The following is a 44406-nucleotide window of genomic DNA, read 5'->3' on the forward strand; positions in this document are numbered from 1 at the left end:
ACCGCCAGGCGACCTCCTTCCGCCCGGTGCGCGGTGTCACCGAGCAGGAGCTCGCGGACGCGGCCCAACTCGCCTCACTCGCCGACGAGACCCCTGAGGGCCGTTCGATCGTGGTGCTGGCCAAGGACAAATATGGCATCCGCGGCCGCGACATGGCCGAGCTGGGAGCGACCTTCATTCCGTTCACGGCGCAGACCCGCATGAGCGGCGTCGATGCCGGCGGCTCGTCGGTGCGCAAGGGCGCGGTCGATGCGATCCTCAATTATGTCGGTGGCGGTGCACCGCTGGTGGTCGCCTCAGGCAACACGGCTCGTTCCCTACAGCCCGCCGCGCTCTCGGACATCGGCCGCGAGATCCAGAGCATTGCCGACGACATATCGAAGGCCGGCGGCACGCCGCTGGCGGTCGCCAGGGACGGTAGGCTGCTCGGCGTCATCCAGCTCAAGGACATCGTCAAGGGCGGCATCCGCGAGCGCTTTGCCGAGCTGCGGCGCATGGGCATCCGCACCGTCATGATTACCGGCGACAATCCCATGACGGCCGCCGCGATTGCAGCGGAAGCCGGCGTCGACGACTTCCTGGCGCAGGCAACCCCGGAGGACAAGCTCAAGCTGATCCGGGACGAGCAGGCCAAGGGCAAGCTGGTGGCGATGTGCGGCGACGGCACCAACGACGCGCCGGCGCTCGCTCAGGCCGACGTCGGTGTCGCCATGAACACCGGCACGCAGGCAGCCCGCGAGGCCGGCAACATGGTCGACCTCGACTCCAACCCGACCAAGCTGATCGAGGTGGTCGAGATCGGCAAGCAGCTGTTGATGACGCGCGGCGCGCTGACCACGTTCTCGATCGCCAACGACGTCGCGAAGTATTTCGCGATCATCCCGGCGATGTTCCTGGCGTTCTACCCCCAGCTCAACGTGCTCAATGTCATGAACCTGTCGAGCCCGCAGAGCGCTATCCTGTCGGCGATCATCTTCAACGCGCTTGTTATCATCGCGCTGATCCCGCTGGCGCTCAAGGGCGTCGCTTATCGCGCGGTCGGGGCCGGCGCATTGCTCCGGCGCAACCTGCTGATCTACGGCCTCGGCGGCATCGTCATTCCCTTCATCGGCATCAAGGCGATCGATCTCGTGGTCGTTGCCTTGCACCTGGCTTAACCCGTCATTGCGAGGAGCGAAGCGACGAAGCAATCCAGACTGCCTCTGCGGAAAGATTCTGGATTGCTTCGCTTCGCTCGCAATGACGGAGAAATAGGACAAACACATGCTCAGAGAAATCCGCCCCGCCATCGTCCTGCTGCTGGTGCTTACCGCCATCACCGGACTTGCCTATCCGCTCGCGATGACCGCTATTGCTGGCGCGATCTTCCCCGCGCAGGCGCAGGGCAGCCTGATCGAGAAGGACGGCAAGGTGGTCGGCTCCGCCCTGATCGGGCAGGAGTTCAAGGACGACAAATATTTCCACGGTCGCCTCTCGGCGACAGTGGCGTCGGACCCGAACGATTCGACCAAGACGGTACCGGCGCCCTACAACGCCGCCAATTCGGGTGGCTCCAATCTCGGTCCCACCAGCAAGGCGCTGGCCGACCGGCTGAAGGAAGATGTGGACAAGCTCAAGGGCGAGAACCCCAATGTCGCCGTGCCGGTCGACCTCGTGACGACCTCGGCCAGCGGCCTTGATCCGGATATCTCGCCGGAAGCGGCGGAATTCCAGGTGCCGCGCGTAGCGAAGGCGCGAAACGTGCCGGAGGATCAGGTCAAGCAAATGGTGGCTTCCAACATCCAGGGCCGCCTGCTCGGCCTGATCGGCGAGCCACGGGTCAATGTGCTGGCTCTCAATCTCGCGCTCGATCGTGCCACGAAGTAGTCTAGGCTAGGTCCGCGCGGATGATTATATTGACCTGATGGTCCGAGAGCGCCGCGATCCCGAACAACGTCCTTCGCCCGAGGCGCTGCTGGAAGCCGCGCGCCGGGAGGAGGGCGTGAGCGGCAAGCTGAAGATCTTCGTCGGCGCCGCTCCCGGCGTCGGCAAGACCTACGAGATGCTGCAAAGCGCCCACGCCAGGCGCAAGTCAGGCATCGACGTCGTGGTCGGCTTCGTCGAGACCCATGGCCGGGCCGAGACTGAGGCGCTGGTGCGCGGGCTGGAAGTGATCCCGCGCAAGAAGCTCGATTATCGCGGCCAGACTGTCGAGGAAATGGACCTCGACGCCGTGATCGCGCGCCGGCCGAAAATCGCGCTGGTCGACGAGCTCGCCCACACCAATGCCGCCGGCAGCCGCCATCCAAAACGCTATCTCGATGTCCAAGAACTGCTGTCCCATGGCATCGACGTCTACACCGCCGTCAATATTCAGCACATCGAGAGCCTGAACGACGTCGTTGCGCAGATCACCCATGTGCGGGTGCGGGAGACCGTGCCGGATTCGGTGTTCGACCGCGCAGACGCCATCGAACTGATCGATCTCACGCCGGACGACCTGATCCAGCGGCTGAAAGAGGGCAAGGTCTATGTCTCCAGGCAGGCCGAGCGGGCGCTGGAGCATTATTTCTCGCCGGGCAACCTGACCGCGCTGCGCGAACTCGCGCTGCGGCGCACGGCCGAGCGGGTCGACGAGCAGCTGCTCACCCACATGCAGGCGAATGCGATCGCGGGTCCCTGGGCCGCAGGCGAGCGCATCCTCGTCTGCGTCAGCGAAGATCCGCGTGCGGCCAGCCTCGTGCGCTACACCAAGCGGCTGGCCGACCGGCTGCACGCGCCGTTCATCGCGGTCTCGATCGAGACGCGACGCTCGCTCCAGCTGTCCGACGAGCAGCGCGACCGGCTGGCCGATACGCTGCGGCTCGCGGAATCGCTTGGCGGTGAGGCGCTGACGATTCCGGGCGTTGGCCGCCGCCTCGCCGACGACGTCGTCAACTTCGCGCAGGGCAACAACGTCACCCAGATCGTGATTGGCAAGTCGACACGCTCGCTCTGGTTCGAGATGACGCGCGGTTCCGTCGTGCACGATCTGGTGCGCCGCGCCGGCAATATCAGCGTGCATGTCATTCCTGGCGACGAACTCACGAGCGAGCCGGCGCCAAAGACGGCGGTGCAGACCGCAACGCGATCGGACCCGTTCGACGCGCGGCCCTATCTGAAGGCACTCGGGATCACCGCGCTTGGCCTCGCTGCTGCCGTGGCCATCAAGCCGTATTTCGGCATTGAGAACGTCGACTTGATGTTTCTGACCGCCGTGGTGACGGTTGCCGTGCGCTACGGATTGTGGCCCTCGTTGCTTGCGAGTGTCGCGGCGTCGCTCGCCTACAATTTCTTCTTTCTGCCGCCGGTCTATACCTTCACCATCACCGATCCGACCAATGTCGCTGCGTTCTTTTTCTTCATGCTGATTGCGTTCGTGGTGTCGAACGTCGCGGGACGGGTCCGAACCCAGGCCGATGCTGCGATCGGCCGCATCCGAACCACCGAACAGCTCTATGCTTTCAGCCGCAAGCTCGCCGGCACCGGCACGCTCGACGACGTGCTGTGGGCGACCGCTTACCAGATCGCGCTGATGCTGAAAGTCCGCGTGGTGCTGCTGTTGCCGGAGGACGGCCTGCTCACGGTGAAGTCGGGCTATCCCCCCGAAGACGATCTCGATCAGGCCGATCTTGCCGCCGCCAACTGGGCCTGGAGCAACGACCGCCCTGCAGGCCGCGGCTCGGACACGCTGCCGGGTGCAAAACGGCTGTTCCTGCCGATGCGCACCGGGCGCGGCCCGATCGGGGTCATCGGCATCGACGACGACCGCACCGGTCCCTTGCTGACGCCGGACCAGCGCCGGCTGCTCGATGCGCTGGTCGACCAGGGCGCGCTGGCGATCGAGCGCGTGCTGCTGGTCGAGGACGTCGATCGCGTCAAGCGCTCTGTCGAATCCGAGCGGCTGCGTTCCGCATTGTTGACGTCGATTTCACACGACCTGAAGACGCCACTCGCATCCGTCCTAGGTGCGGCCTCGACCATGCGCGATCTCGCCAGCGCGCTCTCCGACACCGAGAAGCGCGACCTGCTCGCGACGGTCATCGACGAATCCGAACGGCTCAACCGCTTCATCGCCAATCTGCTCGACATGACCAAGCTCGAATCCGGGGCCATCGTGCCCAACACGGCGTTGCACGATCTCGGAGAGATCGTCGGCAGCGCGCTCCGGCGGGCAGCCAAGATCCTCACCGCCCACAAGGTGGAGCTGGAGTTGGCCGCAGACCTGCCTATGCTCCAGCTCGATGCGGTGCTGTTCGAGCAGGTGCTGTTCAACCTGCTCGACAACGCCGCCAAATATTCGCAGCCCCACGCGGTGGTCTCGATCCGCAGCCGGCGCGACAGCGATCATGTGGTGCTCCAGATTGCCGACGAGGGCGACGGCATTCCGTCGGAGGAGCTCGAGAGCGTGTTCGACAAGTTTTATCGCGCGCAGAAGGGCGACCATGTCCGTCCCGGCACCGGGCTCGGGCTCGCCATCTCCCGCGGCTTCGTCGAGGCGATGCATGGCACGATCTCGGCCGCGAATCGCAGCGACCGGAGCGGCGCGGTTCTGACCATCCGCCTGCCCATTCCGGCCCCGACCCACGCATTGGATACCGCCGCATGAGCGCAGCCCCGATCAAGGTGCTGGTCATCGACGACGAGCCGCCGATCCGCAAATTGCTGCGGATGGGGCTCTCGACGCAAGGCTATGAGATACTGGAGGCGTCGAACGGCAAGACCGCGCTGGAGAAGCTCAGCGAGGGCCCCGCGCTGATCATCCTCGATCTCGGCCTTCCCGACATCCAGGGCCATGAGCTGCTGCGCACCATCCGCGCCCGCAACGAAGCTGTGCCGATCGTGGTGCTGTCGAGCCGTGGCGACGAGGCCGGCAAGGTGGAGGCGCTGGATCTCGGGGCCGACGATTACCTGACAAAGCCGTTCGGCATGGACGAGCTGCTGGCGCGCCTGCGCGCCGCGCTGCGGCACCAGCTTCAGATCCAGGGCGAACGCCCGGTGTTTCGTGCCGGCGATCTCTCAGTCGATCTGGTGCGCCGGATCGTGAAGGTCGGCGAGCGCGACGTCAAACTGTCGCCGAAGGAATATGACCTCCTGCGTGTGTTGGTGCAGCACGCCGGCAAGGTGCTCACTCACCGCTTCCTGCTGAGGGAGCTCTGGGACGAGTTGACCGACGCGCAATATCTGCGCGTCTATGTCCGCCAGCTCCGGCAGAAGATCGAGGCCGATCCGGAACGGCCGCAATATGTGCTGACGGAGACGGGCATCGGCTATCGGTTGAAGGCGGGGGATTGACGTTCCAGAGACACTTGTAGGGTGGGCAAAGGCGCAAAGCGCCGTGCCCACCATTTCGGTCGCAGTGCGCATAATGGTGGGCACGCTCCGCTTTGCCCACCCTACGAGATCTAGAATTAGGCGAGCAGTCTCCTCAGCCCGCCTTCCTCTGCCGCGCCGTCGACCGATGCGTCTTCTTTGGGGCCCTGGTTCGCCCCGATGCTCGGCGCGCATGGGACTTCGCCGCCGTCTTCTTCCCACCGCGTCCCTTCAAGCTCTGCTTCAGCGCATCCATCAGGCTGACGACATTGCTCGGCTTCTCCTCAGGCTCCGGCAGTTCGATTGTCTTGCCGCTGGCCTTGCGCTTCACCAGGGCCTTCAGCGCGTTCTCGTAGTCGTCCTTGAACTTGCTGGGATCGAAATGGGAGGCCTTGGTCTGGAGGATATGGCCGGCGAGCTCAACCATGTCCTTGGTGATCTTCGGGCTCTTGATGTCGTCGAAGAACTGGTCCTCGTCGCGCAGTTCGTAGGGGAAACGCAGCGTGGTGCCGAGCAGTCCCTTGCCGAGCGGCTCGATCGCGATGATGTGCTCGCGATTGGTGAGCACGATTTTGGCGAGCGCGACGCGATCCTGGTCCTTCATGGCGTCGCGGATCACGGCAAAGGCATCGACCGCGGCTTTGCCGTCGGGCGCGATGTAGTAGGGATGGTTGAGGTAGCGCTGGTCGATCTCGTCGCTCGGCACAAAGCTCTCGATGTCGATGGTGTGGTTGCTCTCGATCTGGACCGCTTCGAGCTCCTCCGGCTCGATCTCGACATATTTGCCCTTGCGCAGCTCGTAGCCGCGGCCCTTCTGGTCGCTCTCGACGACGTCGCCGGTCTCGGCGTCGATCATCTGCTGCTTCAATCGGTTTCCGGTCTCGCGGTTGATCATGTGAAACCGCGTCTTCTCGGCCGCGGTGGTCGCCGGATAAAGCACAACGGGACAACTGACCAGCGAGAGCTTCAACGTTCCCTTCCAATAGGCGCGCGGTGCCATTCCGTTCTCCAGCGTCTGCGAGTCATTTTGGAACCCCAACCGTCCCGCGGGGTTTTGGTTCCGGGTGGGATGCGGGCCGTGATAGGCTTCCACGCCGAAAGAGAATCCGGGACCAGTCGTGCTGCAAAAGCTCTCCAAGTATCGACAGAAACGTGATTTCGAGAAGACGCCGGAGCCGTCGGGCAAGACCGCGGTGGCGCCGTCGAAGCAGCGCCGCTTCGTGATCCAGAAGCATGACGCCACGCGGCTGCATTACGATCTGCGGCTCGAGTTCGACGGCGTCTTCAAGTCATGGGCAGTAACGAAAGGGCCCTCGCTTGATCCGCACGACAAGCGGCTGGCCGTCGAGGTCGAGGATCACCCGCTCGACTATGGCGACTTCGAGGGCACGATTCCGGAGGGCCAGTACGGCGGCGGCACGGTCATGCTGTGGGATCGCGGCACCTGGGAATCCGAAGATCCCGAACGCGGCTTCAAGAAGGGCGATCTGAAGTTCACCCTGCATGGCGAGAAGCTGCACGGCAGCTGGGTCCTGGTGCGCATGCGCAACGATCGCACCGGCGGCAAACGGACCAATTGGCTCTTGATCAAGCATCGCGACGAATATGTTCGCGAGGGCGCAGACAACGACATTCTCGAGCAGGACAAATCGGTCGCCTCCGGCCGCGCGATGGATCAGATTGCCGAAGGCCGGGGCCGTGCGCCAAAACCGTTCATGCTGGCGAAGGGCACCAAGGCCAAGGCCGACGCGGTCTGGCAGTCCCACCGGGCGGACGAGGCGAAAGGGCATACGGTCAAGCCGGCGCCGCGTGCGGCGTTGAAGACCGGCAGAACGGCAAAGAAGAAAGCCACGACCGCGACGACCGCGAAGAGGGCGGCGGAGATGCCGGATTTCGTGGCGCCGCAGCTCTGCACGTCGGTCGAGCGCCCGCCCGGTGGCGATGGCTGGTGCCACGAGATCAAGTTCGACGGCTACCGCGTGCAGCTGCGGGTCGAGGGCGGCCAGGCGACGTTGAAGACGCGCAAAGGCCTCGACTGGACCGAAAAATTCGCGAGCATCGCGAAAGAAGCAGGCGCGTTACCGGACATGATGATCGACGGCGAGATCGTCGCGCTCGACCATAATGGGGCACCGAACTTTTCGTCGCTCCAGGCGGCGCTGTCGGACGGCAAGACCGAGGAGCTGATCTTCTTTGCGTTCGACCTGCTGTTTGCGGAGGGTCTCGATTACCGCCGGCTGCCGCTCGGCGAGCGCAAGGCGCGGTTGAAGGAGCTGCTGGAGGCGCGCAAGCGCAAATCGAGCCAGATTCGCTATGTCGAGCATTTCGAAAGCGGCGGCGACGCCGTGCTGCAATCGGCCTGCAAGCTCGAGCTCGAGGGCGTGGTGTCGAAGAAGCTCGACGCGCCCTATCGCTCGGGGCGGACGGAAAGCTGGACCAAGGCCAAATGCCGTGCCGGCCATGAGGTCGTGATCGGCGGCTACAAGACCACCAATGGCAAATTCCGCTCGCTGATGGCCGGCGTGCACCGCGGTGATCATCTCGCGTTCGTCGGCATGGTCGGCACCGGTTTCGGCGCCGACAAGGTCAAGCGCATCATGCCGTCCTTGAAGGCCATGGAGGCGAAGCAAAGCCCCTTTGGCGGCAAGAACGCACCGAAAAAAGCGCGCGAGGTGCACTGGCTGAAGCCGGAGCTCGTGGCCGAGATCGAGTTCGCCGGCTTCACCGCCGACGGGAATATCCGCCAGGCCGCCTTCAAGGGTCTGCGGCAGGACAAGCCGGCGGAGGAGGTGGAGGCTGAGACACCGGTCGATACCGAGCTTGCCGAGCCCTCGACGAAGCCGCGCGCGAAAGCGAAGACCGGCGCACGAACGGCCCAGGCCGGCGGCAGTGCCGAAGTGATGGGAGTCGTCATCTCCAAGCCGGACAAGGAGCTCTGGCCGGACGATGGCAATGGCGATCCCGTCACCAAGCTGGACCTCGCGCGCTATCTCGAAGCCGTCGGCGAATGGATGATCGCGCATCTCAAGGGTCGGCCGTGCTCGCTGATCCGCGCCCCCGATGGCATCAAGGGCGAATGCTTTTTCCAGCGTCACGCCATGCAGGGGACATCGAATCTTCTGGAGCTCGCAAGGGTCTCCGGCGATCGCAAACCCTATTTGCAGATCGACCGCATCGAGGGGCTCGCCGCCGTAGCGCAGATCGGCGGTGTCGAGCTGCATCCCTGGAATTGCGCGCCCTACGCCTACGATACCCCGGGCCGGCTGGTGTTCGATCTCGATCCGGCGCCCGACGTCGTCTTCGCCGAGGTCGTCGATGCCGCCAAGGAGATGCGGCAGCGGCTGACCGACATCGGCATGGAAAGCTTCTGCAAGACCACCGGCGGCAAGGGCCTGCACGTCGTGGTGCCCTTGCGTCATGGCGCGCGCGACCAGGTGAGCTGGAAAGAGGCCAAGGCCTTCGCGCAAGGCGTTTGCCAGTGGATGGCGGACGACGCTCCCGAGCGCTATCTGCTCAACATGTCGAAGAAGCTGCGCAACGGAAAGATCTTCCTGGATTATCTGCGCAACGATCGCATGTCGACGGCGGTGGCCCCGCTGTCGCCGCGTGCGCGCGCCGGCGCCACCGTGTCGATGCCGCTCACCTGGGCGCAGGTGAAGACCGATCTCGATCCGAAGCGCTATACGTTGCGGACGGTGCCTGGGCTGCTGCCGCGGTCGAAGGCGTGGGATGGTTATGACGATGCGGCCGTGTCGATCAAGGCAGCGATCAAGAAGCTCGCGGGGAAAACGAAGTAGGGTGGGTTAGCGGAGCGTAACCCACCACTTCTGTTGACACGGAAAGAAAGAGGTGGGTTACGCCTTGCGGCCAACCCACCCTACCGAGCCCGGCTAGATCCGTCCCAGCAGGAGCAGGATCAGCAGGATCACGATGACGAGCCCGAGACCGCCGCCGCCGTAATAGCCGGTGCCGTAGAACGGGCCGCCGCCGATGCCGCTGAAGCCGCCGAGCAGCGCGATGACCAAAATGATCAGAATGATCGTACCGATAGACATGCCAAATCTCCTCCAGCCCTTCGTTGAAGGGTCTCTTGCAACCTGTCCCGTTGTGCGAGGGCAACTTGCCGCAGGTTTTATAGTTCCGCCTATGAAACACGGGGTGCACGCGCAACTTGCATGGAACCTTTGTGGTACCGGTGGGCATGATTATGTGAGGTTCAATCACTAACGGGGCAGAGCCATGTCAGCACCGCTTGTCGTCTCTATTCCCCACCGCCTCGGCCGCGAGGAGGCGGTACGCCGGCTCAAGACCGGGCTCGGCCGTGCTGCTGCCGCCAGCATTCCGGTGATGCAGGTCGAGGAGGAGCGCTGGAGCGGCGACAGCATGAATTTCCGCATCCGCGCGCTCGGGCAGATCGCGACGGGGCAGGTCGACGTCGCCGACGATCATGTCAAGGTGCAGGTCGTGCTGCCCTGGCTGTTGCAGCGCTTTGCCGAGATGGCGCAGGCCACGATCCGCAAGCGCGGCCAGCTGCTGTTGGGCAAAGACGCGAAAAGTTAGCGTTCAAGCGCGGGCGCGCTGCCGCACCGGCTTCGCCGCGTCCACGGGCCGCGCCGGGATGACCGAAGCGGGAAAACCGCGAAGCGCCTGCGCGAGCGGCAGATCGTTGCCGGCGAAACCTGGCATGCTGTAGCCCGTGACGTCGATGGTGGCGTCGGCCTCATCGAGCGCCGGCCATTCGCGTCCTGCTTGCGTGAAAGGTGCGAAGTGGCGCCCGACAATGACGATCGCAGCAGTGCGGCCGTGGCGGCGGGCAAAGGCCACGACATGGTCGGCATGTGCGCCCCGCACCTGAAGCGGCTGGTAGTCGCCTCGCGCGAAGACGTCGGACAACTCGTTGCGCAGCTTGAGCAGGTGCCGCGTCCAGGCCAGCTTGAGCTGGCCGTCCGGCCAGCTCTTGATCAGGTGATTCCAATCCGGATTGTCCAGCGTGCCCAGCGCCGCGTGTCGCGCGGAAAAATCCACCGGGCGGCGGTTGTCGGGATCGACCAGCGACAGGTCCCAGAATTCGGTCCCCTGATAGAAATCGGGCACGCCCGGCAGAGTCGCCTTGAGCGTGAGCTGGCTCAGCGCGTTCAGCGCGCCGAGCAGCGCGACGCGGCGAGCCAGGGTTTGCAGCGCCTCCAGGAACTCGCCTGATTGCGCGGGATCGAGGATCTTCGCGATGAAGCTCTTGACGCCGCTCTCGTAGGCCTCGTGCGGGTTGAGCCAGCTGGTCTCCTCCTTGCCCTCGCGCGCGGCCTTGAGCGCATAGGCCTGGATACGCGCGACGAAACCGGCATCGGCCGTCTCTACAAGCGGCCAGGCGCCGAGCAGCGTCTGATAGAGCATGTATTCGAACGTTGCCGACGGAGCGCGCAGATTGCCGTCGAGCGCGAGGTGCGGCGCGTTCAGGACTTTCCAGCGTGCCACGGCGCTGGTCCATTCGCCGGGAATTTCACTTAAGGCAGCGATCCGCGCGCGGGCGTCCTCGCCACGTTTGGTGTCGTGCGTGGCGGTCGCCGTCATCCCTTGCGGCCATTCCCTGGCGCGGGCCTGCATGGTCTCGTGGAAAGCGGGAATGGTGAGGCCCTTGCTCGCGGGATCGCCGCCGACTTCGTTCAGGGCGAGCAGCCGGTGGAATTGATAGAAGGCAGTGTCCTCCAGCGACTTCGCCATCATCGGCCCGGTGAATTGCTGCACCTTCAGCGCAAAGCGGCGCACGCGCGGGGCGCTGTGCGGGGGACGGCCGGGCTTGAGCAGGTCCATGGTGAGCGCGTCGCGCAGGAAGTCGAAAATGCCTTCGTCTGCGGCGAACCATTCCTGGCGAGCGGCCTCGATGGTGTCGTCGATCAGCTTGCGATCGTTCGCGGTCGGCGCGCTTGTCGTCAAATAGGTGCGGTACACCGGGAAATGCAGCACGTAGAGCTCGAGCGCCTGCCGCAGGCTGTCGGCGGAAAAGTCGCGGGTGGAGTAGTGCCCGTTGGCGATGCGTGCAAGCAGGCGCGTCAGAACCGTGAATTCGCTGGTCAGTAGTGTCTCCAGCACGCGCCGTTTGGCGTCCTTGACATAAGGCGCGAGCCGCGGCGGCCGGTTGCTGATCTGCCGCCAGGTCTCGTCCAGCGCCTCCAGCCCCTTGGGGTCGACCAGAACGTGGGTGATGGCATTCATCCACTCATAGCCGGTGGTGCCCTGGACGCCGGCGAAATGCGGCAGGCGCTCGTGCTCGCACAGGATTTTCTCGATCACCGTATAGAACGGCTTTGTGGTGCCCTGAGCGTCGCGCACCAGCCGGCGCAGCCGCTGGCAATATTGCGCGGGATCGCGCAGGCCGTCGATATGATCGAGCCGGATGCCCTGCAGTTTGCCGTCGGCAATGAGTTGCTTCACCAGCCGGTGCGTGGCGGCGAACGTGCCGGGATCCTCGACGCGCATGCCGGCGAGCCCGTTGACGTCGAAGAAGCGGCGATAATTGATGTCGCTGGAGGCAAGCCGCCAGTGCCCGAGCTTGTAGTGCTGGCGCTCCAGCAAATGATGCAGCGCCAGCGTCTGCGCGGGGCGGTCCTTGGCGGCGCGATAGGCGCCGAGGCCGCGCGCGATGATATCGGCGCTGCCTGCGATCTCTTTGAGCTCCGCCTTGAAGCCGGGCGCTTCCTTACGGTTGGGGCGGCGCAGTCCCGTGTAGCGGGCCGCCAGCGACAGCAGGCGCTTGCCGGCCTCGGTTTCGGCGGCGTCGGCTTCCTTCACGATCATCCGCAGCATCTCGCCATAGCGCTCCGGCGCGATCGGCAATCGATGCTCGAAATACCAAGCGGAAAAACTACCTTCGTTGGGATCGTAGCGCAGCTCGATATCGCCGCTCTCGAGCGCTTCGCCATAGGACGCTCCGAGGATCGGCAGCAGCACGCCGCCACGGGCGCGGAAAGCCAGTTGATCCCAGTCGATATCGAAGGAGACGGCATGCGGCGAGGCCTGGCCCCATTCCAGCACGTCCAGCCACCAGGGATTGTCGGCAAAGTGAACGCCGACATGGTTCGGTACGAAATCAATGATGAGGCCGAGGTCGTGTCGCGTCAGCGCCTCGCTCAGCCGCGCGAAGCCGGCCTCGCCGCCGAGCTCCGGATTGAACTGGCTGTGATCGACGGTGTCATAGCCGTGGGTCGAGCCCTTGCGGGCCTTCATCACCGGCGAGGTGTAGAGATGCGTGATCCCCAGCGCCTTCAGGTAGGGCACGACTGCGGCGGCCCTGTCGAAATCGAAATCCGCGGTGAGCTGAAGCCGGTAGGTTGCGAGAGGAATGGCTGGAGGCATGTCAACCTCCGAGGCGCCAGACCACCGACCAGGGCGCAAGCCGATCGCCGGTCGCGCCGCCCCAGATCAGGGTCCCCACACCGTCGTCGGAATATGCGGCGTCCTTGTCGGAGAGATTGGCCACGAGGCGCAACGTCGCGCCATCCCCCATGTGCCAATGTGCGGTGAGCAGCCCGCTATCGGCCACGGCGGCATCACCGAAGCGCGCACCTTTCAGTCGTGGCGCGACCTCCTTGTGGCGGAGTGCGAGCAGCTCCCGCACCAGCGCGAGGCGTGCATCCTGCTCCGGCGTGTGGCCGCTCCAGTCGAGCACGGCCGATTGCAGCGTTGCCGGATCGAGCGGGTCGGGCACGTCGTCGCCGTACTTTTCATAGGCCCAGGCGTATTCCTGCCTGCGCCCCTTGCGGACGGCATCAGCCAGTCCGCCCTGGAAGTCACAGAAGAACGGGAAGGGCACGGTGGAGCCCCACTCCTCGCCCTGGAACAGCATCGGCACCATCGGCGCGAGCAGGGTCACCGCGAGTGCTGCTTCGATCTGCTTGGGCGATGCCAGGCTTTCGAGCCGGTCGCCGAGCGGCCGGTTGCCGATCTGGTCGTGGTTTTGCAGGAAATTGATGAAGGTTGCCGGCGGCAGCTCGCCGCTGTTCTCGCCGCGCGGCTTCTTGCCCCAGAATTCCGAGATTTCGCCCTGATAGACGAAGCCGGAGGCGAGCGCGCGTGCGAGATCAAGGCGCGGTGTTTGATAGTCCGCGTAATAACCAGCGAGCTCGCCCGTCAGCATCACGTGCCAGACGTGGTGGTAGTCGTCGTTCCACTGGGCGCGATATTTGCCGTTCGGAGGCTCCTGCGCGGCGTCGAGCAGGCTCGCGCGATTGTCGCCGTTCTCCAGCACGAGATGGATATGCCGTCCCGTCGCCTTGGCAAGCTCGCCCGCGGCGACGCTGAGGTCCTGCAGCATCGATTGCTCGCCGGGGATCGCCATGATGTGATTGGCGGCATCCAGCCTCAGGCCGTCGAAGCGATAATCGCTGAGCCACGACAGCGCGTTCTCGACGGCAAAAGCGCGAACCTGCGGCACGCGATAATCGATCGCGCTGCCCCATGGCGTGTGCGCGTCGGTGAAGAAGGCCGGCGCGTAGCGGCCGAGGTAATTTCCCTCGGGGCCGAAATGATTGTAGACGACGTCGAGGAACATCATCAGCCCGCGCAGATGGGCTTCGTCGATCAGCGTCTTCAAATCATCGGGATGACCATAGGCGCTGTCGGGCGCGTACCACAGCACGCCATCGTAACCCCAGCCGCGACGACCGGCGAAGTCGGCCAGCGGCATCAGCTCGACCGCGGTGATGCCAGTCGCGACGAGATGATCGAGCTTGTCGATCATGGCACGATAGGTACCTTCCGCAGTGAAGGTGCCGACATGCGTCTCGATCAGTACCGTCTCTTCCCAGGGACGCCCGCGCCAATCGGGCGTGCGCCAGGCGAAGGCGTCATGATCGATCACCTCGCTCGGGCCGAACACGTCGTCGGGCTGGAATGCAGACGCCGGATCGGGCACGTCGATCGCGTCGTCGATCCTGAATTTGTAGTTGCTGCCGACGGGCAGATTGGCAATCTCGGCGACATACCAGCCATCCTGCCGGCGCTGCATCGCGTGTCGTCTGTCGAGCAGGAGATCGACACGGCGCGCGGCAGGTGCCCATAGCCGGAACGACACGCCGTCCTTCGTCGGCCTCGCCCCGAAGGATGGCCTCATAGCGCCCCCGCGAAAGCGAGCACGGAGCGCGGCGGCGCCTTGCTGTCGCTTCCGGGCAGGAAGTCGACCGTGTTCAGCTTGGCGTCGGTCGTGTTCAGGATTTGCTGCCAGCTCTTGTATTCGGTCAATTTTGGCAATTTGAATGCGATCTCTTCGGGGGCTGCGTTGAGTACGATAAAGATCGCGGCGCTGCCCGGTTCCATCGGCCCCATCACATAGGAGAGGAACCGCCCTTCCGGGAATTTCCAGTCGCTTTCCGTCATTTCGTCGCCGGCCGGCGTCAGCCACAGCGCGCCGTAGGAGATGCCGTCCTTGGGGCGGCCGTCGAGCCAGCGATGGCTGCGAAGCTGCGAGAACCGGCGGCGGATATCGGCGAGCTCGGCGACGAAATCGACCATGTCGTCGCCGTCCTTGCCGAGATTGTCCCAGCCGACCCAGCCAACCTCGTTGTCCTGGCAATAGGCGTTGTTGTTGCCTGATTGCGAATTCCCGACTTCGTCGCCGGCGAGGATCAGCGGAATGCCCTGCGCCAACATGAGGCAAGCCAGTACGTTCTTGCGAAGCTGCCGGCGCAAGCTGACGATTTGGGGATCGTCGGTCGGGCCCTCGACACCGCAATTGTTGCTGTGGTTGTCGTTGGAGCCGTCGCGATTGTCCTCGCCATTGGCCTCGTTGTGCTTCTCGTTGTAGCTGAAGAGATCGGCGAGGGTGAAACCGTCATGCACGGTGATGTGGTTGACGCTGGCGCGCGGCCGCCGTCCGTCGTGGTTGAACAGGTCGGAGGACGCCGTCATGCGGCTGGAGATGTCGCCGATCAGGCTGCCTTCGCCGCTCCAGTAGCGGCGCATAGCGCTGCGATAACGGTCGTTCCACTCAGACCATTGTGAAGGAAATGCGCCGACCTGATAGCCGCCAAGGCCGAGGTCCCAGGGTTCGGCGACGAGCTTGACGCTCGCCAGCACCGGGTCCTGGCGTATCGCGGTCAGGAACGAGCTGCCGCGATCATAACCGTTCGGCCCGCGCGCCAGCGTGGTGGCGAGGTCGAAACGGAAGCCGTCGACGTGGCAGACCTCGACCCAGTAGCGCAGGGAATCCATCACCATCTGCAGCACGCGCGGATGGGTGAGGTTCACCGACGAGCCGCAGCCGGTAAAATCGTCGTAGTAGCGCGGGTTCTCGCGGTTCAGCCAGTAATAGGAGGCGTTGTCGATGCCGCGGTAGCACAGCGTCGGGCCGAGGTGATTGCCCTCGGCGGTGTGGTTGTAGACGACGTCGAGCATCACCTCGATGCCGGCATCGTGCAGGCGTGCGACGGTGGTGCGGAAAGAATCGAGGGCGTTGTCCTGGGCGTAGCGCTGCTCGGGCGCGAAGAAGGACAAGGTGTTGTAGCCCCAGTAATTGGCGAGCTTCTTCTCCACCAGGATGCGGTCATCGACGAAACTGTGCACCGGCAGAAGCTCCACCGTCGTGACGCCGAGCTTTTTCAGGTGCTCGATCATCGCCGGCGAGGACAGGCCGCCATAGGTGCCGCGCAAATTCGGCGGCACGTCATCGCGCTTCTGTGTCAGTCCCTTGACGTGGGCCTCGTAGATGATGGTGTCTTCCCAGGGAATGTTGGGCCGGATCTCGCGGCGGCCCCAGTTGAAGGTCTCGTCGACGACGACAGCCTTGGGCATGCCGCGCGCGTTGTCGCGCCGGTCGAACGACAGATCCTCGCGCGGGCTTCCGGTGCGATAGGCGAAATGCGCGTCACTCCAGACCAGCCGCCCGGAAAGCCGCTTGGCATAGGGGTCTAGCAGGAGCTTGTTGGCGTTGAAGCGGTGGCCTTGTTCGGGCTCGTAGGGGCCATGCACGCGGTAGCCGTAGAGCTGGCCGGGCGAGACGTCGTTGAGATAGCCGTGCCAGACATCCTCGGTGCGCTCCGGCAGCTCGACGCGCTCGAGTTCGCGGCGGCCCTGCATGTCAAACAGGCACAGCTCAACCTTCTGCGCGTTGGCGGAGAACAGCGCGAAATTGGTGCCGCGTCCGTCCCAGCTTGCGCCGAGGCGTGCGGGCGATCCAGCAGTCAGGCGCATCGTTCAGCTTTCCGGAACGAGGAAGATCGCGGCGAGCGGCGGAATGGTGAGGCGGAGCTCGCCATTGACGGCGTGGACTTCGCCGATATTGCCGACATTGCTGCCGCCGTAATGGGCGGAGTCGGAGTTGAACACTTCCTTCCACTTGCCACTGAGGGGCGCGCGAACGCGGTAGTTGCGATAGACGTTGGGTGAGAAGTTGACGATCACCATGCACCGGGCGTGCTCGTCAAATCCCTTGCGCAACCATGCGAACACGTTGCGGTTGGCGTCGTCCGTGATCAACCATTCGAAACCGGCCTGCTCGCAGTCCATCTGGTGCAGCGCGGGCACCGCGCGATAGAGCCGGTTGAGATCGCGGATCAGCGCCTGGATGCCTGAATGGAGCTTGTACTCGAGCAAGTGCCAGTCGAGCGACTGGTCGTGATTCCATTCGCGGCTTTGTGCGATCTCGGCGCCCATGAACAGCAGCTTCTTGCCGGGATGGCCGAACATGAAGCTGTAATAGGCGCGCAAATTCGCGAAGCGCTGCCATTCGTCGCCGGGCATGCGCCCCAGGATCGAGCGCTTACCGTGCACGACCTCGTCATGCGACAGCGGCAGGACGAAGTTCTCCGAGAAGGCGTAGTGCAGGCCGAACAGGATGTCGCCGTGATGATGCTTGCGGTGGATCGGATCCTTGCTGATGTAGTTCAGCGTGTCGTGCATCCAGCCCATGTTCCACTTGTAGCCGAAGCCGAGCCCGCCGAATTCGACCGGGCGCGAGACCTGCGGCCAGGCGGTGGACTCTTCGGCGGCCGTGGTCGCCTGCGGGAAACGTGCGAACAGCTCGGTGTTGAAGCGGCGCAGGAACGCGATCGCCTCGATGTTCTCCCGGCCGCCATGCTGGTTCGGAATCCACGCGCCGGGCGGACGGCTGTAGTCGAGGTAGAGCATGGACGCGACGGCATCGACGCGCAGTCCGTCGATCGCGTAGCGCTCGAGCCAGAACAGCGCGTTGGACACCAGGAAGTTCGTCACTTCGGTGCGGCCGTAATTGTAGATCAGCGTACCCCAATCGAGATGCCGGCCCTGGAGCGGATTGGCGTGCTCGTACAGCGCTGTGCCGTCAAAGCTGCCGAGCCCGTGCGGATCGTCCGGGAAGTGGCCGGGCACCCAGTCGAGCAGCACGCCGACGCCCTCGCGGTGGCAGGCATCGACCAGTGCGGCAAAATCCTCCGGCGTGCCGAAGCGGCTGGTCGGCGCATACAGGCCAGTCGGCTGATAGCCCCATGAGCCGTCGAAAGGATGCTCGCTGACGGGGAGGAATTCGAGATGGGTGAAGCCCATGTCGCGGGCGTAGGCCGGCAGCTGCTCGGCCAGTTCGCGATAGGTCAGCCATTCATTGCCGTTCTTGCGCCGCCACGAGCCGAGATGGACCTCGTAGATCGACATCGGCGCGGACAACGCGTTCATGCCGTCGGGTGCCGGTCGCGGCCGGGGCAGATGTGCTTCGTCGAACACGATGGAAGCGGTCTTCGGCCGCACCTCGCTTGCAAAGGCCATCGGATCGGACTTCAGCGGAAGCAGATGGCCATGCGGTCCGATAATTTCGAACTTGTAGTGGTCGCCCGCCTTGGCGTGCGGGATGAACAATTCCCAATAACCCGCGCCGCGCACCCGCATCGGATGGCGCCGTCCGTCCCAGAAATTGAAGTCGCCGACCACGGAGACACGGCGGGCGTTGGGCGCCAGCACCACGAAGCCGATGCCATCGATGCCGTCGAGCCGCATCGGATGCGCGCCGAGCTTGTCGTAAAGGCGCTGGTGCGTGCCTTCGCCGAGCAGATAGAGGTCGAAATCGGTCAGGATCGGCGGAAAGCGATAGGTGTCCTCGAATTCGATGACGTTATCGCCGAACTTCGCGCGGAGCTGGTAGTGCTTCGCGCCGTTCGGCAGAGCGCCGATGAACAGGCCGGCATCATGGACGCGATCGAGCTTCGCCACCTCGCCGTGCTCGCCCACCGCCTCGACATTGGAAGCATCGGGAAGAAACGCGCGCACCACGCTCTTGTCGCCCTCGGGATGCAGCCCGAGATAGTGGAAGGGATCGGAGTGGCGACCCTCGATGATCGCATAGGCCTCGGCAGGGAGTTTAGGCATGGGCTTAGCTCTCGATACTGGACAGAATGCGAAGCAGTCCGGACAGCGGCGCATGGAGCCCCTCAGGCCGGTGGGACAGCTCGTACTCTACTTCCTCGAACGCTTGATCAAGCAGGAAAAACCTTAACAGGCCTGCCGCGGATTGCGGATCTTCCGGCCACAGCCGCCGATCGGTCATGGCTTCGCGGTAGGCGGTGAGGAACGTCGCGGTGGTGCGCTCGCGCCATTCGTCGAGCGCAGCCGTAAGCCGGCCCTGTTCGTCGGAAGCACCCGTGAGCGCGCGGTGGAGCGCCGCGTTAACCGAAAGATCAATCGAGCGGATCAGGCCGGCAACGTCGCGCGCCGCAGGCAGCTTGCGCCGCTTCTCCGCCAGCGGCAAACGCGGATCTCCGTCGAAGTCGATGATGAAGATATCGTCCTTCACGATCAGAGTTTGCCCGAGGCGGAAGTCGCCATGATGACGGATGTTCAACCCGCCGATCTCGGCAGGTAGTAGCGCGCTGAGCCGGCCGGACAGGGACGCGCGCTCCGCGGCGAGCTGATTGATCAGCGGCCGATCTGCCTCCCGCAGGCCGTCGGTGCTGGCGGCCAGCCGCTCGAAAATCCGCTCGGCCCGTGCCTTGAGCTCGGATGACCAGCGCTTGATGTGTGCGGAGCCAATCGGCTCCGGCGCGAGATCGCCGGGCTTTGCGGCGGCCAAAGCCACATGCAGCTCGGCGAGCCGTCGACCGATCTGTGTAATGAAGTGCAGATAGGGCGCTTGCTCCTGGGTCTCGCGGGGCATCTCGCCCGGTGGCAGCACCCGCTGCTCGTCGATATAGCGGTCGAGATAGCCCGCAGTGACGCCCCAGCCGTCGCCCTGGTTCTCGACATAGGCGTGCAGCACGCCGACTGCGCTGCGACGGTCGTCTTCGACCAGTTCGACGCTGCCGAGCAGTGCCGGCGTATTGGCAAAGCGGGCGATTTCCGTGAGGTAGGAGCCGATCTCGATCTCGGGATTGATACCGGCTTCGAGCTGGCGATAGATCTTGGCGACATATTGATTGTCGACCAGCGCGGTGCTGTTCGACTGTTCGATCGCGCGGATGCGTTCGGGCTCCTTGATGGTGTACTCGGCAAACCGGCTGGTCGCCTTGAACTCCAGCCGCAGATTGTTTTCTTCCACCACCAGGTTCTGCGACAGATTGCGCAGGAACAGGCCAATGAAGATCTGCTCGGTTGCCACATCCAGCAGCGTCCCTTCGCGGGCGCCCTGACGCACGGCGGCGAGCGCCCTGGGATTGAAGCGTTCGCGGTCGAAGCGCACCCATTCGATCTGCATCGGCAGCACGTAGCGCGTGGTGACATCGCCCTGCGCCGCCTCGAAGAACGCGATCCAAGGCCTGTTGTCGCCGATGTCGCAGAACGGCACCGCCGAGGTCAGCGTCGGCTTGATGTGCTTGGGATTGTGCTCGGGATACCAGCGCGTGCGCGACAGGAATCCCGGCAGCACCTCGTGCTCGAACACGCCCCGCTCGCGCGCCAGCGACACCCAGGTCGAGTTCACCGGCACCACCAGCGTCTCGAATTCCGGCACCGCGCGCGGCGTCACCGGCTCGGACTTGTCGCGCTCGGTGAGCTGGAACCAGTAGAAGCCATAGGGCCCCAGCGTGACCATGTAGGGCAGTTCGCCGATCGCCGGAAAACGCGTGCGGCCGAGCATCTCCTGCGGGATGCGGTCCTTCCAGGGCGACAGATCGAGCTCGGTCGCCTGGGCCGCCCGCGACAGATTGGCGACGCAGAGGATCACCTCGTCGCGGTACTGCCGGACGTAGGCCAGCACGGCGCGGTTGGCCGGGCGGATGAAGGTCATGGTGCCGCGGCCGAAGGCGAGCGTCGATTTGCGCACCGAGATCAGGCGCTTGGTCGCGCTGAGCAGCGAGGACAGGCTGCGCGACTGCGCCTCCACGTTCACCGATTCGTAGCCGTAGACCGGATCCATGATCAGCGGCGCGTAGAGGCGGGCCGGGTCGCAGCGCGAGAAGCCGCCGTTGCGGTCCGGGCTCCACTGCATCGGCGTGCGCACGCCGTTGCGGTCGCCGAGATAGATGTTGTCGCCCATCCCGATCTCGTCGCCGTAATAGATGATCGGCGTTCCCGGGAAGGACAGCAGCAGCGAGTTCATCAGCTCGATCTTGCGCCGGTCGTTGTCCATCAGCGGCGCGAGGCGCCGGCGGATGCCGACATTGATGCGGGCGCGCGGATCGTTGGCGTAGGTGGTCCACAGGTAGTCGCGCTCGACGTCCGTCACCATCTCCAGCGTCAGCTCGTCATGGTTGCGCAGGAACAGCGCCCATTGGCAGCTCGCAGGAATGTCCGGCGTCTGGCGCAGGATGTCGGTGATCGGGAAGCGGTCCTCCTGGGCGATCGCCATGTAGATGCGCGGCATCAGCGGGAAGTGGTAGGCCATGTGGCACTCGTCGCCGCGGCCGAAATATTCCTGCACGTCCTCCGGCCATTGATTGGCCTCGGCCAGCAGCAGCTTGCCCTTGGAGTAGGAATCCAGCTCGTGGCGCAGCCGCTTGATGATGGCATGCGTCTCGGGAAGGTTCTCGTTCGAGGTGCCTTCGCGCTCGCAGAGATAGGGAATGGCGTCCAGACGGAAGCCGTCGACACCGGCATCGAGCCAGCGCTTCATTACCTGGATCAGGGCGCTGACGACGCGCGGATTGTCGAAATTGAGATCCGGCTGGTGCGAGAAGAAGCGGTGCCAGTAGAACGCCCCAGCCTCGTGATCCCAGGTCCAGTTCGACTTCTCGGTGTCGGTGAAGATGATGCGGGTGCCCTGGTATTTCTGGTCGGTGTCGCTCCAGACATACCAGTTGCGGGCGCTCGAGCCCGGAGGGCTGCGGCGCGCGCGCTTGAACCAATTGTGCTGGTCCGAGGTGTGGTTGACGACGAGCTCGGTGATGACGCGCAGCCCGCGCTTCTGCGCTTCCTGGATGAAGCGCTTGAAATCCTTCATCGTCCCGAAATCGGGATTGACCGCGCCGTAGTCGGCGATGTCGTAGCCGTCGTCGCGGCCGGGCGAAGGATAGAACGGCAGCAGCCAGAGCGCGGTGACGCCGAGCTCCTGGAGATAAGGCAGCTTCTCGGTCAGCCCGGCGAAGTCGCCGATGCCGTCCTGATTGCTGTCGGCAAACGCCTTGACGTGGAGCTGATAGATGATCGCGTCCTTGTACCAGAGCTCGTCCACGATCTCGGCAGCCTCGGCTTTCTTGGTGTCGACGGAAGACAATACGTTCATGGCGTGCGCCCTTACGCCAGGCAGCGGAACAGTAGCGCCGGATCGCGCTCGGGATCGATACGCAACCTGATCCCGCCCCATTCGATGCGGGCCTGTTCGCCGGTGAGGAGGTTTTCGAGTGCCGACACATGGTGTCGCTGCCCGCCGGGGTCAACCGTGACGTCCCCGAGCGGCAACCAGAATTCGCGCACGTGGCGCGACAGTGCAACCACGGCGACGACGACGTTGGCCGGGCCGGTCGCCTCCTTCACGAAGGCGATCGTCTCGCCGTCTTCGATGCCGAGGAAGCGCAGGTTCGCGGTTTGGTGAAGCGCAGCATTCTCGTTGCGGATGCGATTGAGCTCCGTGATGTAGGCCTTGATGTTGCCGGGCTTGTTCCAGTCGCGCTGCCAGACCTGGTATTTCTCGGAATCGAGATATTCCTCGCGGCCGGGGATCGCGTCGTGCTCCAGCAACTCGAACCCGCTGTAGACGCCGTAATTGCCGGACAGCGTCGCGGCCAGCGCGAGGCGCGATTTGAACGCCCATGTCTCGCCGCCCTGGAGATGATAGGGCAAGAGATCGGGCGTATTCACGAACAGGTTCGGCCGATAGAAGTCACGTTCGGGATAGCGCGTCAGCTCGCCGAGATATTGCTCCAGCTCCCATTTGGCCGTGCGCCAGGGGAAATAGCTGAAGGATTGTGCAAAGCCGAGCTTGGCAAGCCCCTTCATCAGCTTCGGGCGCGCGAACGTCTTGGAGAACAGGATCACCTCGGGATGCCGGCGGCGGATGTCACGGATCAGCCACTCCCACAAGGCGAGCGGCGCGGTGTCATGATTGTCGACGGCGAAGATGGTGACGCCGTGGTCGATCCAGAACAGCATGGCGTCGCGAAACGCGTTCCACAGTCCAGCCCGGTCGACGGACGTGAAATCGGGGATGACGATATCGGAATAGGGCCCGTCAGCCGTCCGCACCGAGCGGTCCGGGCGCCATTTGAACCATTCCGGATGCTGCGTCAGCCACGGGTGGTCCGGCGAGCATTGCACGGCGAAGTCGAGCGCGAGTTCGAGGCCGTATTCCAGGCAGGTCGCGACCAGCGCGCGAAAATCCTCGATTGTGCCGAGTTCGGGGTGCAGCGCATCGTGCCCGCCCTCGATGGCGCCGATCGCATAAGGCGAGCCGGGATCGCCTTCGGCCGCCACCGGCGTGTTGTTGCGGCCCTTGCGCCGGGTGCGGCCGATGGGATGGATCGGCGTGAAGTAGAGCACGTCAAAGCCCATCGCGGCGATGTCGGGCACGCGCGCGATGCAGTCGCGGAGCGTGCCATGCTGTCCTGGCACCACGCTCTGGCTGCGCGGCATCATCTGATACCAGGCGCCGAAGCGTGCCTTGTCGCGGTCGACGAACAGTGGGAATAGCGCCGAGCGCGTGAGATCAGGCCGCGACTGGCTCTCGGCCATGGCTGCGCCGAGCTCGGTTGCCAGCAGCGGGGCAACGTCGCCGGTCTGAAGATAGTCCTCGCATTGCCTGACGATGACGGCGGCGGCGTCCTGCTGCGTGCCATGCGCCTTGGTCAGAAGGCCGGCGCCCTCGATCGCATCGAGACTGACATCGGCACCGGAGCGCTGCTTGCGCGCGACCGCGTGCGACCACGTGGCGAATTCGTCGGTCCAGGCTTCGATCGCATAGACATATTTGCCGGGCTCGACCGGTGTGAACGCGCCGGACCAGCGGTCATTGCCGTGAGGGATCATCGGCTCGCTCTGCCATTCGCGGTCCTGCTCCTGTCGCCAGATCAGCGCTGCGCCGATCACGGCGTCGCCGTCCCGGTAGATGTCGGCCCAGACCTCGACCGGTTCGCGCGCGATCCGCTTCACGGGGAAGCGCCCGCCGTCGATCAGGGGATAGACGTCCTCGATGAGGAAAGTGCTGCCCGCTGCGGCACTCTCGACAGTTTGAATTGTCTTGTTCACGGTGATGCCATTGACAAGAAAGCAGGAGCCCGTTTCCCTTGCCGGGAACCTACGCTTGATACCACTATAGAAAGCCGCTTGTGTGTCATTGGTTCCCTGGGGAACGGCAGGCGCGGCTCGCGAGTTACCCCTGACTAACCTCTTCCGCGACCTCGTTAAAATCGATGCCCCCGGCCAAAAAATGGCCTGCAAGCTGCGTGCCGAATGGATCTTTTAGCTCAAGCCCGGATCAAGGGCGTTCAATCCGAATTCGTCGATGCCCTCGGAAAGCTGCGGGTCACCGATCCCGTGGCCCTCAAATCCATCCTCGACGCCTTGCCGGAAAAGCGGGTTTACCGCTTCGTCAGCGGGCCCGTCGTGGTACGCGCCTTGGGACATCCGCGCACCGAATTGGTGACGATCGGTGCGCCGCCGCTCAAATGGAAGATGACCGACAACGGCAATTTGATCGCGCAAGGTGAGACGCGCGAGCCCGTGATTGCCTGGCCCGCCGGCCTGCCGCTCGGCTATCACCGCCTGACGCTGACCGATGCCGAAGGCGTGACCGAAGAGGTGCCGATGATCGTGGCGCCGGAGCGGGCCTTTGGCGGCGATTTCGACCGCGGCTGGCTGCTTGCCGTGCAGCTCTACAGCGTCCGCTCGGACCGCAATTGGGGCATCGGCGATTTCACCGACCTCGCCGGTCTCGTCCGGCTCGCCAAGCAGTTGGGGGCCGACGGCGTCGGGCTCAATCCCCTGCATGTGTTGTTCGACGACCATCCGGCCGATTGCAGTCCGTATTCGCCGAACAGCCGGCTGTTTCTCAATCCGCTCTATATCGACGTCGAGGCGATCCCGGAATTTTCCCCCGACCTCGTCCCCGACGCGGCCGCGACCGCCGCGCGGCTCCGTGACGGCGATCGCGTGCCCTATCCCGACATGGCGGCCTTGAAATGGCTCGGCCTCCGCGCCGCCTTCGACAGCTTCGTCAAAACCGCGAGCGGCGTCCGCCGCAACCAGTTCGACGCCTTCCGCGCGGCTCGCGCGCCGCTATTGTCCCGCTTTGCCTGCTTCGAGGTGCTCCGTCATCGCTTCGCGGCGCCGTGGTGGGAATGGCCGGAGGAATGGCAAAAGCCGGACGAGACGAAATGCGCCGAGCTGCGCAATGGCCCGGACAAGCACGAGGTCGAGTTCGTCGAATTCGTGCAATGGACGGCCGACAGTCAGTTGCATGCCGCCAAGGAGCTGGCCGGCCAGCTCGGCATGCGGGTTGGGCTCTATCTCGACGTTGCCGTCGGCGTGCAGTCGAACGGCTTCGATGCCTGGAACGAGCAGGGGGCGATCTCCCGTCATCTCGCCGTCGGCGCGCCGCCGGACGTGCTCAATACCATCGGCCAGGATTGGGGCCTCGCCGGCTTCAATGCCGGCGGCCTGGAGGCGCAATCCTTCGTGCCATTCGCCGATATGCTCGCGGCTTCAATGCGCCATTCCGGGGCCATCCGTCTCGATCACGTGCTGGGCCTGAAGCGACTTTATCTGGTGCCGCGCGGCTTCAAGCCCGACAACGGCGCCTATGTGCAAATGCCGTTCGAGGCGCTGCTGGCGACTGTGGCGCGCGAGAGCGCGGCCCATAAGTGCATCGTGATCGGCGAGGACCTCGGCACGGTGCCGGAAGGTTTTCGCGAGACCATGCAGGATTTCGGCATCTGGTCCTACCTCGTCATGATGTTCGAGCGCGACGATGCCGGTCATTTCCGGCCCGTCGATCACTACCGGCCCAATGCGCTGGTGACGCTGAACACGCATGATTTGTCGACCTATGCCGGCTGGCGCTCATTCAGCGATCTCAGGATGAAGCGCTCGCTCGGGCTCGATCCCGGCGAGAACGATCAGGCCCGCTGGGATGCGCTCGGTCTGCTCGACGAGATCCTGCGCGCCAACGGCATCCGTGCCAATGATGTCTATTCGGTGCTCGCCTTCCTGTCGCGCACGCCGTCGCGGCTGCTTGCGGTGTCGCTGGAGGATCTGCTCGGGGTGATCGACCAGCCCAACATTCCCGGCACGATCGACGAGCATCCGAACTGGCGCCAGCGCCTGCCTGTGACGCTCGACAAGATTGCCTCGAAAGTCGATCTCGCGGCTTTGAAGGCCGCGACACGGGAACGCTCGTTGCCCGGCGGGCGTTGATCGCCGGGGCTCCAAGGGTGCCGTTTTCAAGGCTCGTACGACATTGTCTCAGAGGATTGAGGACTATGCGCTGATCGGCGACTGCGAGACCGCGGCGCTGGTCGGCCGCAACGGCTCGATCGATTGGCTGTGCTGGCCGGCCTTCGATTCCGACGCCTGCTTTGCCGCGCTCCTCGGCACGCACAAGAACGGCCGCTGGCTGATCGCGCCGGGCGAGGACGTCACCGCGACGTCGCGCCGCTATCTCGGCGACACCCTCATCCTCGAGACGCGCTTTGAGACGAAGAGTGGCACCGTTGCGCTGATCGACTTCATGCCGCCGCGCGGCAAGGCCTCCGACATCGTGCGGCTGGTCCGCGGGATCAGCGGCACGGTGAAGATGCGGATGGAGCTCGTCATCCGCTTCGGCTTCGGCGTCGACATCCCGTGGGTGCGGCGGATCGACCATTCCCTGCTGGCGGTCGCCGGGCAGGACATGACGGTGCTGCGGACTCCCGCGAAGACCCGCGGCGAGGATCTGACCACGGTCTCCGATTTCGAGGTGAAGGCGGGCGAGACCGTGCCGTTCGTGCTGACCTACGGCCCCTCGCATCTCGAGCCACCCGCACCGATCGACCCGGAGCTCGCGCTGCAGGAGACGGAAAAGTTCTGGCAGGACTGGTGCAGCCACTGTAATCGCGATGGCGACTATCGCGACCTGATCGTGCGCTCGCTGATCACACTCAAGGCGCTGACCTTCGGTCCGACCGGCGGCATCGTCGCGGCGCCGACCACCTCCTTGCCGGAGAAGCTCGGCGGCGCCAGGAATTGGGACTACCGCTTCTGCTGGCTGCGCGACGCCACCTTTACGTTGCTGGCGCTGATGAACTCCGGTTACACCGAGGAAGCCTCGGCCTGGCACAATTGGCTGTTGCGTGCGGCGGCAGGCTCACCGTCGAACATGCAGATCATGTACGGCATCTGGGGCCAGCGGCGGCTGCTGGAGTGGGAGGCGACCTGGCTCGACGGCTACGAGGGCGCGCAGCCGGTGCGCGTCGGCAACGCCGCGCATGCGCAGCTCCAGCTCGACGTCTACGGCGAACTGATCGACGCCTTCCATCAGTCGCGGATGGCCAAGCTCAAGCTCGACGACGAGAGCTGGGCGCTGGAATGCGCCGTGCTCAAGCATCTCGCCGAAGTCTGGGACCAGCCCGATCACGGCATCTGGGAGCGGCGCGGAGAGCCGAAGCACTATGTCTTCTCCAAGGTGATGACCTGGGTCGCCTTCGACCGCGGCATCAAGAGCGCCGAGACCTTCGGCTTCAAGGCGCCGCTGCTGCACTGGCGCACCTTGCGCGACGCCATTCATCGCGACGTCTGCAACCGGGGCTTCGACACGGAGGAGAATGCCTTCGTGGAGTCCTACGGCTCGAAGCTGCTCGATGCCAGCGTGCTGCTGCTGCCGGCCGTCGGCTTCCTGGAAGCGTCGGATCCGCGCATTCGCGGCACCATAGTGGCGATGGAAAAGCACATGATGCCTGACGGCTTCGTGCTGCGGCACGATCCCCGCGAGGTGCCTGCGGGGCAGCCGCCGCTCGAAGGCGCCTTCCTCGCCTGCAGCCTGTGGCTGGCCGATGCCCATGTGCTGGCGGGCGATCTCGACAAGGCGCAAGCCTTGTTCGATCGCGTGGTCGGGATCGCGAATGATGTCGGGCTGCTGGCCGAGGAATATGATTCAGGCGCCAAGCGTCAGACCGGCAATTTCCCGCAGGCGCTGACTCATATCGCGCTGGTCAACACCGCGCATAATCTGTCGGCGGCAAGGCAGGGCAGCGAGAAGCCCGCGATGCAGCGGTCGAAGTAGTGACCTAGGCGACCCCGTTCCGCTTCAAGATCATCTCCATCGCCTCCGCAAAACCGTCCTGCTCGTTGGACGCGGTGACGTGGGTGGCCTGGTCCTTGACGTTGTCGGCGGCGTTACCCATGGCGATCGAGGTGCCGCTGACGCGGAACATCGCGAGGTCGTTCTGCATGTCGCCGATGGTGGCGACCGCGTCTGTTGAAATGCCGAGGCGCTTGGCCATGGCTTGCACGAATGTGCCCTTGTCGAAACCGGGCGGGGTGATGTCGAGGTAATAGGTTTGCGAACGCACAGCAGTGGCCTCGCTGCCGAGCGCCTGCTGCATTACCTTCTCGCATGCTTCGAGGCCGGCTGCATCGGCGCTGGCGCCGACGATCTTGCAGGCGCTCGCGAGATACGGTGAAAAGTCCGTGACGATGGTGGGATCGGAGCGGATGGTGTGCTGCTCGTGAGCGACGTATTGGCCATCAGGCTTGTCGATCAGCCATTTGTCGGTGGTGAACAGCCAGATGTCGGCGCCGAAGTCCCGGAGGATTTGCAGGGACCGCTCGGCGGCGCTCGCCGGAATCAAATGCTGCTCGACCGGATTCATCTCGGGATCGACGATCGAGGAGCCATTGAACGGGCCGACCGGCAGCCAGAGCGCCAGCGGTTCGATCAGGAAGCGCATGCCGATCGCGGGCCGGCTCGACGTAATCGTGAAACCGATGCCGGCCTGGTGCAGACGCTGCACCGCGGACCTCGCGCGGTCGGTCAGCGTCTTGTCCTTCGTCAGCAGCGTACCGTCGACGTCGGAGACGACGAGCGAGATTATTGTCATGACAATCCCTTGGGTGTTTGGCCTCAGCGTTTCGCGCCGCCCAGTTTCAGCTGTCGCACCGCGCCGTCCACGATCGCTTCCACGGATTCGTCGATCGAGACGGTGATCACGTGCTCGCCAGCCTCGGGCGGCTCCAGCGTGTTGAACTGGCTCGTCAGCAGGCCGGGCGGCATGAAATGCCCCTTGCGTTGCGCAAGGCGAGCGGCGATCAGCTCCTTCGTGCCCCGCAGGAATATGAAGCGGACGTCGTCGCGTCCGCGCACCAGCACGTCCCGATAAGTATGCTTTAGCGCCGAGCAGGCGATGATCACGTGCTCGCCCTTGTCACAGACCCGCGCGATCTCGTCGGCAATGGCGTTGAGCCAGGGCCAGCGGTCCTCGTCGGTGAGGGGATGGCCGGCCCGCATCTTCTCGACATTGCTGGCGGGATGAAAGCTGTCTCCGTCCTCGAATCGCCAGCCGAGGCGCTCGCCCAGCGCTTTTGCAACCGTACTCTTGCCCGAACCCGACACGCCCATCACGATCAATGCACAAGGTGCTTCAACGCCCGTCACGAATTCCCCCCGGAAGCGCGGCTTGGTCGACCAGCCAGACGGTCTCGCCATTCGAGCGCGCGCGTACAGCCGGCAGAGTCTCGCCATTGAGGAGGCGCGTCAAGATCGGCTGCTTGTCGTGCCCCGCAATCTCGAACAGCATTTCGCGGCAGGACGCCAGCGCGGGCAGGGTGAGCGAGACCCGCGGCACGAAGGGGGCAACATTGGCCTTGGGGACGCCGACCACCCAGCGTCTCGTCTCCTCGATCGCAGGATAACCCGGGAACAGCGAAGCGGTGTGGCCGTCCGGGCCTGCGCCCATCAAAACCATGTCGAACAGCGGCCGTGCCGGATCCAGGCTTTCCGCGCCGTAGAAAGCCTGCAGCTCGCGCGCATAGGCCTCGGCGCTCTGATCGGGGGTGTCAGCCGTCGTCGGGATCGGGTGAACATGGCCGGAGGGCGCGTTGCGATCGAGAAAGGTCGCGCGCGCGACCGCCATGTTGTTGAGGGGATCGCTTTCGGGCACGAAGCGCTCGTCACCGATGAACCAGTGCACGCGCTCCCACGGGATTTTTTCGCGCCAGGCCTCGCTGCCCAGCAGCTGGTAGAGCTTCTTCGGGCTGGAGCCGCCGGTCAGGCAGATCGCGATGCGCCCGGGATTGGCCGCGATTCGCGCCATCACCCGTTCGGCCGCGGCCCGGGCGAGAGCCTCGGCGTCGGCCGCGACGATCAGCTTCGGCTGTCCGGCCATCGCCGTCACGAAAACTTACGCCAGCTTCGGCCGTCGCGGCGGAGCAATTCATCGGCGCAGGCGGGGCCGTCGCTGCCGGCTTGATAGGTCTCGATGCCGTTGCTGCCCGCGTTCTTCCAGGCGTCCAGGAACGGCTGCACCGCCTGCCACCCGGCTTCGATGCCGTCGGCGCGCTGGAACAGGATGTTGTCGCCGATCATGCAGTCGTAGATCAGCGTCTCGTAGCCGGTCGAGGGATCGGCCCGGAAATAGTCGCCATAGCGGAACTTCATCTCGACGCCGTCGATGGTGACGCTCGGCCCCGGGATCTTGGCGTTGAACTGGAGCTCGATGGTCTCCGTCGGTGCGATGCCGATCGTGAGGAAGTTCTGAGAGAGACGATCGACAGCCGTGCCTGAGAACATCGACAGCGGCGCCTGCTTGAACTTGATCGCGACCTCGGTGCGCTTGTGGCCGAGCGCCTTGCCGGTGCGCAAATAGAACGGCACGCCGGCCCAGCGCCAATTGTCGATCATCAGTTTCAGCGCGACATAGGTTTCGGTGGTGCTGCCGGGTTTGACGTCCTCGGTCTTGCGATAGTCCGGGATCTCATCGTCGCCGATGCGCCCCGACAGATATTGGGCGCGCACCGAGCTCTTCAGCGCTTCTTCTTCGCTCGGGCGCTGAATCGAGGTCAGAATCTCGGCTTTCTCGGAGCGCACGGAATGGGCATCGAAACGCGCCGGCGGCTCCATCGCGACCAGCGACATCAGCTGAAACAGATGGTTCGGCACCATATCGCGCAGCGCGCCGGTGGCATCGTAGAAGCCGCCGCGATGGCCGACGCCGAGCTTTTCCTCCACCGTGATCTGGATGTGGTCGATATGGTTGCGATTCCAGATCGGCTCGAACATGCCGTTGGCAAAGCGCAGCACCAGGATGTTCTGCACCGTCTCCTTGCCGAGATAGTGATCGATCCGGTAGATCTGGTGCTCGTCCATGATCTTCAGCAGCTCGCCATTCAGCGCGCGCGCGGAGGCGAGGTCGGTGCCGAACGGCTTTTCGATCACCAGCCGCCGCCACGCGCCGTTCTCCTTCATCATGCCGGTGCGGCCGAGCTCGCGCGCGGTCGGCGCGAACGCGGCCGGCGGGGTCGCCAGGTAGAACAGCCGGTTGCCGCCGGTGTCCTGCGCGCATTCCAGGGAATCCAGATGCTCGCGCAGGCGATCAAAGGATGGCGGATCCTTTGCGTCGGCTTCGACGAAGGTCACGCATTCCAGCAGCTTCTTGGCAATGTCGTCGTCCACCGGCCGGGTCGCGAACTGGCGCAAGCCCTTTAACAGGCTGTCGCGCAGCTCGTCGTCCGACTGGCCCCGGCGGGCGACGCCGACCACGCAGAACTTTTCCGGTAACAGATGCTCGGCCGCCAGATTGTAGAGCGATGGCATCACCAGCCGATGGGTGAGGTCGCCGGTGACACCAAAGATGACGAAGGCGCAATTTTCCGGCTTGCGCTTGGCTTGCGGGTCTTTTGTCACGAACTATTGGCCTTCGCTCTGCTAATTGCTATTTCGGCTTCGAAGCAGCCGGCTGCTTCGGCTCCTTGTGGCCGCCGAAGCCGGCTCGCATCGCTGAGAGAATTTTCTCGGCGAAGGTGTGTTCCTTGCGGGAACGGAAACGTGCGAACAGCGCCGCGGTCAGGACTTCGGCCGGCACGGCCTCGTCGATCGCCGCGTTCACAGTCCAGCGTCCTTCGCCGGAATCGTCGACGAAACCGGAATATTCCGTCAACGCCGGGCTGTCGGCGAGCGCCGTCGAGGTGAGATCGAGCAGCCAGGACGGGATCACGCTGCCACGCCGCCACACCTCGGCGATATCGGCGAGATCGAAATCGTAACGATGATCCGCCGGCAAGGCCTCGATGTTGGCGTTCTTGAGGATGTCAAAACCTTCGGCATAGGCCTGCATCAGGCCGTATTCGATACCGTTGTGGATCATCTTGACGAAATGCCCGGCGCCGACGGCGCCGGCATGGATGTAGCCCTGCTCGATGCGGGGATCGCGGCCCTCACGTCCCTCCGTGCGCGAAATGTCGCCGGCGCCGGGCGCGAGCGCGGCGAAGATCGGATCGAGCCGATCGACCACCTGTTTCTCGCCGCCGATCATCATGCAATAGCCGCGGTCGAGGCCCCAGACGCCGCCGGAGGTGCCGACGTCGACATAGTGGATGCCGCGCTGCTTCAGCGCCTTGCCGCGGCGGACGTCGTCCTGCCAGAACGTGTTGCCGCCGTCGATGATGACGTCGCCTTCCTGCATCGCGCCCGCGATCGTGTCGATCGTGGTCTCGGTGATGTGGCCGGCCGGCAGCATCACCCACGCCGCGCGCGGCCGCTCCAGTTTCGCAATGAACTCTTCGAGCGTCGCCGAGCCGACCGCGCCGTCTGCGGCAAGGCCGGCGACGGCCTTGGCGTCCTTGTCGTAGACCACGGTCGAATGGCCGTGGCGCATCAGGCGGCGAACGATGTTGCCGCCCATCCGGCCGAGGCCGATCATGCCGAGTTGCATTTGAGGAATTCCCTTAGTTCAGTGCGTCGTTGAGCGCGGCATTGAGCGCCGCGAGACCCTTCTTGAGCCCGCCCTTCAGGTGGACCCGCAGCGCGCGCCGGCCGCGCTCGGTGAGCACGTCGAAGTCGCCGCGCGCCTGCGCGGCCTTGATGACGCCGAAGCTGGCCTTCTGGCCCGGCACCGGCAGGTCCCTGGCATCGTCGGCGGTGATCTGGAGGAACACGCCGCTGTCGGGGCCGCCCTTGTAGGCCTGTCCTGTCGAGTGCAGGAAACGCGGTCCGAACTCGGCGCAGGTTGCGACATGTCGCTTCTCGCGCACTTCGAGCCGCATGGTCTGGAGTGCGTCGATCGTCGCCTTGTCGCGCGCGATGTAGCCGAGCAGGGCGACATAATCGCCATGGTTGGAGCGCGACAGATGCGCCTTCAGCCATGAGGTGAGGTCGCCGTTGGCGCCGGCGGCGCGCAGGGCCGCGGCGTTGGTCTCGTCGGTGTAGAGATCGGCCTCATTGGTGCTGACCACCGGCTGCTCGGCCGGCAGCGCGCCGGTCTTTTCGAATGACGCGGTGAGCTCTCGGGTCTTGATCTTGGCCGCTTCCACGTCCGGCTGGTCGAACGGGTTGATGCCGAGGATGCTGCCCGCCACCGCCGTTGCCATCTCGAAGCGGAAGAACTCCTGGCCGAGATGGTCGATCGACTTCATCACGATGCGCACGACGGGATGACCGGCCGCTTCGATCGCAGCAAGCTGCGAGTCATGGGCGGCGTCTGCTTCGCCCTCGATACGGATGTCGATGAAGAGCCGGTCATTGCCGTAGACCCCAGGCTCGCCCAGCGGCTCGCCGTCGATCGGGATCAGACCCTTGCCATCCTTGCCGGTCGATTCCGCGATGAGCTGCTCAGCCCAGGCGCCGAAATCGGCGATCCTCTTCGACGACAGGATCGTCACCTTGTCGCGGCCTTCGAGCGCTGCATGGCCCATGGCAAGGCCAAGCTGCACGCCAGGGTTCTCGGCTGGCGGCACGTCCGGTCCGCAGGAGCGGGCCATGGCAAGCGCATGCTTGACGAAGGTCTTGATATCGATGCCCGCGGTTGCCGCCGGCACCAGGCCAAACGGCGAGAGCACCGAATAGCGTCCGCCGATGGAGGGCTCGCCGTGGAAGATGCGTGCATAGCTCAGAGTCTTCGCCGCCTTCTCCAGCGACGATCCGGGATCGGTGACCGCAATGAAGCGATGGCCGGTCTTGACCTTCGGCCCGACCGCCTGCGTGACGCGCTCGTGGAAATAATCCTTCATCGCATTCGGTTCGGTGGTGCCGCCGGACTTGCTTGAGACGATGAACACGGTGTTGGCGATGTCGATCCTGGCCTCCATCGCCCGCACCTGCGCCGGATCGGTGGAATCCAGCACGTGCAGCTTCGGGAACCCGGGTTTCTTGCCAAAGGTCTCGGCCAGCACCTCCGGCCCGAGGCTTGATCCGCCCATGCCGAGCACGACGGCGTCGGAGAATTTCTGGCCTTTCACGCGACTGGCATAGTCCTCATAGTCGGCAACATCGGCCTTGGCGGCGCTGTCGAGCCAGCCGAGCCATTTGTCCTCGTCAGTGCCGGTCCAGACCGATTTGTCGCGCTGCCACAGCCTACGGATCTTGGCCGACGCGCGCCATTCCTCGGTGCTCTTGGCCACGGCCTTGCCGAGACCGTCGCCGAGCGAGAGCAGCTGGCGGTCGATCGCGGGCCCGAGCACGGTGGCGCGCTTGTGGGCGACCGCACCATAGAGCTTGTCGGCGGCGTCGGCGAACTGCTTGACGCCGTCCTTGACGAGCTCCTCTGTGATGGCATCGAGCGAGACGCCGGAGCGCTCCAGCTCTTCCAGCACGCGGCGGGCGTCGTCGAGGTTTTCTTCAAGGCTGTCGCGCGGCTTGCCGTGGTCACGGAATGCGTCGAGCGTCGCCGGCGGCACGGTGTTGATGGTGTCGGGGCCGATCAGCTCCTCGACATAGAGGACGTCGCTGTAATCCTTGTTCTTGGTGCCGGTCGACGCCCACAGCATGCGCTGCGGCTTGGCGCCCTTGGCGGCGAGCTTGTCCCAGCGGGGACCTGAGAACAGGCGCTTGTAATCCTGATAGGCGACCTTGGCATTGGCGATCGCGACCTTGCCCTTCAGCGCGGCCAGCCGCTCCTTCTCGGACGGATCGTTGGCGCGAGCGATCTTCTCGTCGAGCTGCTTGTCGACCATGCTGTCGATGCGGCTGACGAAGAAGCTGGCCACGCTCGCGACATGCGAGGGGTCGCCGCCACCGGCGACGTATTTCTCCAGGCCCGCGAGATAGGCCTCGGCGACCTGAAGGTAGACTGCCTTGGAGAACAGCAGCGTGATGTTAATGCTGATGCCGTCGCCGATCAGGGTCTCGATCGCCGGCAGGCCCTCCGGCGTTGCCGGCACCTTCACCATCAGGTTCTTGCGGTTGACGTCCTTCCAGAGCCGCCGCGCCTCGGTGACCGTGCCGGCGGTGTCCATCGCCAGATAGGGCGAGACTTCAAGGCTGACATAGCCGTCGCCACCCTTGAGGCGGTCGTAGACCGGGCGCAGCACGTCGGCGGCGTTCTGGATGTCCTCGACCGCGACGGCCTCGAACAGGTCGGCGACCGACCGATCGCCGCGCTTCAACGCCTTGCCGATCGGCGCGTCGTACTCGTCCGAGCTGCCGATCGCTTTCTCGAAGATCGAGGGGTTGGAGGTGACGCCCTTGACGCCGTCGGTGTCGATCAGCCGCTTCAGGTCGCCCTTGGCGATGAAGCCGCGGGCCAGGAAGTCCAGCCAGACGGCTTGTCCGTGCTTTTCCAGTTCTTTGACGGGATTCATGATGCTAATTTATCTCCAAGCCTGCGGGCGAGGGGTTTCCGCGCCGGTCCTGACGCGCTATCCTCTAGCTTACATGCTTCCTTGAGGGAACCAATCAAGGGTATGGGCGTCATATCCTCCAGTGTAACTCCGTCGCGATCATGGCGATCCGCGTAAAGGGAGCCGAGTTGCGTAAAAAGGTCGTTGGCCGTGAGGAATCGGTCGGGGCCTTGTTGTGTAACGCCAGCTGTCTCGCCTCGCCGCTAGCGGCTGCGCGGAGTACTCATCAGCGGATTCCGGTCCGGCTGATGCATCGTGGCTCGGTCGCGAATGGCCATGCTGGGGGAAAGCATGCAAGCACATCATGACCGTCTGGCGCTCGCTGTCACAGACAGCCCCCAGTCGGTCACGTCGACCGGATGCGTCGATGCGTCCCACGATCTCGAAATCGGTCCGTGTACGACCCAAACGCGGCTGCTGGTCGTAGCGGGCTTCGCCATGACGCTGCTCAGCGCAACGCTCGCCTTGGGCTGGTCGAGCGCTTTTGGCGATTACGACGCGACGGTCGGCTCTGCCGGCGTGGTGGTGTTCGCCGTGATGACCGGTCGGCTGATCTGGATGCTCCCCGCCGAGCGGGGATCGGTGGTGATCGTCACCCCCTATGGCATCCGCGATCTCCGCATCGGCAATGAATTTCTGCTGTGGGACTCTATCGCGGAGATTTCGGCTGAAGAACGCCGCGGGCGCAAGGTGATCGTGCTGACGCCGACGCCGGCCTTGCAGCGGCAGCTCTGCAGCATCCGCGGCTTGGCCCGCTCCGTGAGGGACGATCGCATCGTCATCCGGTCGGAGGGCCTAGCGACCGATTTTGATACACTGCTGCGCGCTTGCCGCGACTATCACGCCGCCGGCGGTCCGCGCACCGCATTGCAGCAGGAAGATGAACGCGGCACGCAAGGCTTCGCCGCACAAGCGTCATAAGATCGCCGTTCGCAGACCGCTATGATGCGAGGCCGGATGAACGCATCCCCGGTAACGCCCGGATGTTGCGAGCGAGTGACATTTTCTGGAAATGAGCCAATATAGACAAAGATTCGCTCAAATATCAGGCAGGTGCCTGTTCGTAACTCACCCTGTGCCTACGTTGTGCGTTGCGCCGAGAAGGCGCCCGGGTGTCGAATGATCGTCATGTGCTCACGCTGATTCGAGAGTGGCGCTAAGGAACGGTCCGGTCGCTGCTTTCGTTCAATTGTGTAGCGGAACTCACGCGGAGAGGGATCATGTACAACGATTCTCTATTCAACGCTTTCGCTAAGTCGTTCGAGGCGAGAAGCCAACACGACATGTCGATGGCGGAATATCTGGAATCGTGTCGAAGCGATCCCATGAAATACGCGAACGCGGCCGAACGACTGCTAGCAGCGATCGGTGAGCCCCAGACGATTGACACGGCCAAGGACCCACGCCTTGGCCGTATTTTTTTGAACCGCACGATCCGCACCTATCCGGCCTTCGCCGGCTTCTACGGCATGGAAGAAACCATCGAGCGCATCGTCGGTTTCTTCCGTCACGCGGCGCAGGGCCTCGAAGAGCGTAAGCAGATCCTGTATCTGCTCGGTCCGGTCGGCGGCGGCAAATCCTCGCTCGCCGAGCGGCTGAAGTCGCTGATGGAAGTGCATCCGATCTACGTGCTCAAGGCTGGCGACGAGCTCTCGCCCGTGTTCGAAAGTCCGCTCAGCCTGTTCGATCCGGATCAGCTCGGCCCGATGCTGGAAGAGAAATACGGCATTCCACGCCGCCGTCTCACCGGCCTGATGAGCCCGTGGTGCTACAAGCGGCTGGAAGCCTTCGGCGGCGACATTTCCCAGTTCCGAGTCGCAAAAATCCAGCCGTCGCGGCTGCGCCAGATCGGCATCGCCAAGACCGAGCCGGGTGACGAGAACAACCAGGACATCTCCTCTCTGGTCGGCAAGGTCGACATCCGCAAGCTCGAAACCTACGCGCAGAACGATCCCGACGCTTACAGCTATTCCGGCGGCCTCAACCGCGCCAACCAGGGCGTGCTCGAGTTCGTCGAGATGTTCAAGGCCCCGATCAAGATGCTGCACCCGCTGCTCACCGCGACGCAGGAAGGCAACTACATCGGCACCGAGAACATCGGCGCGATTCCGTTCACCGGCGTCATCCTCGCGCACTCCAACGAAGCCGAGTGGTCGAGCTTCAAGGCCAACAAGAACAACGAGGCCTTCATCGACCGCATCTGCGTGATCAAGGTGCCGTACTGCCTGCGGATCACGGAGGAGCAGAAGATCTACGAGAAGCTGATCCAGGGCTCCGAGCTCGCGGCCGCGCCTTGCGCGCCCGCGACGCTGGAAACGCTGGCGCGGTTCTCGGTGATGTCGCGCCTGCGCAAGCACGAAAATTCCACGACCTACGCCAAGATGAGGGTCTACGACGGCGAGAGCCTGAAGGAGACCGATCCGAAGGCGCGCAGCGTCCAGGAATATCGCGATGCCGCCGGCGTCGACGAGGGCATGGACGGTGTTTCCACCCGCTTTGCCTTCAAGATCCTGGCTGCGACCTTCAACCACGATCCGCAGGAAGTCGCCGCCGACGCCGTGCATCTGATGTACGCGCTGGAGCAATCGATCAAGCGCGAGCAGCTGCCCGAGGAAGTCGAGAAGCGCTACCTCGAATTCATCAAGGCGGACCTTGCACCGCGTTATGCCGAGTTCATCGGCAACGAGATCCAGAAGGCTTATCTCGAATCCTACTCGGATTACGGCCAGAACCTGTTCGACCGCTACGTCGACTACGCCGATGCCTGGATCGAGGACCAGGATTTCAAGGACGCCGACACCGGCCAGCTGTTGGATCGCGAGCTTTTGAACCAGGAGCTGACCAAGATCGAGAAGCCGGCGGGCATCGCCAATCCGAAGGATTTCCGCAACGAGGTGGTCAAATTCTCGTTACGGTCGCGCGCCCAGAACGGCGGCAAGAATCCGACCTGGATCTCCTACGAGAAGATTCGCGATGTGATCGAAAAGCGGATATTCTCCCAGGTCGAGGACCTGCTTCCGGTCATCTCCTTCGGGTCGAAGAAGGACGGCGAGACGGAGAAGAAGCACGGCGAGTTCGTCGCACGCATGGTGGAGCGCGGCTACACCGAGCGTCAGGTTCGCCGGCTCGTCGAATGGTACATGCGCGTGAAGCAGGCCGGTTGAGGCGGATGGAAAAGTGCCGATTCACATTATTGACAGGCGCCTGAATCCTGGCGGCAAGAGTCTCGAGAACCGGCAGCGGTTCTTGCGTCGGGCCAAATCCCTGGTGCAGGGCGCCGTCAAGAAGACCTCGCAGGAACGCGACATCAAGGACGTCCTGGAGGGTGGCGAGGTCACCATTCCGCTCGACGGCATGCATGAGCCGCGTTTCCGCCGCGACGGCGGAACGCGCGACATGGTGTTGCCCGGGAACAAGAAGTTCATCGAGGGCGACTACCTCCAGCGCTCGGGCCAGGGCAGCGCCAAGGATTCCGGACCGGGCGAAGGCGACAGCGAGGACGCCTTCCGTTTCGTGCTCAGCCGCGACGAATTCGTCGATCTCTTTCTCGACGATCTCGAATTGCCCGACCTTGCCAAGCGCAAGATCGCGCACACCGAGAGCGAGGGCATCCAGCGCGCCGGCTACACCACGTCGGGCTCGCCATCCAACATCTCGGTGAGCCGGACGGTTCGGCGCGCACTGGCGCGCCGTATCGCGCTCAAGCGTCCCAGCAAGGAGGAGATCGAAGAGCTGGAAGCCGCCATCGCCGCCTGCGCGGACGAGGACGAGCGTCTGGTGCTGATGGCCCAGCTCGAAAAACTGAAGGCGAAGTCCAAGCGCATTCCCTTCATCGATCCGCTCGATATCCGCTACCGCCGCTTCGAGACGGTGCCCAAGCCCGTTGCCCAGGCCGTGATGTTCTGCCTGATGGACGTGTCGGGCTCGATGTCCGAGCACATGAAGGATCTCGCCAAGCGCTTCTACATGCTGCTCTACGTGTTCCTGAAGCGCCGCTACAAGCATGTCGACATCGTCTTCATCCGCCACACCGATCGCGCCGAGGAGGTGGACGAGCAGACCTTCTTCTACGGCCCGGCTTCCGGCGGCACGCTGGTCTCCAGCGCGCTGCAGGCGATGCACGAGATCGTGCGCGAACGCTTCAGCCCGTCGGACTGGAATATCTACGCCGCCCAAGCCTCCGACGGCGATAATTCCTATTCCGACGGCGAGCTCGCGGGCATGCTGCTGACCGACAAGATCCTGCCGGTCTGCCAGTTCTTTGCCTATCTCGAGGTCGGCGAGTCCGGCGGCAGCGCTTTCGATCTGTCTGACTCCTCGCTCTGGACTCTCTACGAGCGCCTGCGCAACAGCGGCGCACCGCTCTCGATGCGCAAGGTCAGCGAGCGCAGCGAGATTTTTCCGGTCTTCCACGATCTGTTTCAGCGCCGCGACACTGCCCAGGAGAAAGCCGCTCCATGACAGAACGCTTGTTCGAAGGCGCCGATTGGGATTTTCACACCTTGCAGCGCATCACGGATGCCTGCGAGGAGGTGGCGACGAAAGATCTCGGGCTCGACGTCTATCCGAACCAGATCGAAGTCATCACCGCCGAGCAGATGCTGGACGCCTATTCGTCGGTCGGCATGCCGCTGTTCTACAAGCACTGGTCATTCGGAAAGCACTTCGCGTATCACGAGGCCTCATACCGCAAGGGCCTGATGGGACTTGCCTATGAGATCGTGATCAACTCCTCGCCCTGCATCTCCTACCTGATGGAGGAGAACACGGCGACGATGCAGACCCTGGTGATCGCGCACGCCGCCTTCGGCCACAACCACTTCTTCAAGAACAACTATCTGTTCAAGCAGTGGACCGACGCCGACGGCATACTGGACTATCTGGATTTCGCCAAGAACTACGTCATGCAATGCGAGGATCGCTACGGCCGCGTCGAGGTCGAGCGCACCCTCGATGCCGCGCATGCGCTGATGTCGCATGGGATCGACCGCTATCCCGGCAAGAAGAAGCTCGACCTCCGCGCCGAAGAGAAGCGGGCAGGGCGCCGCCGCCAGCATGAGGAGGAGGTCTTCAACGACCTCTGGCGCACCGTGCCGGCGGGAAAGAGCAAGACCCGGTCCGCGCTCAGCGTCGAACGGCGCCGCAAGCTGCTCGGCCTGCCGCAGGAAAACCTGCTGTATTTCCTCGAGAAGAGCGCGCCGCGGCTGGCGCCATGGCAGCGCGAGCTGTTGCGCATCGTTCGCCACATCGCGCAATATTTCTATCCGCAGAGCCAGACCAAGGTGATGAACGAGGGGACGGCGACCTACGTCCACTATCGCATCATGACCAAGCTGCATCAGCAGGGCCGCATCAGCGACGGCAATTTTCTCGAATTCCTGCAGTCGCACACCAACGTCGTGTTCCAGCCCGAATTCGACGACCAGCGCTTTTCCGGCTTCAATCCCTATGCGCTCGGCTTCGCCATGATGCAGGACATCGAGCGCATCGTCACCCGGCCGGAAGACGAGGACCGCGAGTGGTTCCCGGACATCGCCGGCAAGAACGACGTGATGGGCGTGCTGCGCGACGTCTGGGCCAATTACCGCGACGAGAGTTTTATCGCCCAGTTCCTGAGTCCGAAGCTGATGCGGCATCTCCGCATGTTCCACCTGCATGACGATCCCGAGGAGCGCGCCGGCATCCGGGTCGACGCCATTCACGACGAGCGCGGCTTCCGCCGCGTCCGGCGCGAGCTGGCACGGCAGCACGATGTCGGCTACATCGACGCGAATATCGAGGTGGTCGACGTCGATCTCTCCGGCGACCGGCGGCTGATCCTGCATCACCATGTCATCAAGGGCGCGCAGCTCAACGAGACCGACGCCAAGCGCGTGCTCCAGCATCTCGCCGATCTCTGGACCTACGATGTCGCACTGATCGAGGTCGATTCCAACGACAAGGTGCTGCGCGAATACGTCGTGAGCCCGCGGCCGATCTCGGCGGTGGCGTGAGGGCGGGGCAGCTTCCGGAGCGCGACAAGATTAGCCTTGTGGCTTCTGCCAGGGAGCTGCGCTCCCTCCCCCGCTTGCGGGGGAGGGGTGGGGAGAGGGTGTCTCCGCAGCGGGATTCCCCCAGAGGATAGAGCCCTCACCCGGCGCTACGCGCCGACCTCTCCCGCAAGCGGGAGAGGTTGCAGCCAGTCCGCGGCTGCTAAAGCGATCAACGTGAATCAATCGTGCTCTAAGTCGATCGCTTCTTCGCCGGCTTCTTCTTGGCTTTCGACGCATTCAGCTCCACGGCTGCGCGGATCAGCGCCTTCAACGCCTTCTCGTTGATCTTGTCGCCTTCGCGAATATCGATCGCGCGGCGCACGTTGCCGTCGAGGCTCGAGTTGAACAGGCCGGCGGGATCGTCCAGCGCGGCGCCCTTGGCAAAGGTCATCTTCACCACGGCCTTGTAGGTCTCGCCGGTGCAGATGATGCCGTCGTGCTCCCACACCGGAACGCCGCGCCACTTCCATTCCTCGACGACATCAGGGTCGGCCTCCTTGATCAGGCCGCGGATTCGCCCGAGCATGTCGCCGCGCCAGTCGCCGAGCTCCTTGATCCTGCCGTCGATCATCCTGGATGGCGAAGCGCCATTCGTCTTCATCGCGCTGCTGGTTTTCGCGGTCACGGCCTTCTTCATGCTCACGCCTCTTGTCGGGCGCCGCGGCCGCGGCCGAGATATGGCAGCGCGAACATGTAGAGCCCGGTCGCAAGCAACGGGATCAATGGGACGAAGGCGAGCAAGCCGATCCACGTCGCCTGGACTTGCATCGTCAGGGCGACGATGTTGGCGATGACGGCCAGCGTGAAAGCAATCGACAGCCAGCGATGGATCTGTCGAATCCACATATTTCCGGTCAATGAAACCTCCTCTTGAGATGATCGAAATGAAGGCCGGCGGCCGAGCTAGTCTGCCTTGGCCAGCAGCTCGTCCAGCTTGGTGAGAAACTGCTTCCAGCCGGCATGCGCGCCGCCAAATGCCTGCTTCTGCGCCGGGCTGAAGCCCGCTTGCTCGACACGCAGATGAGTGCCTGCGCCCGTCGGCGTCAGCGTGAAGGTCACGACGCTCTTGAGATCGAACGCCGCGTCCTCGTGCGAGAAATTCCAGGTGTAGGCGAGCGTCTTCTGCGGCTCGATGGTGAGGACTTCGCAGTCCAGCACGCCGCCCCATTCGCCGCGAAGGTTGAAGCGGTGGCCCACGTTCGGCTTGAAGTCGTTCTTCATCAGCCATTCCTCGATCAGATGCGGCTGCGTCAGCGCGCGCCAGATCCGCTCTGCCGGAAAGGCAAATTCGCGCTCGACGACGACAGATCGGGTTTCGGTCGCGGATTCGTTCATTGGTCCATCCTCTTCAGGAGATCGTCGAGCGCGTCGAGCCGGTTCTGCCAGAATCCGGCCATCTGGCTGGTCCAGTCGATCAGCGGATTGAGCGCGCCGGGTTGGGCGCTGTAATGCGTCTGCCGTCCTTGATGCCGGTCGCGCACGAGGCCAGCCTGCTTCAGCGCGCCGAGATGTTTTGAGACCGCCGGCTGGGACACGCCCGACAGTGCCGTCAGGGCCCCGACCGTCTGTTCGCCCTCGCGGCACAATCGCTCGAAGATCGCCCGACGGGTGGGGTCGGCGAGCGTCCTGAACAGAAGGTCGTGAGCGGCGGGGGGCATGTAATCCATAACCTGTAAGTTATGGGTATATTCATAACCGTGGAGTTATGGATGTGTCAAGTGGGGAAGTGGTGTGGAAGCGATCCCGCAAACTCCTCTTACCTCTCCCGCTTGCGAGGGCTTTGCGTAAATCGCGAATCTGCGATTCTCTAAGAGACATCTGAAGAGGATCTGGGGATGGCATATCGGCAGGTGGGGCAACCGAGCTTCGCAGATGCGTTGGCGTCGCGGCGGGGCAAAGGGGGTGCGGTCCTGAGGCGGATTGGCGAACTGGTGGATTGGGCGGCTGTCGAGCGCGTGCTGAGCGGCCTGCCGGAGCCGGAGCGTGGCGCGCCGGCCTATCCTCGGCTGGTGATGTTCAAGGCTGTGCTGTTGCAGCAATGGTACGGTCTGTCCGATCCGGAACTGGAAGAAGCGCTCGATGACCGGGCCTCGTTCCGCGACTTCTGCGGCTTTGCGCTGGGCGACGAGACGCCCGACCACACGACGATCTGGCGCTTCCGCGAAGCTTTGCAGCAGGCTGGCCTGGACGAGACGCTGTTTGCCGAGATGCTGCGCCAGATCGACGCGCGCGGGCTGGTGCTGCGCCGAGGCACATTGATCGACGCCAGCCTGATCCCGGCGGCCGTGAAACCGCCGAAGCCGCCAAAGGACCCGCTGCCTCCCGGCCCGGACGGACGCCCGCCGAGCAAGCTGGTCAATAGCGAGCGCGATACGGATGCGCGATGGACCAAGAAGGGTGGCAAGCGATACTTCGGCTACAAGGCGCATGTCGGTGTCGACCAGGGCTCGGCGATCATTCGTCGCAGCAAGCTGACCGACGCTGCGGTCAACGATACGGTGCCCGCCGACGAATTGATCAGCGGTGACGAGAAGGCGGTCTACGCCGACCAGGCCTATGACAAGCATGAGCGTCGCGCCGGGCTGGCTGCCCGGGGCATCAAGCCGCGGCTGATGTTCCGGCCCAACAAGCATCATCCCCTGACCGAACGGCAGAAGCGCTTCAACGACGCCGTGGGACGGCGCCGCGCCCCGGTCGAGCAGGTCTTCGCGCGCCTCAAGGGCGTCTACGGCTGGGCGCGAGCCCGCTATCTGGGCCTGGCACGCAATCATACCCATCTGCGTCTTCTCTGCCTGGCCATGAACCTCAAACGATGGGCGGTCCTGGGCGGATTCAAACGGTCGTCGCAACACCAGGAGTTTGGAGGTTGCGATGAACGTTGTAAGGCGCAGATCGGCGCGGTCAGGACGAGCCCCATTGC

The 44406-nt window shown here is 64.2% G+C and carries 31 protein-coding genes (1 of these 31 only partly in view); 13 read left to right on the plus strand and 18 right to left on the minus strand.

Going from position 1 to position 44406, the window contains the following annotated elements:
* From kdpB to ABIB80_RS09685, 4 genes are all read left to right on the plus strand, one after another.
* Positions 1–1157: the 3' portion of a potassium-transporting ATPase subunit KdpB gene (kdpB, locus tag ABIB80_RS09670; protein WP_354127268.1), read on the plus strand. 958 nt of this gene lie to the left of the window's left edge; only the last 1157 of its 2115 coding nucleotides appear in the window; the start codon falls outside the window, past its left edge; its stop codon occupies positions 1155–1157.
* A 106-nt stretch (positions 1158–1263) separates the two neighbouring features.
* Entirely contained in the window at positions 1264–1866 is a 603-nt protein-coding gene (locus ABIB80_RS09675; RefSeq protein ID WP_007595748.1) for a K(+)-transporting ATPase subunit C, read from the plus strand.
* 37 nt (positions 1867–1903) lie between these two features.
* Positions 1904–4627 (plus strand): DUF4118 domain-containing protein, encoded by a 2724-nt coding sequence (locus ABIB80_RS09680; RefSeq protein ID WP_354127269.1) that lies wholly within the window; start codon positions 1904–1906, stop codon positions 4625–4627.
* On the plus strand, positions 4624–5313 hold the full coding sequence (locus ABIB80_RS09685) for a response regulator (protein ID WP_007595746.1): 690 nt from the start codon (positions 4624–4626) through the stop codon (positions 5311–5313). Before ABIB80_RS09680 ends, ABIB80_RS09685 begins: the two co-directional genes overlap by 4 nt.
* A 133-nt stretch (positions 5314–5446) precedes the next feature.
* Here the strand turns inward: ABIB80_RS09685 and ku are convergent, their stop codons facing one another.
* Positions 5447–6331 (minus strand): non-homologous end joining protein Ku, encoded by an 885-nt coding sequence (gene ku / locus ABIB80_RS09690; protein WP_007595745.1) that lies wholly within the window; start codon positions 6329–6331, stop codon positions 5447–5449.
* A 118-nt stretch (positions 6332–6449) separates the two neighbouring features.
* Here ku and ligD point away from each other — a divergent pair, with 118 nt between their 5' ends.
* Complete coding sequence (gene ligD, locus ABIB80_RS09695; protein WP_354127270.1) at positions 6450–9128, plus strand: DNA ligase D; 2679 nt, start codon at positions 6450–6452, stop codon at positions 9126–9128.
* A 93-nt stretch (positions 9129–9221) separates the two neighbouring features.
* On the opposite strand, the gene ABIB80_RS09700 is transcribed toward ligD, so the two are convergent.
* A complete protein-coding gene (locus ABIB80_RS09700) occupies positions 9222–9386 on the minus strand; it encodes a DUF3309 family protein (protein WP_007595743.1) in 165 nt (54 codons plus the stop codon).
* A gap of 184 nt (positions 9387–9570) precedes the next feature.
* On the opposite strand from ABIB80_RS09700, the gene ABIB80_RS09705 reads away from it, so the two are divergent.
* Positions 9571–9891 (plus strand): polyhydroxyalkanoic acid system family protein, encoded by a 321-nt coding sequence (locus ABIB80_RS09705; RefSeq protein ID WP_354127271.1) that lies wholly within the window; start codon positions 9571–9573, stop codon positions 9889–9891.
* 3 nt (positions 9892–9894) lie between these two features.
* On the opposite strand, the gene treY is transcribed toward ABIB80_RS09705, so the two are convergent.
* Genes treY through ABIB80_RS09735 form a run of 6 tightly spaced genes read right to left on the minus strand, consistent with a single transcriptional unit; the run spans position 9895 to position 23898 of the window.
* Positions 9895–12681, minus strand: a complete 2787-nt coding sequence (treY, locus tag ABIB80_RS09710; RefSeq protein ID WP_219681180.1) for a malto-oligosyltrehalose synthase — start codon at positions 12679–12681, stop codon at positions 9895–9897.
* Between the two features lies 1 nt (position 12682).
* Positions 12683–14437 carry a malto-oligosyltrehalose trehalohydrolase gene (treZ, locus tag ABIB80_RS09715; protein ID WP_007595730.1) on the minus strand — a complete coding sequence of 585 codons (1755 nt, stop codon included), beginning with the start codon at positions 14435–14437 and terminating at the stop codon, positions 12683–12685.
* Entirely contained in the window at positions 14434–16512 is a 2079-nt protein-coding gene (gene glgX / locus ABIB80_RS09720) for a glycogen debranching protein GlgX (protein ID WP_007595729.1), read from the minus strand. The genes treZ and glgX overlap by 4 nt, the downstream gene beginning before the upstream one ends.
* A 3-nt stretch (positions 16513–16515) precedes the next feature.
* Positions 16516–18654, minus strand: coding sequence for a 1,4-alpha-glucan branching protein GlgB (gene glgB / locus ABIB80_RS09725; protein ID WP_354127272.1), 2139 nt, complete (start codon positions 18652–18654; stop codon positions 16516–16518).
* Positions 18655–18658: 4 nt separating this feature from the next.
* Positions 18659–21940, minus strand: coding sequence for a maltose alpha-D-glucosyltransferase (treS, locus tag ABIB80_RS09730; RefSeq protein ID WP_354127273.1), 3282 nt, complete (start codon positions 21938–21940; stop codon positions 18659–18661).
* Positions 21941–21951: 11 nt separating this feature from the next.
* Positions 21952–23898, minus strand: a complete 1947-nt coding sequence (locus ABIB80_RS09735; RefSeq protein WP_354127274.1) for a maltotransferase domain-containing protein — start codon at positions 23896–23898, stop codon at positions 21952–21954.
* A 204-nt stretch (positions 23899–24102) separates the two neighbouring features.
* On the opposite strand from ABIB80_RS09735, the gene malQ reads away from it, so the two are divergent.
* A complete protein-coding gene (malQ, locus tag ABIB80_RS09740) occupies positions 24103–26064 on the plus strand; it encodes a 4-alpha-glucanotransferase (protein WP_354127275.1) in 1962 nt (653 codons plus the stop codon).
* Between the two features lie 43 nt (positions 26065–26107).
* Positions 26108–27907: a glycoside hydrolase family 15 protein gene (locus tag ABIB80_RS09745; RefSeq protein ID WP_354127276.1), complete on the plus strand. Its 1800-nt coding sequence runs from the start codon at positions 26108–26110 to the stop codon at positions 27905–27907.
* A gap of 4 nt (positions 27908–27911) precedes the next feature.
* Here ABIB80_RS09745 and ABIB80_RS09750 read toward each other — a convergent pair whose 3' ends face one another.
* From ABIB80_RS09750 to ABIB80_RS09775, 6 genes are read right to left on the minus strand one after another with little or no spacing between them, the layout of a single operon-like run.
* Entirely contained in the window at positions 27912–28724 is an 813-nt protein-coding gene (locus tag ABIB80_RS09750) for an HAD family hydrolase (protein ID WP_354127277.1), read from the minus strand.
* Between the two features lie 23 nt (positions 28725–28747).
* On the minus strand, positions 28748–29278 hold the full coding sequence (locus ABIB80_RS09755) for a gluconokinase (RefSeq protein ID WP_354127278.1): 531 nt from the start codon (positions 29276–29278) through the stop codon (positions 28748–28750).
* On the minus strand, positions 29265–30008 hold the full coding sequence (gene pgl, locus ABIB80_RS09760; protein WP_354127279.1) for a 6-phosphogluconolactonase: 744 nt from the start codon (positions 30006–30008) through the stop codon (positions 29265–29267). Before pgl ends, ABIB80_RS09755 begins: the two co-directional genes overlap by 14 nt.
* Before the next feature lie 5 nt (positions 30009–30013).
* Positions 30014–31525: a glucose-6-phosphate dehydrogenase gene (gene zwf / locus ABIB80_RS09765; RefSeq protein ID WP_219685522.1), complete on the minus strand. Its 1512-nt coding sequence runs from the start codon at positions 31523–31525 to the stop codon at positions 30014–30016.
* A gap of 28 nt (positions 31526–31553) precedes the next feature.
* A complete protein-coding gene (gene gnd / locus ABIB80_RS09770) occupies positions 31554–32552 on the minus strand; it encodes a phosphogluconate dehydrogenase (NAD(+)-dependent, decarboxylating) (protein WP_007595714.1) in 999 nt (332 codons plus the stop codon).
* A gap of 13 nt (positions 32553–32565) precedes the next feature.
* Complete coding sequence (locus ABIB80_RS09775) at positions 32566–35415, minus strand: bifunctional transaldolase/phosoglucose isomerase (protein WP_354127280.1); 2850 nt, start codon at positions 35413–35415, stop codon at positions 32566–32568.
* A gap of 330 nt (positions 35416–35745) precedes the next feature.
* On the opposite strand from ABIB80_RS09775, the gene ABIB80_RS09780 reads away from it, so the two are divergent.
* The 4 genes from ABIB80_RS09780 (at position 35746) to ABIB80_RS09795 (ending at position 41447) form a co-directional block, all read left to right on the plus strand.
* On the plus strand, positions 35746–36375 hold the full coding sequence (locus ABIB80_RS09780) for a hypothetical protein (protein WP_007595706.1): 630 nt from the start codon (positions 35746–35748) through the stop codon (positions 36373–36375).
* A 299-nt stretch (positions 36376–36674) separates the two neighbouring features.
* Positions 36675–38618: a PrkA family serine protein kinase gene (locus ABIB80_RS09785; protein WP_007595704.1), complete on the plus strand. Its 1944-nt coding sequence runs from the start codon at positions 36675–36677 to the stop codon at positions 38616–38618.
* 19 nt (positions 38619–38637) lie between these two features.
* Complete coding sequence (locus ABIB80_RS09790) at positions 38638–39915, plus strand: YeaH/YhbH family protein (RefSeq protein ID WP_198288307.1); 1278 nt, start codon at positions 38638–38640, stop codon at positions 39913–39915.
* A complete protein-coding gene (locus ABIB80_RS09795; RefSeq protein WP_007595700.1) occupies positions 39912–41447 on the plus strand; it encodes a SpoVR family protein in 1536 nt (511 codons plus the stop codon). The genes ABIB80_RS09790 and ABIB80_RS09795 overlap by 4 nt, the downstream gene beginning before the upstream one ends.
* Positions 41448–41676: 229 nt before the next feature.
* On the opposite strand, the gene ABIB80_RS09800 is transcribed toward ABIB80_RS09795, so the two are convergent.
* From ABIB80_RS09800 to ABIB80_RS09815, 4 genes are read right to left on the minus strand one after another with little or no spacing between them, the layout of a single operon-like run.
* Positions 41677–42123, minus strand: a complete 447-nt coding sequence (locus ABIB80_RS09800) for a DUF1801 domain-containing protein (RefSeq protein ID WP_354127281.1) — start codon at positions 42121–42123, stop codon at positions 41677–41679.
* Between the two features lie 2 nt (positions 42124–42125).
* Positions 42126–42344, minus strand: coding sequence for a hypothetical protein (locus tag ABIB80_RS09805; RefSeq protein WP_007595696.1), 219 nt, complete (start codon positions 42342–42344; stop codon positions 42126–42128).
* Positions 42345–42389: 45 nt separating this feature from the next.
* Positions 42390–42821, minus strand: a complete 432-nt coding sequence (locus tag ABIB80_RS09810) for an SRPBCC family protein (protein WP_007595695.1) — start codon at positions 42819–42821, stop codon at positions 42390–42392.
* A complete protein-coding gene (locus tag ABIB80_RS09815; protein WP_354127282.1) occupies positions 42818–43144 on the minus strand; it encodes an ArsR/SmtB family transcription factor in 327 nt (108 codons plus the stop codon). Before ABIB80_RS09815 ends, ABIB80_RS09810 begins: the two co-directional genes overlap by 4 nt.
* A gap of 177 nt (positions 43145–43321) precedes the next feature.
* Between ABIB80_RS09815 and ABIB80_RS09820 the strand changes: the two genes are divergently transcribed.
* Positions 43322–44406, plus strand: a 1085-nt coding sequence (locus ABIB80_RS09820) for an IS5 family transposase (protein WP_354127283.1), incomplete at its 3' end; no start/stop codon positions are given.

The sequence above is a fragment of the Bradyrhizobium sp. i1.15.2 genome (genome assembly GCF_040548425.1).
Classification (GTDB): Bacteria; Pseudomonadota; Alphaproteobacteria; order Rhizobiales; family Xanthobacteraceae; genus Bradyrhizobium; species Bradyrhizobium canariense.

Excerpts from the sequence above, each read along its gene's own strand:
- ABIB80_RS09675 (WP_007595748.1), top strand. The coding sequence starts at position 1,264 with ATGCTCAGAGAAATCCGCCCCGCCATCGTCCTGCTGCTGGTGCTTACC.
- ABIB80_RS09680 (WP_354127269.1), top strand. The coding sequence starts at position 1,904 with ATGGTCCGAGAGCGCCGCGATCCCGAACAACGTCCTTCGCCCGAGGCG.
- ABIB80_RS09685 (WP_007595746.1), top strand. The coding sequence starts at position 4,624 with ATGAGCGCAGCCCCGATCAAGGTGCTGGTCATCGACGACGAGCCGCCG.
- ku (WP_007595745.1), bottom strand. The coding sequence starts at position 6,331 with ATGGCACCGCGCGCCTATTGGAAGGGAACGTTGAAGCTCTCGCTGGTC.
- ABIB80_RS09700 (WP_007595743.1), bottom strand. The coding sequence starts at position 9,386 with ATGTCTATCGGTACGATCATTCTGATCATTTTGGTCATCGCGCTGCTC.
- ABIB80_RS09705 (WP_354127271.1), top strand. The coding sequence starts at position 9,571 with ATGTCAGCACCGCTTGTCGTCTCTATTCCCCACCGCCTCGGCCGCGAG.
- treY (WP_219681180.1), bottom strand. The coding sequence starts at position 12,681 with ATGCCTCCAGCCATTCCTCTCGCAACCTACCGGCTTCAGCTCACCGCG.
- treZ (WP_007595730.1), bottom strand. The coding sequence starts at position 14,437 with ATGAGGCCATCCTTCGGGGCGAGGCCGACGAAGGACGGCGTGTCGTTC.
- glgX (WP_007595729.1), bottom strand. The coding sequence starts at position 16,512 with ATGCGCCTGACTGCTGGATCGCCCGCACGCCTCGGCGCAAGCTGGGAC.
- glgB (WP_354127272.1), bottom strand. The coding sequence starts at position 18,654 with ATGCCTAAACTCCCTGCCGAGGCCTATGCGATCATCGAGGGTCGCCAC.
- treS (WP_354127273.1), bottom strand. The coding sequence starts at position 21,940 with ATGAACGTATTGTCTTCCGTCGACACCAAGAAAGCCGAGGCTGCCGAG.
- malQ (WP_354127275.1), top strand. The coding sequence starts at position 24,103 with ATGGATCTTTTAGCTCAAGCCCGGATCAAGGGCGTTCAATCCGAATTC.
- ABIB80_RS09750 (WP_354127277.1), bottom strand. The coding sequence starts at position 28,724 with ATGACAATAATCTCGCTCGTCGTCTCCGACGTCGACGGTACGCTGCTG.
- pgl (WP_354127279.1), bottom strand. The coding sequence starts at position 30,008 with ATGGCCGGACAGCCGAAGCTGATCGTCGCGGCCGACGCCGAGGCTCTC.
- gnd (WP_007595714.1), bottom strand. The coding sequence starts at position 32,552 with ATGCAACTCGGCATGATCGGCCTCGGCCGGATGGGCGGCAACATCGTT.
- ABIB80_RS09775 (WP_354127280.1), bottom strand. The coding sequence starts at position 35,415 with ATGAATCCCGTCAAAGAACTGGAAAAGCACGGACAAGCCGTCTGGCTG.
- ABIB80_RS09780 (WP_007595706.1), top strand. The coding sequence starts at position 35,746 with ATGCAAGCACATCATGACCGTCTGGCGCTCGCTGTCACAGACAGCCCC.
- ABIB80_RS09785 (WP_007595704.1), top strand. The coding sequence starts at position 36,675 with ATGTACAACGATTCTCTATTCAACGCTTTCGCTAAGTCGTTCGAGGCG.
- ABIB80_RS09795 (WP_007595700.1), top strand. The coding sequence starts at position 39,912 with ATGACAGAACGCTTGTTCGAAGGCGCCGATTGGGATTTTCACACCTTG.
- ABIB80_RS09800 (WP_354127281.1), bottom strand. The coding sequence starts at position 42,123 with ATGAAGAAGGCCGTGACCGCGAAAACCAGCAGCGCGATGAAGACGAAT.
- ABIB80_RS09810 (WP_007595695.1), bottom strand. The coding sequence starts at position 42,821 with ATGAACGAATCCGCGACCGAAACCCGATCTGTCGTCGTCGAGCGCGAA.
- ABIB80_RS09815 (WP_354127282.1), bottom strand. The coding sequence starts at position 43,144 with ATGCCCCCCGCCGCTCACGACCTTCTGTTCAGGACGCTCGCCGACCCC.